Here is a 52,294-nt window from a genome sequence, read left to right on the forward strand (position 1 = left end):
CACAATTTTACGGTGGTATCAGTTACTCCGCGTTCAACACCCCACGCCGGACCTGATCCCGCTCGATCGACTCGAACAACGCCTTGAAGTTGCCTTCGCCGAAACCATCGTCACCCTTGCGCTGGATGAATTCGAAGAACACCGGTCCCATCAGGGTTTCCGAGAAAATCTGCAACAACAGGCGCTGGTCGCCCGCCTCGGAGGAACCGTCGAGCAGGATGCCCCGCGATTGCAACTCGCCCACCGGCTCGCCGTGGTTCGGCAAACGGCCTTCGAGCATTTCGTAATAGGTCTCCGGCGGCGCGGTCATGAAGCGCATGCCGATGTTCTTCAGGCGATCCCAGGTGCTGATCAGGTCGTCGGTGAGGAACGCCACGTGCTGGATGCCTTCACCATTGAACTGCATCAGGAATTCTTCGATCTGCCCCGCGCCCTTGGACGACTCTTCATTCAACGGAATGCGGATCATGCCGTCCGGTGCAGTCATCGCCTTGGAGGTCAGGCCGGTGTATTCGCCCTTGATGTCGAAGTAGCGGATTTCGCGGAAGTTGAACAGCTTCTCGTAGAAGTTCGCCCAGTACGCCATGCGACCGCGATACACGTTGTGGGTCAGGTGGTCGATGATTTTCAGGCCGGCGCCGACCGGATTGCGATCGACCCCTTCGAGGAACACGAAGTCGATGTCATAGATCGAACTGCCCTCGCCGAAACGGTCGATCAGGTACAGCGGCGCGCCGCCGATGCCCTTGATCGCCGGCAGGTGCAGCTCCATCGGGCCGGTTTCGATGTGGATCGGCTGCGCGCCGAGTTCCAGTGCACGCTTGTAGGCTTTCTGCGAATCCTTGACGCGGAAGGCCATGCCGCACACCGAAGGACCGTGCTCGGCGGCAAAGTACGAAGCGACGCTGTGGGGTTCGTTGTTGAGGATCAGGTTGATCGCACCCTGGCGATACAGGTGCACGTCCTTGGAACGGTGGGTCGCGACCTTGGTGAAGCCCATGATCTCGAAGATCGGCTCCAGGGTGTTGGGCGTTGGCGATGCGAATTCGATGAACTCGAAGCCCATCAGGCCCATTGGGTTTTCGTATAAATCAGCCATGGTTGGCGCCTCATCATTCTGGTCAATTAACAAACGTTAGCTGCTGAAATGCTGAGGCCGGCCGGTGGCGCACAGGAGATGCCCCGCACGCTGCGGGCGAGGAAGTCACCGTAGATCAGTTGAAACCCGAAGCTGTTCATGGTCGACCCAAGGCTCTGGCAGGCAAGGCTTCTGCTGCCAGAAGACAATTATTATTGTATGCGTAAACCGATTCTACACAGCGTAAATCGGTTTGTCCGCCTCCTGTATCAAATCCCCTTTTTCGCCACCCGCGCAAGGGGTTTGTTGCACAGGAAAATCCCCGCCAGGATCAGCCCGCCGCCCAGGCACATCACCAGGGTCAACTGCTCGTCCAGCAGGAGCGCACCGAGTATGACCGCTGTCAGCGGGTTCAGGGCGATGAACACGCCAGAGCGTGTCGCACCGATTTTGCGCAAGCCGTCGTAATAGCCGATATAGGCCAGCGCCGAGCCCAGGACACCGAGGTAAATCAGGCTCAACCATTGCGGCGAACCCAGCCCCACCAGCGCCGAAACGCTCCATTCACCTCTGACCGCGCAGGCCACCCAGAGCATCGCCGTGCCCAGCCAGATCGAATACGTCACGGTCCGCACGGGCCCCAGCGCCTGGTTCAGCTCTTTGCAGAACAGCGAGTAAATCCCCCAGCCCAGCACGCAACCGAAAATCAGCAGGTCGCCGATCCATGCATCGGCATGGCCGGCCAGCAGCGTCGGGTGACGGCTGACAATCACCAGGCTCGCTCCTGCGATGCAGATGGCGATGCCCAGGACCTTCGTCGGGCCCAGGCGCTCCTTGAACAATAGCCACGAAGCCAGCCCGATCACCGCCGGGTTCAGCGCCACAATCAGCGACGCCCGGGATGCGTTGATGTACTGCAGGCCATAAAAGAAGCACAGGTTATAGAAAAAGATACCGAAAAAGCCGAGCAGCGCCAGTTGCAGCCACTGCCTGGCGCTGGGCCGCAGCCAAGGCACCCGGGCCACCAGCAGGAACAGCCACAATGCGGCGCTGGCCAGCAGGAATCGCAGGCTGGCGGCGAACAAAGGGCTGAGACTGTCCGCCAGAAATCGCCCGGCGACAAAAGTGCCGCCCCAGATCATGGTCACCGCAGCCAGTGTGCAGTACACCGCCACGGAGCGGGTTGCGAGGGGGTATTCATACGTCTTCATAGGTTGGCGGATCCGAAACTCAACGATGACGTATAATTTGACTAATACTTGATAATCGTAAAATGAGTAAAAACTCATGACCCTCACCCAACTCGAGATTTTCTCGCTGGTGGCCGAGCTCCACGGCTTCACGGCGGCGGCTCATCGCCTGGGGATTTCCCAATCAGCGGTGTCACACGCCCTCAAATCGCTGGAGCAGGAACTGGGGGTCGAACTGTTGCGTCGGCACCAGTCCCAGGTGGAACTCAGCGACATCGGCCAACAGCTGCTGCTGCGTGCCCGGGCGATGCTCGGCCTGGCCAACACCCTGCGCCAGGAAGCGGCGGACGCCCGCGGCATGAAACGCGGCACCCTGCGCATCGGCTCATTCGGCCCGACATCGTCGATCAAGTTGCTGCCGATGATCCTGCAACACTATCGCGCCGATCATCCGGGTATCGAGGTGCACATCGATGAAGGCCCTGACCGCCAGGTCCTGCAATGGCTGGAAGAACGCCGCATCGACATCGGTTTCGTGGTGCTGCCGCAGGAGCGCTTCGACACCTTTGCGCTGATCCAGGACCAGATGGTCGCGTTGCTCCCCACCGGGCATCCCCTGTCAGGTCGCGACAGCGTAAGCCTTAGCGACCTGTGCAACGACCCGTTCGTGCTGACCGAAGCCGGCTCTTCGGAACTGGTTTCGCGGTTGTTCAGCGCGGCGCAACTGACCCCCAACATTCGTTATCGGTGCTCGCAACTGCTCAGCACACTGGACACCGTGGCGCGCGGCGACGCCCTGACCCTGGTCGCTGAAGGATCATTGCCCGACACCGCTGACAGCCACTACGTGAAAAAACCGCTGACGCCGGTCGTTACCCGTCAGGTCGGCCTGGCCGTGCTGGACCGGCGCCAGTCGTCACCGGCGACGCTGGCCTTCATCAAACTCGCCTGCAGCCTGCAATACCGTTGAACCACACAGGCGTCGAAGGCCAACTATCATGGCCATGGACCGCACGCTTCCCGGGAGGCGCGCCGCTGCCCTTCGAGCATGACAGGGCCCTCCTCCATCGTGACAGGTTTCGCGAATGCCATTGACCATCAAAACCCGCCGTAGCCGCCTGCTCGTGACCGTATTGAGCGGCTTGCTTCCAATAGGCCTGGGGTTCGCCATTCTTTGCCTGCAAGCGCAGCGTGCGCTCGAGCAAAGCACCCGTGTGACCGCCGAAGAAGCCATTCGCCAGTTCGACCTGATGCTCGACAACACCGCCCACGCCGCCCGTGAGTTGTTGCCGCTGGCTGGCCAGTCTTGCGAAGCGGTGAAACTGGCCTTGCGCGAACAGGTCACCCGCCGTCCGTTCGTGCGTTCGACCAACCTGGTCTGGGAAGACAACCTCTATTGCAGCTCGTTGTTCGGCGAGCACCAGGAGAAGGTCAATGCCGATGACTATAACCAGGGCACCTTGTGGCTGATGAACGGCAACCCTGTCACGCCGGACACCGCATTGCTGGTGTACCGCCTCAACCAAGGAAAACAGGGCGCACTGACCACCCTCGACGGTTATCACCTGGCTAACGTGCTGCGCCTGATCGGCCGTAACACCGTGCTGTTGTTGCGTGTTGGCCCACATTGGCTATCGGCAGACGGCAAGGTTCACCAGGGCGATTCTCCCGCACTGCCCGTGGCCGAAAACCAACGGGCCTCCCAGCGATATGGCTATTGGGTCACGGCAGGTTTCCCCGAAGGCGAGACCTGGCGCTACATGCGCAGCCACTACCCGTCGCTGTTCAGTCTGCTGATCTTTTTTGGCGCCGTGTCCGCGCTGATTGCACAGAGCGTGCAAAAGCGTACGTCGTCGCCCAGCCACGAGCTCCAGCGTGCACTGGATGCCGAGGAGTTCGTGCCTTACTTCCAGCCGGTGGTGCATGGCATCAGCAAACAGTGGTCGGGAGCAGAAGTATTGATGCGCTGGAACCATCCCAAGGAAGGCCTGGTGCGGCCGGACCTGTTCATCCCGTTTGCCGAGCACTCCGGCCTGATCGTACCGATGACGCGCTCATTGATGCAGCAAACCGCACAGCTGCTGGGCCCCCTTTCCCCAGCATTCAAGGAACCGTTCCACATAGGCATCAACATCACGGCCAGCCATTGCCAGAGCCTGGCACTGGTCGAAGATTGCCGGACATTTCTCGGCGCTTTTGCACCCGGCTCCATTCACCTGGTGCTGGAGTTGACCGAACGCCAGCTCATCGAGCCAACAGCCATGACCCTGCAACTGTTCGAGCAGCTTCACCAACTGGGCGTGATGATCGCCCTCGACGACTTTGGCACCGGTCATTCCAGCCTGGTCTACTTGCGCCAGTTCAACGTGGACTTCCTGAAGATCGACCAGAGTTTCGTTGCCATGATCGGCGCCGACGCCCTGTCACGACACATTCTGGACAGCGTCATCGAACTGTCGGCCAAGCTCGACCTGGGCATCGTTGCCGAGGGCGTGGAGACCACCGAACAAAGCGAGTACCTGAGTGCCCATGGCGTCAACTTCCTGCAAGGTTATCTGTTCGGCCGGCCGATGCCCGGGGCAGACTTCATTTACGCATTAACTCATCATTAACTAGCGACTTTATGCGACAGAACAACGAAACCACGCACCGTCTTGAATCAAAACAGCCCTTCTTGTTACATGAAGAAAAAGTCAGGATTTACTCTTCGGCCATTAACTACTACAATTTTTCCTGCCTGCGCTAGATTGGCAGGTGAGCCACTTATCACCGAGTCGCTTCAAGGCTCTTGGCTTATAGCTTTGTTTGCGGTTGGTATCAGCCAAACACACTATTGGAGTAAAGATATTGTCCAGACTCGCTGAATTTCGTGCAGCCGAAAAAGCCCTTCAAGAACAGCTCAAACAGCTGGAATCCCTGAAGAACGATGCCGGGCTCAAGAAAGAAATCGAATTCGAAGAAAAGCTCCAGGCGCTGATGAAAACCTACGGCAAGAGCCTGCGTGACATCGTCGCCATTCTCGATCCGAACCCGAAGTCCGGCTTGCAGCAGGCCACCGCACCGAAAACCCGCCGCGCTCGCGTGGTCAAGGTCTATCAGAACCCGCACACCGGTGAACTGATTGAAACCAAGGGCGGCAACCACCGTGGGCTGAAAGCCTGGAAGGAAAAATACGGCGCGTCCACCGTTGATTCCTGGGTGCGCTAAGCACGCCCGGTAAACACACAAAGCCCTGCTTGATGCAGGGCTTTTTCTTGGATACTCAACAAATGCAACGATTGGAATCGATCAATAGACTACTTGCCGATTAACTTTGTGCTTAATCCTTTTGGGCCTGTAAAACTGCCCAATGCTCGATGACACACCCGTGCCAACTAAAGTTTCAGACTGTTGCGAGCGAGTGCTATTTCGTCCTCACTGGCCTTATAAGCTTCGGCTTGCCCCGCGTAGGAAAAAACATACGCCTTATCGGCATCCACCGCCGCGACCAATGTTTGCGAAAGCACATGTCGGCCATTCTGGGTAATCGTACAGGTGGTTTCCAGCGCCGTTAGCCGGCTCAGGGTCGCCGGATGAATTTTATTGCACACGCTTTGATAGCCGCCCTGAAAGAAGTCCTTTTGCACGGATTTGCGCATCTCCAGCAACACGCCCTGCAAATTGACCTGGTGCCCGCTGTCGACTGGGGTGGTAGTCAACTCCATCACCATGACCGGCGTACCGGCCTGATCGTGTTTCACTGCGCGCTGCCGGAACACCTGAGGCCTGGCATCATCCTGCGGGACCGCTTCGATCTCCCAGCCCTGCGGCCAACTGACGACGGGGGCATCGGCCTGCGCAACGCTGACACCTGACAGCAGCCCAACCAGAACCAACAGTGATTTACAGGATCGGATCATTGCAATGAACACTCGCGGATTGAACCGCAAAGTCTGAGCCCAGGCTGCGGCCCAGGCAATAGCCGACGCATTGGGTTTGGTGAAGCCAGCCCCCTTGCGTATCATTGGCACCATTCGTTAGCCCCACTTGTTTACGGAGGGCCCATGAGCCTGCACGAATTGAACACCTTTCCCGGCGTGACTGCCCAGCCGGATACCGCGACCCACAAGTTCGTCTTCAACCACACCATGCTGCGGGTCAAGGACATCACCAAGTCCCTGGACTTCTACACGCGCATTCTGGGTTTCTCGCTGGTGGAAAAACGCGACTTTCCGGAAGCCGAATTCAGCCTGTACTTCCTGGCGCTGGTCGACAAGGACCAGATCCCGGCCGATGCTGCTGCCCGTACCGAATGGATGAAATCGATTCCCGGCATCCTGGAACTGACCCACAACCACGGCACCGAAAACGACCCGGACTTCGCCTACCACAACGGCAACACCGACCCGCGCGGTTTCGGCCATATCTGCATCTCGGTGCCGGACATTGTCGCCGCGTGCGAACGCTTCGAAGCCCTGGGCTGTGATTTCCAGAAACGCCTGAGCGACGGTCGCATGAAAAGCCTGGCCTTCATCAAGGACCCGGATGCGTACTGGGTTGAAATCATTCAGCCAGCGCCGCAGTAAAACCCGGTCCGAAACACCTGCGGACCTTCTTTTGTGGGAGCGAGCCTGCTCGCGATTGCGGAATATCATTCACGACCTCGTTGACTGATGTACCGATATCGCGAGCAGGCTCGCTCCCACAGTTGAAATGTGCGAAGCAAAAAAAAACCCCATGATCGCTCATGGGGTTTTGTGTTTCAGGCCTTGGCGTCAAGCCGGGGCCGAGGTGCGGATCAGGTGGTCGAACGCGCTCAGGGAAGCCTTGGCACCCTCGCCCACGGCGATCACGATCTGCTTGTACGGCACGGTGGTCACGTCACCGGCGGCGAACACACCCGGCAGCGAAGTCTCGCCACGGGCATCGACGATGATTTCGCCACGGGGCGACAACTCGACAGTGCCTTTGAGCCAGTCGGTGTTGGGCAGCAAACCGATCTGCACGAAGATACCTTCGAGGTTCACCGTGTTGAACTCACCTGAATCACGGTCCTTGTAGACCAGGCCGGTGACCTTCTCGCCGTCACCCTTCACTTCGCTGGTCAGCGCGCTGGTGATGACATCGACGTTGGGCAGGCTGAACAGCTTGCGTTGCAGCACGGCATCGGCGCGCAGCTTGCTGTCGAACTCCAGCAACGTGACATGGCTGACAATACCCGCCAGGTCAATCGCCGCTTCAACGCCGGAGTTGCCGCCGCCGATGACCGCCACACGCTTGCCCTTGAACAGCGGGCCGTCGCAGTGCGGGCAGAAACACACGCCTTTGGCTTTGTATTCCTGCTCGCCCGGCACGCCCATTTCACGCCAGCGTGCACCGGTGGCCAGGATCAGCGCCTTGGTTTTCAGGCTGGCACCGCTTTCGAAGCGCACTTCGTGCAGCTCGCCGGGGTTTTTCGCCGGGATCAGCGCGCTGGCCCGTTGCAGGTTCATGATGTCGACGTCGTACTGCTTGACGTGTTCTTCCAGGGCGCTGGCCAGTTTCGGACCTTCGGTCTCCTGCACGGAGATGAAGTTTTCGATGGCCATGGTGTCGAGCACCTGACCGCCAAAACGCTCGGCCGCGACACCGGTACGGATGCCTTTACGGGCCGCGTAGATCGCTGCCGATGCACCGGCCGGGCCACCGCCGACCACCAGCACGTCAAAGGCGTCCTTGGCGCTGATTTTCTCGGCCTGGCGCTCGGCACCGCTGGTGTCGATCTTGGCGAGGATCTCTTCCAGGCCCATGCGGCCCTGGCCGAACACTTCGCCGTTGAGGTAGATGCTGGGCACGGCCATGATCTTGCGATCATCGACTTCGGCCTGGAACAACGCACCGTCGATGGCGACGTGGCGGATGTTCGGGTTCAGTACCGCCATCAGGTTCAACGCCTGGACCACGTCCGGGCAGTTCTGGCAGGACAGCGAGAAGTAAGTCTCGAAGTTGAACTCACCCTTGAGCGAGCGGATCTGTTCGATCACTTCGGCACTGGCTTTCGAAGGGTGGCCGCCGACTTGCAGCAGGGCCAGCACCAACGAGGTGAATTCGTGCCCCATCGGGATGCCGGCGAAACGCAGGCTGATGTCCTGACCGGGGCGATTGATCGAGAACGATGGCTTGCGTGCATCGTCACCGTTGTCGAGCAAGGTAATTTGGGTGGAAAGACTGGCAACGTCTTTCAGCAGTTCGAGCATTTCCTGGGATTTCGCACCGTCGTCGAGAGAAGCAACGATCTCGATCGGTTGGGTGACCCGTTCCAGGTACGATTTCAACTGGGCTTTAAGATTGGCGTCCAACATACGGGCGATTTCCTTTGATTGCGTGCATGAAAAAACGCCCGAGCGAATCTCGCCCGGGCGTCTTTACTGGGCGGTGCAGCTTACTGAAGAGGTGCGGAGTACCGCCCTGTGAAGCGTGTCATGGACTTAGATCTTGCCGACCAGGTCCAGGGACGGAGCCAGAGTGGCCTCGCCTTCTTTCCACTTGGCTGGGCAGACCTGGCCTGGGTGAGCAGCGACGTATTGAGCGGCCTTGATTTTGCGCAGCAGCTCGGAAGCGTCACGGCCAACACCGCCGTCGTTCAGTTCAACGATCTTGATCTGGCCTTCAGGGTTGATCACGAAGGTGCCACGGTCAGCAAGGCCAGCTTCTTCGATCAGCACGTCGAAGTTGCGGGAGATGGCGTGGGTCGGGTCGCCGATCATGGTGTACTGGATTTTGCCGATGGCTGGCGAAGTGTTGTGCCAGGCCGCGTGGGCAAAGTGGGTGTCAGTGGAAACGCTGTAGATTTCGACGCCCAGCTTCTGGAACGCGTCGTAGTTGTCAGCCAGGTCTTCCAGTTCGGTCGGGCACACGAAGGTGAAGTCGGCTGGGTAGAAGAACACGACAGACCACTTGCCTTTCAGGTCGGCGTCCGAGACTTTTACGAAGTCGCCATTTTTGAATGCGTCAGCTTTGAACGGTTTAACTTGGCTGTTGATGATAGGCATCGTTGACTCTCCGTCAGGGGTTGTGAAGTTGATGGAGAGAACTTTACCGGGTCGACGGGCGGTTGGCTCATTGGCAAACCTGATGCTGCTGATCGGTTTTCGCTATTAGCTGACGTTATTAATAGAAGAAAGGAATCTGAGGGCATCCGCTTCTGTGGGAGCGGGCTTGCTCGCGAATGCGGTGTGTCAGTCAATTTTCTGTGTCTGACACACCGCATTCGCGAGCAAGCCCGCTCCCACAGGTTTTAGATCGAGGTGGTGCTTCAGACCGGCGTGCGCAGGGTCACGAACTCTTCGGCAGCCGTCGGGTGCACGCCGATGGTGTCGTCGAAGTCGCGCTTGGTGGCGCCGGCCTTCAGGGCAATCGCCAGGCCCTGCACGATCTCTCCGGCATCCGGTCCGACCATGTGACAGCCCAGCACCTTGTCGGTCTTGCCGTCCACCACGAGCTTCATCAAGGTGCGCTCCTGGCAATCGGTCAGGGTCAGTTTCATCGGCCGGAAACGGCTTTCGAAAATCACCACCTCGTGCCCGGCTTTGCGGGCCTCTTCTTCGGTCAGGCCGACGGTGCCGATGTTCGGCAGGCTGAACACCGCCGTCGGGATCATGGTGTAATCCACCGGGCGATACTGCTCAGGCTTGAACAGGCGACGCGCGACGGCCATGCCTTCGGCCAGTGCCACCGGGGTGAGCTGGACCCGACCGATCACATCGCCCAAGGCCAGGATCGACGGCTCGGCGGTCTGGTATTGCTCATCGACCTCGATGAAACCTTTTTCGTTGAGCTTGACCCCGGTGTTTTCCAACCCGAGGTTGTCCAGCATCGGACGCCGTCCCGTGGCGTAGAACACGCAATCGGCCTCCAGCACACGACCGTCCTTGAGGGTCGCCTTGAGGCTGCCGTCGGCCAGTTTTTCGATGCGTTCGATGTCCGCATTGAACTGCAGGTCCAGGCCACGCTTGGTCAGCTCTTCCTGCAGATGCTTGCGCACCGAGCCATCGAAGCCACGCAGGAACAGATCACCGCGATACAACAACGTGGTCTCGGCGCCCAGACCGTGGAAGATCCCGGCGAATTCCACGGCAATGTAGCCGCCGCCCACCACCAGTATCCGCTTCGGCAACGCCTTGAGGAAAAACGCCTGGTTGGAACTGATCGCATGCTCGTGCCCCGGAATCTCCGGAACCTGCGGCCAGCCGCCGGTGGCAATCAGGATGTTCTTCGCGGTAAACCGCTCACCCTTGATTTCGACCGTGTGCGGATCGACGATTTTGGCGTGGCCTTCATGCAGGGTCACGCCGCTGTTGACCAGCAGGTTGCGGTAAATGCCGTTCAGACGATTGATCTCGCGATCCTTGTTGGCGATCAGCGTTGCCCAGTCGAACCCGGCCTCGCCCAGCGTCCAGCCAAAACCCGAGGCCTGCTCGAAGTCTTCGGCGAAGTGCGCACCGTAGACCAGCAGTTTTTTCGGCACGCAGCCAACGTTGACACAGGTCCCGCCCAGGTAGCGGCTCTCGGCCACGGCCACCTTGGCGCCAAAACCCGCCGCGAACCGCGCAGCCCGCACACCGCCGGAACCGGCGCCAATCACATAAAGGTCAAAATCAAAGGCCATTTTCATTCTCCTCGGCAGGCCATCAGCATACCCGCCGCCGTTCGTTGGGCAAGCGCTGCGAACTATTTGGGGGCAGAAAACGAAAAAGCCACCCGAAGGTGGCTTTTCAGTACAAGCAGGTCAGGCGCTATCAGTAAGCCTTGCCGGTCTTGTAGAAGTTCTCGAAGCAGAAGTTGGTCGCGTCGATGTAGCCTTCGGCGCCGCCGCAGTCAAAACGCTTGCCCTTGAACTTGTAAGCCATGACGCAGCCGTTCTGGGCCTGTTTCATCAGGGCGTCGGTGATCTGGATTTCACCGCCCTTGCCTGGCTCGGTCTGTTCGATCAGGTCGAAAATGTCCGGGGTCAGGATGTAGCGACCGATGATGGCCAGGTTCGAGGGCGCATCTTCCGGCTTTGGTTTCTCGACCATGCTGTGAACGCGGTAGATGTCGTCGCGGATCATCTCGCCGGCGATCACGCCATACTTGTTGGTTTCCTGCGGATCGACTTCCTGGATGGCCACGATCGAGCAGCGGAACTGCTTGTACAGCTTGACCATCTGGGTCAGCACGCCGTCGCCTTCGAGGTTGACGCACAGGTCGTCCGCCAGCACCACGGCAAACGGTTCGTCACCGATCAGCGGACGGCCGGTCAGGATGGCGTGGCCCAGACCTTTCATTTCGGTCTGGCGGGTGTAGGAGAACGAGCACTCGTCAAGCAACTTGCGGATGCCGACCAGGTACTTTTCCTTGTCGGTGCCCTTGATCTGGTTTTCCAGCTCGTAGCTGATGTCGAAGTGGTCTTCCAGGGCACGCTTGCCGCGACCGGTCACGATGGAGATTTCGGTCAATCCGGCATCCAGTGCCTCTTCGACGCCGTACTGGATCAGTGGCTTGTTTACCACCGGCAGCATTTCCTTGGGCATGGCCTTAGTCGCTGGCAGGAAGCGAGTACCGTAACCGGCTGCTGGGAACAAGCATTTCTTGATCATAAAAGTCCTTGAAAAGGCTGTGTGTACGAGTTTCGGCGCAGTCTAATCAGGCGGCGTGCACCTTACAATGCCCCGCACTGGCTAACCGATGCCAACATACGAGAAATATTCCAGCGGATAGTTCCGCAGGATTGCTGGCGTGCCATTAGGCATAGCAGAAATTCACGCCGACGCCGATCTATCTGCCCGGCCCTGACGCACCGGTTGCGGCCATTTGACGCTATCATTGCGCACTTGAACCAGCCAACGAGGCAGATAGATGTCGGTAGCAAAGAGCGTCAACGGGTACCTGATCAACAAGGCAAAAGACGGCCAGTGGTGGGTCGACAGCGCCAGCGGCGAGCGGATCGCCGGCCCTTTCCCGACCGAGGCGCTGGCCATCGAGGTCGCCTCCGTGCTGGAGCTTGAACACCCGACTGTCCAGCGTCGCGGCAAGGACAAGGCCTGATCTGAACGGCCCGCGCCATGTGGGAGCGAGCCTGCTCGCGATGACAGTGTGTCAGTGACTGAACGGTTGACTGATGCGCCGCCATCGCGAGCAGGCTCGCTCCCACGATTTTTTGGGGGCAGACAAAGAAGTGGCCTTTGGCTATAACCTTTTGCTTGCGGTGCTGTCACAGCCTCATCATCCCCACGACGAACCCACCATGAAAAGACTTCTACCCTTGCTTGCACTGCTGGCCCTGAGCGGGTGTGCCACCACCGAAACCACTTACCTGAACAATGGTGAACAAGGCCTGGCCATCGACTGCTCCGGCGAGGCCAATTCCTGGGCGGCCTGCTATGAAAAAGCCGATGCCTCCTGCGCCGGCACCGGTTATCGAATCGTCGGCACCAACGGCACCCCGTCTCCCGCCGAAAGCGACAAGACCCTGGGGGTCGACGTCGGCAACTACAAGAACCGCAGCGTCGTGGTGGTCTGCAAGTAAGACCGGGCCTACATGTGGATCTCGGCGAACTTGATCCCCAGGCCTCGAATGGTTTCGATCAGGTCGTCAAGGCGGGCGAAGGATTCGACTTCGTCGTTGTCATCCACCAGAAAATAACTGCGTCCGGCGCTTTTCTTGAAAAACACGATCCATTCGGCCGGGTCCGCCGGGTTCTGAATCACATGGGTGGCAGAGATATGACCCTCTGCATGCCGCTCCCTTACTTGCTCTCGCTTCATGCTCGACTCCAGAAATGACAATGCCGCCAAAGCGTTGCTTTGGCGGCATCGGTGCTGAGGTCGGTATTCTATCAGCCGGAAATGCAAGCGGTGGCGGCGTTGCGTACATCCATGGGGCGCAGGGGCACGTTGGAGATACGCTCGTGCAGCTTGATGCTGCTGCCGTTGGAGCGCTCTTCAATATCGAAGACTGCGGCCGGGCCCGAAGAAAACTTCTGCGGCACGATCACCCGCACAGCGTCTTTCGCCTGTGGTTCGACTTGCAGGGCGCCACGGCTGCTGGCCAGTTTCTCGGTCAGGCATTGCGCGTATTCATTGGGTTTCTTGCCGGAAATCACGTTCATGGTGGGCAGCGACTCGTTGATTTCCTCGACGCTCGCACAACCACTGATCGCCAACGCAAGCGGCAAGACCCATACACCCCACTTCATACAAAACCTCCGACAAAGATCCTCCGACAGCACAATCGCTGGTTTTCTCCGAGGCTCATTGCTTTTATCGTTCATTGAATTTCGAATAACCGTTTTTAATTGCCAAAGCGCAGCCCGGCAACCGGATAATAACCCGTCCGGGCTGATAAACTGCGCCAATCGCCCATGCTATCGTTTTGATTTTGTAGAAAAAGCCCTTCTGGAGGCGCCTCATGAAATTTATCCACCAGCGCGAGCACCTCAATGAAGACGATATCGTCGTCATCCAATGCTCCCAAATGTGCAACATCCGCTTGATGAACGACGCCAACTTCCGCAGCTTCAAGAATGGCGGCCGCCACACCTACCATGGCGGCGCGTTCGACACCTTCCCGGCGCGCATCACCGCACCGAGCACCGGTTTCTGGAACATCACCATCGACACCGTCAACCGCCGGGCAATCAGCGTCACCCGCAAGCCGACCCTGACCCACTCGATCAAGATCATCCGCCGTTCCAGCTCGAAACTGAGCTGAACAGCCCGACACGCAGGCACGACCATGGCCCAAACCACCAAATACGTCATCAAGTACAAGCTCAACGGTGAGCGTCGCTTCGAATTTGCCCAGCTTGAACACGGCACTGAAGCCGAAGCCAGGGCAGCGCTGGACGCCCTGCATGGCGCCGGTGAAGATGTCATCAGCGAGATCAGCGTCAGCAAGGCGCTGTAACACGTGGATTCATGAGCCCGATGAACTTCGATCTGTTTGCCGACGCGGAGCCCGAACAGGTCCCGCGGCGCGAGCAGATTGGCGAACAGTCCTTCGTCCTGCGGGGCTTCGCCCTGCCCTGGCTGGAGCGATTGCTGCCGGCGCTGGAGACGGTGCTGGCGGCGGCGCCGTTTCGACAAATGGTCACGCCCGGTGGCTTCACCATGTCGGCGGCCCTGAGCAGTTGCGGCACGTGGGGCTGGACCACCGACCGTAACGGTTATCGCTATTCACGCCTCGATCCTCACACCCAGGCGCCCTGGCCTCCGATGCCCGAGGTGTTTTTCGCCCTCGCCCAGGCGGCGGCGCTGGACGCGGGTTTTGCCGACTTCGTGCCCGATACATGCCTGATCAACCGCTACATTCCCGGCGCGAAGATGTCATTGCATCAGGACAAGAACGAAGCGTCCTACGCAGCGCCCATTGTTTCCGTGTCCCTGGGGCTGCCGGCGATGTTCCTGTTCGGTGGATTCGAGCGCAACGACAAAAGCCAGCGGGTGCCGCTGTTTCACGGCGATATCGTGGTCTGGGGCGGAGTCGATCGCCTGCGTTATCACGGCATCTTGCCAATCAAGGCAGGTCAGCATCCACGCCTGGGCGAGCAACGGATCAACTTCACGTTCCGCACCTCACACTGAACCCCGGAATTTGACCGCAAGCCCCGGAGTGCGGCGACCTCGCCGTCTGGTTAATCTGACTCAAACGGATCAACGGACAGAACGCCATGACCATCACCGAGAACGATCCCCGCTGGGCTGCCGTCGTCGCCCGCGACCCCCGGGCTGACGGGCAGTTTGTGTATGCGGTGAAAACCACCGGCATCTATTGTCGCCCCAGCAGCCTCGCACGCCTGCCCAAGCCGCAGAACGTCGAATTCTTCGACTCGGCCGAGCAAGCCCAGGCAGCGGGTTATCGCCCGAGCAAACGGGCGGCGAAGGATCACTCCGAGGTCGCCACGCAACACGCCGCGACCGTCGCCGCCGCGTGCCGGCAGATCGAAACCGCCGAGCACCTGCCGACGCTGGGCGAGCTGGCCGGTGCCGCCGGCCTGAGCAGCTTTCACTTCCATCGGGTATTCAAAACCGTCACCGGCCTGACACCCAGGGGCTATGCCACGGCCCACCGCTCGCGCAAGCTGCGTCAGCGTCTGGCCGATGCGGGTTCGGTGACCGAAGCGCTGTATGACGCGGGCTTCAACTCCAACAGCCGTTTTTATGAAGCGGCGGATCAGGTGTTGGGAATGAAACCCGGCGATTACCGCGCCGAGGGACAGAACAACGACATTCGCTTTGCCGTCGGCCAGTGTTCCCTGGGGGCGATTCTGGTGGCGCAGAGCGCGCGCGGCGTTTGCGCCATCCTGCTGGGGGACGACCCGCACCAACTGGTGTGCGATCTGCAGGACAAGTTTCGACGGGCCAACCTGATCGGCGCCGACCACGCGTTCGAGCAACTGATCGCCAGGGTCGTCGGTTTCATCGAAGCCCCGGCCATCGGCCTGGATTTGCCGCTGGACGTGCGCGGCACGGCATTCCAGGAACGTGTCTGGCAGGCACTGCGCGACATCCCCGCCGGCAGTACCGCCAGTTACGCCGACATCGCCCGGCGCATCGGTGCCCCCAAAGCCGTGCGCGCCGTGGCCCAGGCCTGCGGCGCGAACAGTCTGGCGGTGGCGATTCCCTGCCATCGCGTGGTGCGCAGCGACGGCAACCTGTCAGGTTATCGCTGGGGCGTGGAGCGCAAACGTCAGTTGCTGGAGCGGGAGACGCGCTGAATCAGCGGTTCACATCCACCACCACCCGGCCACGCAACTGGCCGGCGAGCAGGCGCGGTGCCGCCTCGATCGCTTCGCTCAGGCCGATTTCGTGACTGATCAGTGGCAGCAGCGCAAAATCCAGGTCCTTGGCCAGCCGGTTCCACGCCACAATCCGCTTGGCCTTGGGCTGGGTCACGCTGTTGATCCCGGCGAGCGTCACGCCACGCAGGATGAACGGGGCGACCGACGCCGGAAAATCCATGCCCTGGGCCAGGCCGCACGCGGCGACCGTGCCGTTGGCCTTGGTGCTGGCGCAGGCGTTGGCCAGGGTATGGCTGCCCACCGAGTCGATCACCGCCGCCCAGCGTTCCTTGGCCAAGGGTCTGCCGGGCTCGGACAGGGTCGCACGGTCGATGATGTCGCTGGCACCCAGGCGTTTCAGGTAGTCGTGTTCCGAAGTACGCCCCGTGGACGCCACCACCCGGTAACCGAGTTTGTTGAGCAAGGCGATGGCGAAACTGCCGACACCACCGTTGGCGCCCGTCACCAGGACCTCACCCTGCTCCGGCGTCACGCCGTTATGTTCCAGCGCCAGAATGCTCAGCATCGCCGTGTAACCGGCGGTGCCGATGGCCATGGCCTGGGCGGGGGTGAATTCCCGGGGCAAGGGAATCAGCCAGTCGCCATTGAGGCGCGCCTTTTGCGCCAGTCCGCCCCAGTGCCCTTCGCCGACGCCCCAGCCATTGAGTACGACCTGATCACCGACCTTGTAGTCCGGATGGCCGCTGACTTCGACGGTGCCCGCCAGATCGATGCCGGGCACCATCGGGAATTTTCGCACCACCGGGCTGCTGCCGGTGATGGCCAGGCCGTCCTTGAAGTTCAACGTGCTGTAGGCCACACGCACCGTCACATCGCCCTCGGGCAGTTGATCGTCATTGATCTGTTGCAGCGTGGCGCGGTAACCGCTGTCGTCCTTGTCGATCAGAATCCCCTGGAACATGGCTGTCTCCGGCTGGTTATGAATAGGCTGTAATGGAATAGCACAGCTTCATTGTTTGCCATACCCGACTTTTGGCAAATGACCGGGTGGGAGCGGCCCATACAAAAACTCGATTGGTATTACGCCCATAATTTCTGTTAAAAAATCCCGCACTACCGTCCCTGCCCTGTTTTGACGTCGGAGAACCCTGCAATGAGCCACTGGCCAGACACCCGAATAATCGATCTGCTGGGGATCGAACTGCCGATCATCCAGGCCCCCATGGCTGGCGCCACGGGCATCGCCATGGTGGTCGCCGCGAGCGAGGCTGGCGGCCTGGGCTCGCTGCCCGCCGCGATGCTGAGCACCGAACAATTGCGCGAAGACCTCAAGACCATCCGCCAGCAGACCCGGCGACCGATCAACGTCAACTTCTTCTGTCACCAGCCGCCTGCCGCCGATGAGCCACGCGCACAAGCTTGGAAAACTCTGCTGGAGCCCTACTACCGTGAATTGGACGTGGACTTCGATGCCCCCACGCCCGTGTCCAATCGCGCGCCCTTCGACGATGCGACCTGCAAGATCGTTGAAGAGCTACGGCCGGAGGTGGTGAGTTTCCACTTCGGTCTGCCCGAGCAATCCCTGCTGGATCGCGTCAAGGCAACGGGGGCCAAGGTGTTGTCGTCGGCCACCACGGTCGAAGAGGCCATCTGGCTGGAACAGCATGGCTGCGATGCGATCATCGCCATGGGTAATGAGGCTGGGGGCCATCGCGGCATGTTCCTCACCGACGACATCAGTGGCCAGGTCGGCCTGTTTGCCCTGCTGCCGCAAATCGTCGACGCCGTGAAAGTGCCCGTGATTGCCGCAGGCGGCATTGCCGATGCACGAGGTGTCGCAGCGGCGTTCGTGCTGGGCGCTTCGGCGGTACAGGTGGGCACGGCGTACCTGTTCACGCCGGAGGCCAAGGTCAGTCCCTCCCACCACCAGGCCTTGCGCACGGCGAAAGAAAGCGACACCGCGCTCACCAACCTGTTCACCGGTCGTCCGGCACGGGGCATTTTCAATCGGGTGATGCGCGAAATCGGCCCCATGAGCGACAAGGCGCCGGCCTTTCCGCTCGCCGGCGGCGCGTTGCTGCCGCTGCGGGCCAAGGGCGAGGCGCAGTTCGCCAATCTCTGGGCCGGGCAGGCGTTCCCGTTATCGGTCGAAATGTCCACTGCCGAATTGACCCGGCACCTCGCCGAGCAAGGCCTGGCGAAGCTGACACGCACTTGATGCAAGCCCTGTAGCCGCCACTGCTGGCGGCTACAGGGGTCAATTGGACGCACCCGATGGATTCCGTTTGCAGGCATTTCGCTATATAGTTTTTTACATAGCGATCACCCCCCTCGCTTCACTGCCTACCACGGAGCCGTTTCATGACCATTCGTGCCTTACGTTTTGCCCCGCTGCTCGCCGTATTCGCCATTGCCGGCGCCCATGCAGACGAAGTGCAGGTGGCCGTCGCCGCCAACTTCACTGCGCCGATCCAGGCCATCGCCGCCGACTTCGAGAAAGACACCGGGCACAAACTGGTCACCTCCTTCGGTGCAACGGGCCAGTTCTATACGCAGATCAAGAACGGCGCGCCGTTCGAAGTGTTCCTTTCCGCCGATGACACCACCCCGGCAAAACTCGAAACCGAAGGCGACACGGTCAAGGGATCGCGCTTCACCTACGCCGTCGGCACCCTGGCGCTCTGGTCGGCCAAGGAAGGTTACGTCGATGGCAAAGGCAAAGTGCTGAGCGACAACCAGTACAAACACCTGTCGATTGCCAACCCGAAAACCGCACCTTATGGCCTCGCCGCGACTCAGGTACTGGCCAAACAGGGGCTGACCGACAAGGTCAAGGACAAGATCGTCGAAGGCCAGAACATCACCCAGGCGTTCCAATTCGTGTCCACCGGTAACGCCGAACTGGGCTTCGTGGCCTTGTCGCAGATCTATAAAGACGGCAAAGTCACCAGCGGTTCGGCCTGGATCGTTCCCGCCAGCCTGCACGACCCGATCAAACAGGATGCGGTGATCCTCAACAATGGCAAAGACAACCCAGCCGCCAAGGCGCTGGTTGACTACCTCAAGGGACCGAAAGCCGCTGCTGTCATCAAGTCCTATGGCTACGAGCTTTAAATGACCCTGACGAGTGCCGATTTTTCCGCAATCTGGTTGACCCTGAAGCTGGCCTCACTGACCACGGTCATCCTGCTGATCATCGGCACTCCGATTGCGTTGTGGCTGTCGCGCACCCGGTCCTGGCTGCGCGGCCCGGTCGGGGCGATCGTCGCCCTGCCCCTGGTGCTGCCGCCCACGGTGATTGGTTTTTATCTGTTGCTGGCACTGGGCCCCAACGGTTTTGTCGGCCAGTTCACCCAATCGCTGGGGCTGGGCACCCTGAGTTTCAGTTTTGCCGGCCTGGTGATCGGCTCGGTGCTCTACTCGATGCCGTTCGTGGTCCAGCCGCTGCAAAACGCATTTTCCGCCATCGGCACCCGCCCGCTGGAAGTGGCCGCAACCCTGCGCGCCAATCCCTGGGACGTGTTCTTCAGCGTCATCCTGCCCCTGGCCCGACCGGGTTTCATCACTGCGGCGATTCTCGGCTTCGCCCACACCGTCGGCGAGTTCGGTGTGGTGCTGATGATCGGCGGCAACATACCGGACAAGACCCGGGTGGTCTCGGTGCAAATCTACGATCACGTCGAAGCCATGGAATACGCCCAGGCTCACTGGTTGGCCGGGGCCATGCTGGTGTTCTCGTTCGCCGTGTTGCTGGCGCTCTACTCCAGCCGCAAAACCAAAGCAGGCTGGAGCTGATCGATGATTCATACGCGTTTGAAGTTGAGTTACTCGGGGTTCGCCCTGGATGTGGATTTGCAACTGCCGGGCCGAGGCGTCACGGCGTTGTTCGGCCATTCCGGCTCGGGCAAGACCACCTGCCTGCGCTGCATCGCCGGCCTGGAACGTGCCGAACAGGGATTCATCCAGGTCAACGATGAAGTCTGGCAGGACAGCGAGCGCAAGGTGTTCGTCCCACCCTACAAGCGTGCACTCGGCTACGTGTTCCAGGAAGCCAGCCTGTTCCCGCACCTGTCGGTGCTGGCCAACCTGGAGTTCGGTCTCAAGCGCATTGCGAAACAGCAGCGCCGGGTCGACATGGCGCATGCCACCCGGTTGCTGGGCATCGGCCACCTGCTCGACCGGCATCCCCAGCACCTGTCCGGTGGCGAACGCCAGCGCGTCGGCATCGCCCGCGCCCTGCTCACCAGCCCGCAGTTGCTGTTGATGGACGAACCGCTGGCGGCGCTGGATGCGCAACGCAAGGGCGAGATCCTGCCGTACCTGCAGCGTCTGCACGATGAACTCGACATCCCGGTGCTGTACGTCAGCCACTCCCAGGATGAAGTGGCGCGCCTGGCCGATCACATCGTGCTGCTCAGCGAAGGCAGGGCTCTGGCCAGCGGCCCGATTGGCGATACCCTGGCGCGCCTCGACTTGCCGCTGGCACTGGGGGACGACGCCGGCGTGGTGATCGAGGGACAGGTCAGCGCCTATGACGTCGATTATCAATTGCTGACCCTGCAACTGCCGGACAGCGCGTTGAACATTCGCGTCGCACACACGTCGATGGCGGTCGGCCAGACGCTTCGCTGCAAGGTCCAGGCGCGGGATGTCAGCCTGAGCCTGCACAGCGCCGAACACAGCAGCATCCTCAATCGCCTGCCGGTGACCGTGGTCAGCGAAATGGGCGCGGACAACGCGGCTCACGTGCTGATCCGCCTGGACGCAGGCGGCACGCCGTTGCTGGCGCGGATCACCCGCTACTCCCGGGATCACTTGAAGGTACACCCCGGCCAGCCGCTCTGGGCGCAAATCAAGGCCGTGGCGGTACTGGCGTAAATCCGCTGGCACGACGGCAACGGCGCGTGGTCAATGGCTGTAACGGCCCCTGATTCGTAGCCAAGGACAACCGCCATGCCCGACGCCGTAACGCTCGATGCACTGCCGCCCGACCTGCATTATGTCGATGACACCCAACCCGGCCTGACACGCAGGAAACTGCGCGGCAAGTTCTGCTATTTCGATGCCTCGGGCCAGCGCATCACCGATCCAGACGAAATCAAGCGCATCAACGCCCTGGCCGTACCCCCGGCGTATACCGATGTGTGGATCTGTGCCGACCCGCGCGGACACCTGCAAGCCACCGGGCGCGATGCTCGGGGGCGCAAGCAATACCGGTATCACCCGCGTTGGCGCGAAGTGCGCGACGCCGACAAATACTCGCGCCTGCGCGACTTCGGGCTCGCCCTGCCAAAGCTGCGCCGACAACTGGAAACGTTGCTGGATGCCCCGGGCTTCAGTCGCGACAAAGTCATGGCCACGGTCATTTCCCTGCTCGATGCGACGTTGATTCGCGTCGGAAACGCGCAATACGCGCGGGACAACCGCTCCTACGGGCTGACCACCCTGCGCAACCGCCACGTGGAGGTCAATGGCACGGCGATCCGCTTCCAGTTTCGCGGCAAGAGCGGCATCGAACACCAGATCACCGTGAAGGACCGGCGCCTGGCGCGGATCATCAAGCGCTGCCAGGAGATTCCCGGGCAAAACCTGTTTCAATACCTGGATGAAAACGGCGAGCGCCACACCGTCAGTTCGTCCGACGTGAATGCCTACCTGCAACACCTCACCGGCGCCGACTTTACCGCCAAGGACTACCGCACCTGGGCCGGCAGCGCCCTGGCGCTGGCGCTGCTGCGAGAGCTGCAATGGGAGCCGGAGTCGGACGCCAAGCGTCATGTGGTGGAGATGGTCAAGAACGTCGCCCGGCAGCTGGGTAATACCCCGGCGGTGTGTCGCAAGTGCTACATCCACCCGGCCGTGCTCGATGGCTTTCTGCTCGGGGCCCTGGCGGCACTGCCGCGCCCGAGAACGCGCAAGGGCCTGCGGGCCGAGGAAGTCGGATTGGCGATGTACCTGGAGCAGATGATCGAAGCGAGCCAACCGACGAACTGAGCGTGCATTTTTTGCACGATCAGCCAAGGCTTCTATAGTTGTTGTGACTGAAATCAGCGCCGGTGAGGCCATGGAAGACATTTTCGTTGTGAAGCGCTGCAACAAGATCATCATTCATGGCCGCCGGGCCGGGGAAACCCATCATCAACCCCCTGACGCGGCCGTCTGGTATCGCATCGCCGATACCCGTACCCAAGGCTTCATCGGTGACGGTTATGACCGCGAAGAGGACGCCCAGCGCGCGTGCGTGCAGCTCAACGCCCGATCCCGCGTGACCGCCCGGCAAGGTTGAAGCCCCGGTCTATACTCAAATGGCTGAGGGACCAGCAACGGCTAAGGCCCGCCTCGAACGGGCTTTTCGATGCCATCTGCGAGGTTCCTTGAACGGAGGTTTGCCATGTCCGAAAAAGAGTCCATCACTACCCTGCTCACCCTGCTCGACTCGCGCCAGGTGCGCCTTGCTGCCGCCTGCAAGGAAATCGCCGACTGGGTCGATCATCAAGGCGGGCACCCGACCGCCCTGAGAATTCGTGATCGCCTGAACGACATCGAGAAGGACACGCCACTGATCCGCAACACCTTGTCCTCCCTCAAACCTGTCGACCGGCCGCTGCCCCGGTTCAAATGACAGCTGGGCCCGGTGATGCGAGGCGCGTGAACGGCGACGCTGGAGTCGCCGAGTACGCCATTGCCTGACCGTTTGTCGTAAACCCCCACCCGGCCGAAGCCGGGATTTTTTTTATGCGCCCATTTCACATCGCATTCACATTCGCCCTTCTACAGTGACCCCACTCCTTTGCAACACCCCATGACCCGCCCGCACGCGGGTCTCTTTTTGCCTGTTGCTTGCTCGCCGAACGTCCCGTGTCGAAAAAGGTCCAACGATTACACGTCACGAAGGAGACGTCCGATGGTTACTCACTTCAAAACTGGCGGCCACCTGGCCTGCGGCCATAAAGGCAGTAAGCTCACCTCAAGCACTGAACTGACCCGGGTGAAATGCAGAAGCTGCCGTAACACCGAAGCATTCAAGAATGCACGCAAAGACCAGCGCAACGCTGCCCGACGTGCCGCACGCAAAGCCAAAGCCACTCATACCGCCAATGACTGGCGCACCGCGTGGATCGAACGACTCACCGCGATGGACGGACTGCAACGCTTGCCTCGTGGTTTTCATGGGCAGGCCTTCGTTTAGCGGACCGCTCTGCACCTGCGCAGTTGCACGCGACTGCGCAGGACCGCCATAGACTTGCGTTCAATCAAGGCGACAAACCCTTTCCTCGACTAGGATTCATAGCGCATCGGCACGACGCTTTTTTTCGTGTGAGCGACTGTTCAAGGAGGGGACATGACACCGATTCATAAAGCGGAGAAAACCTACCGCCTCTGGTCCAACCCGATCCTGCTGGAACTCAAGGAACGGGAACATCAATTGGACCCTGCCGCCCGCCAGGCGCTGCAGAACATCCTGCTGGAGAGACGACTGGTGAACACCGGCAACCCGGCGGGCCTCGAGCGACGCCAGGCAGAAGATTAGCCGAGTCGAAAAGCCGCCCTCGTTTCCGCAGCCGAGGCGATGCCCCCGGCCGTCAACCCGTGCTCCCTGAAACCTAAGTATGGCAACGCGATACCCATGGACGATGGTTCAGGTTTCTGCCTGGGAATAGTGTTTGCGGACCGGTAATGCGACTTCATCGCGAAATGCCTCTGCGCATCCGGCCCTTCTTCTCCGCATAAGCGGTCCCAGACGAGAGCTTTCACCATGACCGACGAAATCAAAGGAACCACCCGCCGAGCTCTGATGAGCGCGAGTGTGGCGATCGCTGCGCTGGCAGCAGCCGCACCGGCCCTGGCGAGTCAATCGAGCAACGTGCAAGCGCCCGCGAGCGGCGGCTCCCGCGGCAAGGGCCAGGGCTCGGGCTACCTCACACTCAAGGACGGCACGACGCTGTTCTACAAGGACTGGGGCACCGGCCAACCTATCGTTTTCCATCATGGCTGGCCGCTGTCCGGCGATGACTGGGATAACCAGATGCTGTTCTTCCTCAGCAAGGGCTATCGCGTGATCGCCCATGACCGGCGCGGGCATGGCCGCTCCACCCAGACTGCAACCGGCAATGACATGGACACCTATGCAGCCGACCTTGCGGAACTGGCGGCGCACCTCGATCTCAAGGGCGCCGTGCACGTGGGCCACTCCACCGGCGGCGGCGAAGTAGCCCGGTACGTGGCGCGCCACGGTGGCGGTGGTCGTGTCGCTAAGGCGGTACTGATCGGTGCCGTCCCGCCGCTCATGTTGCGCACCGACAAAAACCCCGGCGGCGTGCCACTGAAAGTGCTCGATGGTTTCCGCGAAGCCCTGGCGGCGAACCGCGCGGAGTTTTACCGGGAAGTGGCCGCAGGCCCCTTCTACGGCTTCAACCGGCCAGGTGCCAAGGTCTCCGAGCCGGTGATCGACAACTGGTGGCGCCAGGGCATGGAGGGCGGTGCCAAGGCGCACTACGACTGCATCAAAGCCTTTTCGGAAACCGACTTCACCGAGGATCTCAAAAGAATCGACGTGCCTACGCTGGTCCTGCACGGCGAAGACGACCAGATGGTCCCGGTCGACGACTCGGCCCGACTGACCATCAAGTTGCTCAAGCGCGGAACACTGAAAACCTACCCCGGCCTGCCCCATGGCATGTGCACCACCCATGCAGCGACGATCAATGCGGACCTGTTGGCGTTCATCCAGGGGTGAGACAGCGACGGTCGTGACAGGCTCGAAAGAATAGCGAGCCAGAAACAAACAAGGGTTTGCGTGCTTTCGCTCGCAAACCCTTGTTTTTTTCTGAAGATGGTGCCCGAAGCCGGAATCGAACCGGCACGCCCTTACGAGCGGGGGATTTTAAGTCCCAAGGGGAAATCAATCAGGCTGCACCTTCTGATAGGTTTTCTGGTCCGCAATCAGGAGCAAATCACGACCACGAAGACCAATGTTTTCGCATGTAAGAAAATAATTGCGGACCGGAAAAACCCGCAGGGACCAGCCAGTTTTCAAACACGCCCAACAAATTTCCGCGCTTCGGCTTATGCCGATTGTGCATATCGTCACCACTCCTTCCACGGCGTCCTGCCGACCGAACATCACCCCCCAAACTGCTACGCTTTCCTCCATCCACGGAGGAATCCCAATGCCCAATTCTGATCTGCTCCCTACCCTTCTCTTCAAGATCAACGAAAACCAACTCGCGTTGGAAGCGGCCATCATGGAGCTTTCGAACTGGGTCGAGGCCCGCGGCTCAGCCGATGTCGCTGACAATGTGCGCGGCGCCTTGGACACGATCGACCGGAATGAGGAGTTCATCAAACTGACACTGGCGGTTCTGATGACGCCAGAAGACGTGGGCTAGGCCCCAGCCAGTTCCTTCAGCCGGGCCTCGGTCGCGGCTTCGAAGATGACGTACATCTTTTCGATGGTCTCGGCATTCAATACCCGCCCGGCCTCAAGACCGAGCACGAACCCCTCCGCCCGGGCTCCAGCCTTCGCTGCGACCAGCATCGAGTCCGAGCGGGCGATCTGGGCAAGCAGCCTGTCAGCCTCCCGTTCAATCTTGTCACCCAGGGTCAAACCTTCCATTCCATTACCTTCATTACGACATCCAATACATCACCAGCAGAACCACTGAAACCCAAGCGACCGTCAACACAATCGAGTAGCCGATCAACTGCTTATCCATCAGTACTGCTTCCCCGACGTGAGGAGGAAGGATGGGCCCCTGGGCGCCCAGCCACAAGACTGGCGAGCGGCCACCATGGTTGGCGCAATTCGTCGCCCTGCCCTCGCCCAATAGCCTCGCCTCGATTACTGTATATGCAAACAGTATCGATAAGGCTTCACCATGGACCCGCACGAAATCGAAGACACCAGCGACTGGCTCGGCTGTCCGACCGAACTTGAAACTTGCCGGCACTTCTTGCGCATTTATGAGAACGAAGTCTTGGAGCTGACGCTGCAGGCCCGCAAAGCACGCGAGGACGTTTTCGGCTTGGTGCAGATGCACGCCGAGGTCTGCAAGGAGAGAGACAAACTCAGGGCTGAACTGATCAAGGCTCGCTCCGACCTGGCGGACGCCAAGCGCAAGGCAACCGATATCGAAACGAAGACTGCCTGGGAGTTGATGGCCAATGGCAAACACATCAGCGAGCTGGCGGCACAGATCAAAATCCTCAAAGGTGAAGAGACATTTTCTGCTCCACTGCCGCGCCGCAGGGAAGGTTCCGAGATGTGAAGTCAGCCTCAAGGCTGGGTAATGAGCCCCGGCCCGTGGCTGATCAGCCGCAAGAATAGCAGTCAGCCATTAATCATTGGCAACGGCAGCGGTCTTTTACAGTTCGCTGTGAATCGCAGCCTTTTTCAAATTGGACCAATCAAAGACAAGAGCATTGGATCTAGACCCGATGCATCATTGTCTTTAGAGTCAATAAAACAAGCAACTTCATCAGCTTAGCCTATACAACCATCCACTACCGAGGAGTCCTCATGTCGCGCGAAAATTGGTTCGAAGTATCTCCTGGTGCAGCAAAAGCTATGACCGGTTTGCATCATTACGTGACCACGGGTACTGATCTACCGCCATCGATAATTCATCTGGTATTTCTTCGGGTATCGCAGCTCAACGGCTGTGCTTATTGCATCGATTTGCATTCCCGCGATCTCATCAAAGAGTACATGTCTGTAGACAAGGTGCTCATGGTGCCGGTCTGGCACGAAGCGGAATATTTGTTTTCCGATCAGGAGCGTGCTGCGTTGGCGTGGGCAGAAGAAGTTACCCGGGTCGGAGAAACTCACGTATCCGACGACGCATACGCTGCTGCATCCGCCGTATTTGCGCCCAAAGATCTAGTCGATCTGACCGCAACGATTGCCGCCATGAACGCATTCAACCGTATGGGTGTCACTTTCAGGTTGAAACCTGCAGCCAAGGCCTAACCCCTTCTCGAACGCAATCACGAGTGCCCGGCAACCCGCTCGCCAGTGGCACTCCCCCTCGATTCCAGATCGAGAACAACTCCCAGCTATTCAAGTAGATCCCGCACGTAAGCCTGACAAGCCTTCAGCGCAATCACCGCCCGGTCGCCTTCATCGGTGATGCCGATAATTCGTTGAGCATGCGCTGGGTCAAGTTCGGCTCGTACTCCTGCATGAACCATGCTGCCGGCGACGGTGGCGGCAGGCACTGAACAGCCACCGGCTGAACCCTGGGCGAGGATGACTGACAGCCGCAGATCAGAAGTGGCAAGGCGATCGCGCAGGCGAGCCTGATTGGCTTGAGCATCGCTCAGTTCCTTGTGGTGGGTTTGGTCGCTGGCCGTCAGGCGCTGCTCGAGCGCGAGCCGCTTGTCCTGCTCGCTCTTCTGTGCGGCGGCGCCGACCATGGCCAGCTGATTGAGGGTGTCGGTGTGGGAGCGGGCCAGCTCGGCGAGCTGCCGCCCGTAGCGCCAGTCCTGCACCTGCCAGGTGCCGCCGGCGGCGATCAGCACGAGCAGCACTACGCCGGCCAGTGCAAGCTTCATCGAGGCCGGGCTCATGGCACGTCCTTGAAGAAGACGTGGCCGCCCAACTTAAGTGTCTGCCGCGCCTTCGCCGCCCAGGCCGGGGGCTTCTTCATGGCGATCGCGTAATAGTGCGTGGCGCCGCTGGTTGGGTCCGGCACCTTCCCGTCGATTATCTGATCAGCGACGACCCGGCACTGCGCCAGCTCGCGGAACGGGATCTGCTTCACCGCGATGAGGAACGGGTAGTTCGGATCAGTCTTGTTCCAGCAGCTGAACTGCCACGGGGCCTGGCACACGCCGGCATAGCCCTCCCCCCACCACGATTTCTCTTTTCCGTCGAACACGCGGTTGCGGATCGTCCAGGCCACGGCGACTTTTCCTGCCGACGATTCACCCCGGGCCTCGCCCCATATTGTGCGGGCGAGGATGTCGCGGTCCTTTTCGGTGATGGTCATACTTTTCTCCAGGCAAAAAAAATCCCGCTCGCTGGCGGGTTGTTGAGTTGGGAGTCGATCAGTTCACTGCCCAGTCACGTCGACGATCAGGGCCTGGAACTTGCCGAATTTGTAGGCGGGGTTGGCCGGGGCTGAGGTCACCATCTGTGAGCGTGTCCAATATCTTGAGTTCAACGAGAAGCGCAGGCCCCCGGCAATGGCTGTAGCTGACGGCGAACTGCGCCAGTACTCGATCAAAAGCTGGGTGCCGACCGGCGTAACGTCCATCCCGATGCTTCCCGACCAGGCCCCATACGCCACGGCATATTGCTTAGAGGCGTTCCACACCCAATCGCCGAAGAACGCCGCGTAGTCCGGACCATTGAGGATGGTTTCAATCCGCATCGATGGGCACATGGCGTCGAAGACCAAGGCGCCGGCGGCGTTGAACACCTGAAGCCCATAGGGCTGCGCGGAGTTGACCCCGAGCGCGTACCGGTAATACGTGACGCTCGACCCAAACGGAGCGGCGAACACGTACCGCAAGCCCGCACCACTCGGCAGGATGGAGTGAAGTGCCACCCGGTCAGATCCGCGCACCGCAACAAATTCCGTAACCGAGGACGTGAACACCTGCACACCGTTGATCGGCAGGCCGGCATCATCCAGCAGAGAGCCTGAAGTAACAGTGCCCTTCGCCAGCAGCATGTAGTTCTGGTAGTTCTCGTCGATCTGGATGGTTCCGGAGGTGTTGAATATCTGCAATCCGGCCGGCATCAGAAAACTCCGTAGAAAATTGTTGCCGCGAGAGGCGTTCGCCCTGGTGCGAAAGTCCAGCTCATGGTCGTGCCGGAAAAGGTCACCTCAGGGCCGAAGCTGCCCACCGGAACGGCCCCACCGGAAATGATCACGAAATAGAAAGGCGTGCCCTGCACCAAGTCCGGCACAGAAATTGATCCCGCGCTCGTGCCGCTGTTGACGCTACCCAGGAAGCGCGAAAGCCTGGTGGTGATATCCACCACCAGATTCCCGGCCGGGTCCCAAACCTGAAGTCCTGCTGGCATTACCACATCCCCAATCGAACGCGCCGCGTTCCCGCGCCGTCGTAGACGTTGATCACCGTGTTGTTCATCGTCAGCCGGCCTGTGCCTGGAACAGATCCATTCATTTCCCAGCCAGTCGCCTTGCCGAGCCTCCAACCGGAAGTGCCGGCAACGTAATCGTTTGACTGGATGGTGTTACCGATCTTCGCGTTCGTGATCGACCCGTCCTCGATGAACGCCGCCTTGAGGAATGCGGTGTTGTTCTCGACCACGAACGGATAGAAGATCTCGGAAGCATTGGGATCAATGATCGCGAACCGGCTCGCCGCGATAAGCACCTGGCTGGTGATGATCCCTTCGTCGTTCTCCACGCCAATGCCGATGCCGGCCAGGTACGGTTTCCCGTCAACAGTGAGCTGGGTCTTGATGCTGTACATCGCCGCCAGCTCAGTTTTCACCTGCTCGATCAGCACCAGCGACCCGTCACCCGCCTCGATTTTGTCCAGCAGCAGCTGGCTCAGCTGAGTTTCAGTGATCTTGCCGTTCAGGTAATCCAGGATGGGGCCGGCGTCCGCAGACGATTGGCCGAAGACCGGCCCGAAGAACGCACCGACGTTGCCGATCCGGTCCACCAGGCGAGCCCAGAAAAAGAACGTCTTCCCCGCGGCCAGCCCCATGACGGTGAGGTCGGTTTGCGGATAGGCGTAGTCACCAAACTTGATGGCCTCTGCGATCTGGTTAGTTTCGCTGTACCAGATCTCCGTGCGCTGCAGGTCGGCGGTGCTCACGTCCTGGGGAATGCCCCACTTGAGCTTGATGCCGAACACGATCGATTCTGCGGTTAACGAAGACACCACCGGTGGCGGCGTGGTCTTCCCGTTCAGCACCGTCTCGATGGACGTCGCGAACACCGAGCCGATGTCGAGCGAGTTTATCGCCCGGACCTTGGCCACGTAGCGGCCGGCGTAGATCCCGCTCACGTCAACCGACGTGGTGCCGGTGCGGCCCGCGAAGATCCAGTCGCCGTCGTTCTTGCGCCAGTACACTTCGAAGGCTATCGCGCTCGGCGGCCGATCCCACTCGATGGTCATCACACTGATGGCGCTGCCCTGGTCGACGAAGTGGTCGTTGCTGACGGTCACGGTCGCCGGCGGCTGTTGCACGCTCGGCGGGATCACTGTGATCGGCGGGCGCTCGATGCGCGTGCCGTTGTCGATGGCGCCGAATTTGCTCGAGTTGTGGCGCACGGCCATGATCGGAAAATTGATTTCAGAGTCGGAAAACTCTTCCGCCACGGACATTACGCGGAACTGCTGGACGGCCAGGGTCGGCGAATCGATAGCCCACATCGAATGGCGCGGCGGCAGATCGTCGAGATCTTCGGCCAGCACCACCTGCTGCACTTCAGCAGGAAAGCCCGTGGTGTCGAAGGTGACATTGCCGTTGTCCCAGGTAATGCCGGTGCTGTCCCATGTCAGCGGGTAACCCACGGACTTGATCGCGCGCGAGACGGCTTTGCCGTTGGGCATGATCAGCGTGATGGTGTCACCGGGGAAAGCGGTCACGTCGGCATCCAGCACCAGCGTGTCCAGGGTCGAAGAACGCAGGCGTCCACCAATACGGCGCCCTGCCCGGTCATTGTCGGCGATGCGAATGATCTGCCCGGGGCGCGCCAGCGTGCCGTCCAGGCCCACCGAGAAGCCGACACTTTCTGTCTCCAGGCGGTTGGTGAGCAGCGCCCACTTGCCGATGCGATGTGCTTGGGCCTGAGACGTGCAGCCGGTGGCCGTGATTTCGGTCTGCTGGATACCGTAGCGGGTAATCCCGGCCTGGTCGTCGACGTACTCGACCTTCTGCCGGTAGAAGTCGGTCGGGTCGTTCCAGCTCACCAGGGCGACTGTGTAGCGCGTCTTCTTGGCCGACCCCGAGTAGTTAAACTTGCCGTCGATGACATTGGCGTTCGAGTAGGTGTAGACCGGGTCCTCGGGAATGTCGGCTACTGCCATGACTGAACCGGCCGCCCAGTACGCCATGCCGCGGAACGTGGTGGCCAGATCCTGCAACACCTTCAGGGCATCCGCACGCACCGAGAGAAACAGGTTGCAGGTGAAACGCGGCTCCATGCCGCCCTTTCCGTCCGGCACCAACTGGTCACAGTACTGCCCGATGCGGTACAGCTCCCACTTGTCGATCTGGCTGGCGTTCAGCAGGTGGCCCAGGCCATACCGGAAGTGCAGCAGCAGGTCGTAAAAAATCCATGCGGGGTTATCGGTCCAGGCGCTTTGGAAACCGCCATCCCAGACGCCGGTGTAGGTCCGGGTCTCTGCGTCATAGTTGTTCGGTACCCGGATGATCCGGCCGTACAGGTCAAACGACCTGGTGGGGATCGACTGGAACTGTGAGGCGTCGAATTGAAGCCCAACCAGTGCGGAACCTGGGTAGCGCAGCTTCGCGTCGATGATTTCGGTGATGGCGTCGATGTTGGTGGTGTCTGCGATCGCGCCACTTGTGGAGTTCGGGGTCAGTCGGACCACGCGCACGGTCCAGCCGCTGACAGCGTCAGGCAGGTCTACGCGGTGCGAGCGCTCGTATTTGGTCGATGTCTTTCCACTGAGCGCCGAGGACAGGACGGTGATGAAAGGCCCGCCATCGGTTGAAAGGTCGATCCGGTAGGCGACGGTGTAGCCGTTGGTGTCACCGTTTGTGGTGTTGGTCTGCGCCAGGCGCGGCGTGGACAACCGAATGCGGACGGCCGACAGTTGCACGTTGCTGACGGAACGCACCCAGGCCTGGGCCGAGGTCAGCTCCACTCCGATAGCTGTTTCATTCTCCACGGCCGGGAAGCCTGCGATGTGGGTCTGATCCTGACTACCAGTGCGAGCATCGAGCGTCACGCCACTGAAGTTGATCCCGCCGTTTGCGTTCGCGAGCGGCGTTTCATCCAGGAACACCGACTGCATGCCGTTGGCCAGGCCACGGATTTCGCCTTCGCTGACCAAATCCAGGATGCGCGCATACGCGGTGCTCTGCAGACTGTCGGGCGCCTCAACAGACGGGCGCGGCTTCGATTCTCCGCCCTTGCGGCCGGTAATTGGGAGATCGGTCATGGCTTTCCTTAAGGCGAAAAAAAGCCCGCTCATGGCGGGCCGTCTGGCGGGGTTCGGGTTACATCTGGTCTTCGGAGTAGATCCCGGCGCTGATCACCGCGCTGCCGACGATCATCCGACCGTAGAGCAGCGGCACACAGCCGCCCTGAACGCTGGTGTTGACGGCGCCGTTGAATGAATAGCTGGGCCGGTTGTTGGGGCTGTCCTGCGTGCCCAGGCCTTTTGCCTGCGGGCTCAGCATTTGGATAGCGCCGCCGGCGACCAATGCGACACCGACCGGGAGTAAGGCTTGAAAGCCAGGAATGAATGACGCTGCGATCAATACCGCTCCGACAATGGTCTGGAGTAGCCCGGCCCGCTTGGAACCAGCAATCACCGGAACAATCCGAATCACGTCGCGCCCGGTCGGTTTCTCCAAGTCATCCTCTGCGAGGTTTTGCGAGCCGTTGAATATGGCGAACCTTAACCCCTTCCCACCGCTCTCCATCATGTACCGTTCAAACCCCGGAAACTGCGATTTGAAGTACCCCATAATGTCGCGGAATCCACCTGAGGTGGTCAGGCGATGCGTCCGCCCAAATAGGCGAGCAAGTGATCCGGACAAAATCACGGTTTGCATTTTTTCGGTGCTGGCACGGGGATACATATTTTCTCCAGGCATAAAAAAACCGCCCGGAGGCGGCTTTGTTCTGTTAGTTCAGAGGCAGTCCCGGACCGCTTCCTCAAGTGCTGCACGGCCCAGCATCTTTGCCCAAGGCATTCGCTGATAGAGCACAACCTTGCTTCCCTGGCCCGCCTCAGTTATTTCAAGAACTTCGTCTGTCATCATCTCAGTAGCTACGATCAATCGGTAACCACTTTCAGTTTCTGACATGGTGGCAATCGATCGCGCCTCTTGCCATTTCGGAAACACGCAGAGCGCATATTGTTTCGGCGTTTTTTTACTCAACGCGCTGACGGTTGGCTCATTTTTTCTGAGGTCGTTCGGAGTTGAACAGCCAGCCAGCACTGCCAAAACAAGCGATCCAATCAAAATCCGCATAGTTACCGCTCCTTGTGAGATCGGCAGACGATAGCATTCGGAGGCCGCAAACGAAAAAGCCCAGCGTTACGGAATGAGGCTCTCCCGCTACAGCTTGACCTATTTCGTTTCGGGAAGACGCTTGATTGATTGCGTCCACTTCGTTATGTCATCCGGTAATATTTTTACCGGTGACGCTGCTTTATTGCCAGCCGGAGGAGGTAGAGGGACCGGAACTTTAGTCATGCCGCCAGTATTTGGTGTCTCCGGTTTGCCTTGGCCTGAGGCAGGTGCTTCCGGCGTCAAACCAATTTGAGCGCCCACAACCGCGTAACCGACTGAATCTTTCGGTAGGGTCAGCAGGTTCTTGAACTTTACTGTCACCGTGTTCGATCGCCCTGAACTACTGTCACCGGAAATCTCACCACCAACTCCTACTCCATCGCTCACCGCAGGAGCAGCCAAATCTACCTTCAGTTTTCCTCCATTTGTAGAGTCTGCGGATATCTTGAAGGTGACTTCAGCTGATTCGGCGATGAGTCCAGTCCTTATATCTCCCTGGGCCTGCCGCATAGCCGCTAGCCCTTCCCCAACTTCAGTCATCGCTTGGACGAGGGTTATATCGCTTGGCTTTGCAACCTGCTGTAAACATCCCGACAGCGGAATAAAAAAAGACAGCAATAAGATGATCTTCATTTGCCTACTCCCTGTGTTGTGCATGATTCATGACCACTCAGGGAGCCTAGCAGTACCCTCAAAAGACACCATCGGCAGAATCTGTACAAAATCGCGACAGAGCATGCGGCTATGGCTCTCACCTTTCTGCAAAATATTCTCTCGGCGAAATCCATAAAATCCCTTCACTCCAGAGGCATTCAAGCGTTTGGCGGTGTTTCACGATGCCGCCAGTAGCTGACGGTGACCTCTGACCAATAGCCGCCGTAGACGTCCCGCTTGCTGTCCCGGTTGTAGAGGTGGTGCAGGATCGACCCGGGCGCCGGGTAGTGCTCGGGCTCGTTCTTCAGTACGCCGTCAGCCAGGAAGATTGCGGCATGGTTCGGCACCGGTGAGCGGATTTGCATCAGCACCAGGTCGCCATGCTGCAGGTTCGACACCTTCTCGAAGCCAGCGGCGGGCAGGTTCTCCAAGTACAGGTTGCCGCCCTTGTCCCACCAGCCATCCTCGCGTTCGTAGCTACCCAGCTCGATGCCCATCTCCCGGCGGTAGAAGTCCAGGATGATGCTCAGGCAGTCGTGCACACCATGGGCGAACTTGCGGCCGATCAGTGGCGCCTCATAGCCCTCGGGCAGGAAGCTGACCAGTGCACCGGTGCGCACCTGGTCGTCGTCACCCTTCCGGACCTCGATGATGTGCCAGGGCAGGCCCGATGCCTCACACGAAACGCGATCGGCTTCGCTTGGTGTCGCCGGATAATCCGGGTGACTGTGCACGACGGCCAGCACCCGGCCGCGATCCTCGGCGGCGGCATAGTCCTCCGGCGCCAGTCGGAAGTGCTCGCTGGGCGTCGATGCAGTGTTGCGACAGGGCACGTAGATTTCCTTCCGGCCCTCCCGCACCAGCAGCCCGCAACACTCCCTCGGGTACTCGGCCACGGCATGGCGCTCGATCGCAGCGCGATTTGCTTTGTTCATGGGTCAGCTCCGAATCAGGCCGGCCGCAGGGAATGAGCCGTGGGGCAGCGGGTTGTTTTTGCCATGACGCATTTCACAGCTAACCAGGTGGCCGCCGCATTTGTCCTTGGCCGCATCGGTGACAATGATGTCGTTTTCGTCGGCCACCGGCGGGCCGTTGTAGCCGCAGTACGGACCGCGATAGCCGCCGCAGCTGAGCCACCAGCAGACGTTCGCCACGATCTGCCGGCGCGGTAGCTGTACGCCGGCGAAGTCCAGGGCTGTGGCCAGCTCGAACTGCACAGTTTCGTTGTCCTCGGCGGCCTTGCGCTCGACGTACCAGATGTCCGGTGGCAGCTCTTCTTCGGGATCCGCCTCGGGCTGGCCATCGAGATACTTGCCCAGCGTGCGGTGCCGTATCAGCTTCGCGCCCACCAAGTCCTCGAAATACAGGACCAGTGCCGTGATGAAGCCCCCGACGTTGCCTACCGACAGCGTCGGTGTCGGCTGGGTGCCCTGCCCGGTCATCTCGAAGCCTTCGGCCTTGATCGGCCAGGGCGAGTACTCCACGCCCTGCCAGAAGATCGAGGACTGTTGCGGGTAGCCATGGAAGCGGTATAGCTCGGCACCCAGCACCGTGGCGTCGAGCTCGAAAAGCTCCACCCACGCGCCAGGCTCCAGGGTCTGGATGTCGGCCGTAATCGGCATTTACTGCCCCTCAGAAACAGAAGACCCCGAACTTGTCGGGGTCTTGGTGAAAGAAGCTGATCCGCCTATGCGGACTCCTGCCCAGAACAGCCAGGCCCGCCATCGAGCTACACCCTCCGCTCTCAAGGCGCGGTAGAGCACCGCATCCGCACGCTTCCGGCTCATTTGCCCGGTGGCGTACAGCCAGTCGTGAACCGTAGCGGCGTAGTTGCCGTACCCCGAGACCAGGGCAAACAACACGAACAAGAAGGCGTTGTGCAGTACCTTGATGCTGGCGAGGTCGGTACTGAAGCCGGCCGGCACGGTGATCACCTGCTCATCGTCGTCAGCCAGCACCAGATCGGCGAGAAGGATGTGCGTCCACTTGCCGACCTGCTCGGTCTTCAGTGTCGTGATAAATCGACTCATGCGGGCCAGCCCTCTTCGAGCATGGCTTCCGTGTAGGTGCCGTCATTGAATGCGGCCACCAACTCGCCCTCGCGGGTGTAACAGGCTTGCACGTAATCGCCAACAGCGTCGGCAATGGCGGTGATCTGCTCCGCATTCAACGTGATGAAGCTGCCATTCGTACACTTCCAATCAACGGTGTATTCCGGGTTGCGGAGCGCCCTGAAGGCTGCAGCAGTCAGTTTGTTCTGCGTGGTGCGGTCGGTATAGACCGGCACGCCCGCGACGGTGATTCCGGCGACTTCGGCGTCGAAGCGTCGGGCGGCGATAGCGGCGGGGATATCGACAGGTGTGACTGGAGTTTCGGGGGCAGTGGTCTGCACTGCGCGACCCTGTTCGATTTCGCGTTGCAACCAATCCCATTCTACGGGTGTGGCCTCGGAGTGAAAGTTGTACGGCATGCCGTTGTAGGTGCCGACAGCCGAACCATCTGGCAAGTAGTAAAACTCCATTACGCAATTCTCCAAGCGAAGCCGATATAAAACCTGCCAGAAACTGCCGTCACGACTAGCGTGCCTCCTGCGTTAACCCCGGAAAACCCGTTCAGGAATGCCACCCCGTTACTTGTCTGAAACTGATGAACCCAGTATGCCCATGTGCCGCCAGCAGGGAGAGTGATGGCCCCGTCACCGACACCGCCAAGTGCTACAAAGTTACCAGCAACCGGCTTTAAGGGAACGTTCGCTGAAAGTGCATACTTTGCGAACTCAGTAACAAGATCTGATTGCGACGAAAGCGTGCCCGTTATACCGCCCCAAGTCGCCCCCGACACCTGGGAAATCCATGTTCCCAAACTGCTCAGTACGCGTACAGCTGCGCCTGCAGGCGGGGCCGGCACCAGCCCTTTAGTGCCTGGATCAGTGCTCGTGGCACCAGTCATGGCGGTCGTGTAGAAAGACGCAAGCTGCCCGTTGAGCTTGTCCGAGTCAGCGGCTTTCTCGGTCTTACCCAGCTTTTCGTTGATCTGGCCCTGCAGCTTTGCGAATGCTTGAAGAATGCTGTCGGTGGCGGCGATAGCAGTATTGGTCAGCGTCCCGAGACCCGTGAGCACAACCGCCCGAACGCGCGCGGCCGTGAGATAGAGATTGGTCGAGCCCTCCGGCACCTGGTCGGTAGAGCCCGGTGAAGAAGGGATCATCACGTAGGCGGTGCCGCTCCAGCGATACTGCCGGGTAGGATTGCTCGGGCTGTCGCCGTCGTTGATCGCGATATAGATTTTCCCGGTCTCGCCTTCAACCGGGAAATCTCCCAGGGTCGGAAACTCCAGCACGTCATCGACGTAGCTCGGCAGCTGAGAGGAAGGCACCAACCCCTCCACAAGCTGAGCAACCGTCACCCCCACCGCACTGCCGGGTACGGCCTCGTCGGCTTTCGCCTGAGCCATGGCCGCCGCTTCCAGGGCAGCGGCAGAATCTGCAACGCCCTGATCTGCCGTCTCCTGCGCCGTAGCGGTGCGGATGTCGAGCTCGGCAAAGTTGGCATTGATGAGCGCGCCGCCAGACCGCAGGGACTGGCCGTTGCCGTCGTTCGCCTGCCCGCCAATGTTGATTGGGTCAATGCTCATGGGTGGAATGCCTGTTCGAAGGTTGCGGTCAACATGTAGACGTCACCGCCTGCGTGCCTGGGTTGGTATTCGGAGCACTTGAAAAGCGCTGTTTCTCCCAGTGGCTCAGTCCAGAAAAATGGATTTGCACCCTTCTGCCTATCGAGGAAATCGGCGATTTCCTTGATCCTGGACTTGGGGCCGGAGAAGGTGAGCGGCCACGACTGGGTTTTGTTGTTGATGCCATCCTCGGCCGTCTGCTCGTAGCCGTCCCCGAATTTGGCCGACTTGGTGCGAAAGCTCACCGTGCCGGCCGGCTCTTTGTTTGGCACCCAGGTAAAGGTTTCCGTTGCCATACTCTTCCCCGGCAAAAAAGAACCCCGCCGAAGCGGGGCTGGTTATCCACGACCGTTGATGGCCGACCAGATTTGGCCGCCCGGCTTGAGGTCCCTGGCGATTTGCTCCTGCGCGCCTTGCTTGGCTGCTCGCGCGTATGCCTGAGCAACGGCTTGGCCACCATCGGCAGTACCTCCGCCCTGCCCTTCGGGCACAGGGAACGTCTGCTGAATGATCACCTGGTTGCTGCTAGCGCCCTGGCCACCGCCGAGCGCACGAACACCCAGTTGCCCTCCTGAGGTCCTGGTCAACGGCATAATCGCCTCTGGCCCCGCCTCGCCCGCCACGCCGATGTCACCGCCGGCCATACCGAACGCTGTCGGCTTGTTCAAAATGGAATTGGTGAACGCAGCACCGTCGGCAAACATCTGCACACCGCCCGACCATGCCCCGCCCTTTGCCTGAATGCTGCCCGGAGTAAATCCCGAGAGATCTCCCGAGTACCCGGCCTGGGTAGAGCCAGCAGATGAACCGCCACCGAAGTAGCTCACGGCAGCGCCGAACAAGCTGCTCAATATCGCGGAGCTGGCCTGCCGGGTGGCGATCCGCGCCATATCCGCCAAGATCGACTTCGCGAAATCGGCAAACGACAGCTTCCCTGTCATGGCGAAGTTGACGATCGCGTCCTCCATGGAGCTGAAGGCGTTGGTGAACAGGCTTTTCGTCTGCCCGGCGACATCCCGGGCGGACTCCAGGTAGTTCTGGAAGGAAGAGGTCGCCCCACTGCGCCAGTCACCTTGCGCCGTCGACATCTTGTCGTAGTTGCTGACAACGGTGTCGCGATACTTGACCTCAGCGGCTTCGAGGCTTGCGAGGTCCCTCTCGTAATCTTCCTGGCTGTATTTGTCAGGCGCTGACTTTCGGCGATCCAAAAGCTTGGCTCGGTCGTCGTTAAACTTGTCCGCGGTTGCATCAAGGCTTGCCTGCAATGCAGCCTGTCGATCGCCTAATCCCAGGCCATTGGCCGCGCGCGAGCCAGCAGCATCCAATGCCGCCCGCTGACGTTCAAGCTGGTCAACGTAGGCCTTGGACGCAGCTGTTTGCTGATCCAGCCTTCCTTTCTCGTTGGTCGCAAGAACCTTGAGCTGACTGTCAGCATCCTTCTGCGCCTTCACCATGGCTGCGCGCGCGTCAGCGATTTTCTGGTCCAGCTGAATGCTTTGGGCCGCCGTCGTACCCTTCCTGGCCTTGGCGGCTTCCAGCGCGGCAATCTCAGCCTCATAGGCTGCGGTCACTTCGTCACGCTCGTTACCGATCAGCGCCTCTCGCTTCAAGGCGTAGTCAGCTTGTGAAACCAGCCCAGCCTTTTGAGCCGCATCCAGTTCCTTCTGGGCGTTTTTGTAATCGGAGACAATCTCAACGAGAGCATTCTTCGAGTTGTTGAAAGCTGTCAGATCGACGGCGCCAGAGGCAGATTTCGGATCTTTCTTCTGCTCATCAATTGCCTTGCGCAGTTGGTCATATGCGCCGCCGGAAAACTTCTTCCCGTCGAACTGAACACCATCCAGTAACGCAGACTTCTGCCCGGTCTTTTCTGCGTTCTGATAAAGCGTGGTGAACTGATCGTCGAGCTTTTTGTAAGCCTCTTGCCGCTTAGCTAGCGGGTTCAAATTCTCCATTTGCTTGTCCAGTTCCTTCTGGACTGCAATGAGCTCCTTATTCGCCCGTGTTTCCTCACCAGTTGCTACGGCATTGCCTTGGCTGGCCGCCTGCCGCGCCTTAAGCGCAACAAGTTTTGCTTCCAACGCAGGCGTCGAGTCATCGTTCTCACCGTCATCCAGGCCCAGCGAAGAGCTCAACCAACTGAGGCCATTGGACACCGCGCCAGCAACGCCGCCGCCTTTGCGGGTATCCAGCACCCGCTGGGTGATTTCGATTTGCTTGGCGAGATCAGGGAAGATTTCGGAGCGAATCTCTGCGTAGGCGCCTTTGATCGCCACCTTCACTCGATCCCAGTCGCGCTCGATGTCAGACAATGATTCGCGATAGTTTTTCAGGCGCTCCTGCGCAGACTGATTGAGGTCTTCGCTGAGGGTATCCAGTGCCCTCTGGTGGTCGCCTTGGTCGTCGATTGCCTTTATAACCTGGTACTGCTCATAGGTGAGCAGCCCATACTGGTTGCTGATCTTCGCGGCAGCATCAGTTGCTGTGTCCCCGGCATTTGCGAGCGACTTCGCGATGTCGCCCGCCCCCTTCCCGGTCACCTCACCAATGGCTGCTGCAGCCTGGGCCAGGTTTTGCATCTGTACACCGCTCGTGGCGGCGCCGGAAGCCAAGGCGATCACCGCCTCACGAGCGCCCGAGAGGTTCCCAGTCAGCGCACCGGCGGCGTCTGCCATCGACTTGAGACTCGCAATGCTCTGCCCTGCATCATTCGATCCGCCGTTGATGGCAGCGTTGAACTCACGGGCCTGCCTCTGTGCGTCGAGGTAGGCATAGCCCAGCGCGCCGATTACGCCAGCCAGCAACCCGGCAGGAATCAGTGCTGCAGCCAGGCTCTTGGCAGAGGCGCCAGCACCGGCGCCGAGCTGGGCAACCGCCCGGGCACCGCTGCCCCAATCCCCGGACTGCAAGGCATTGGTCAATTGCATCACGTTTTCTTGCGCCTGGCGGGTGCCGAGCTTCAGCTTGTCGAATGCAGTTTCTGTTGCGGTCAGACCATCACGATCTTTGCCGATCTTCGCCAGCGCCTCACCGTATCGGGTAGCGTTGATCTGCCCGGCCTTGTGCAGATCGTTAAGCGCTTTCTCCTGCGCCTCCAGCTTGGCCAATTTCGCGGTGACCGGGTCGATGCCGTTGACCGTGCGCTTCAACGCTTCGATCTGACGGTTTTCAGCGTCGATCAGTCGTTGCTTCTGCGCCAACTCCTTGGCTTCGGCCTTCTCGATTCGATCGAGGGATTTACCGAGCCGCTCCTGATAGGCCTCCTGCTGCTCAATTGTGACAAGGCCACCTTTGCGAGCTTTCTCCAGCAATCCTTCAGCCTGGATCAGTTGCTCCATGCTGCCGATGTTGCCAGACATTGCCTTGTCGAGCTGGCTGATGATCGCGATTTCGCTTGCCGCGCTGGCACCGACCTTGCGGCTTGCATCTACCTGGCGCTCTTTGGCGCCTGTAGCCTTGTCGATCCCCTGAGCAGCTTCGTTCTCGGCCTGGCTGATCTTCTTGCCGGTGTTGGCCAGCCCCTCACCCGACTTCCCGAGGTCATCAATCGCCTTCTCGGCATCAACTGCTGAATCGACCAGTTTGTAGAGATCGTCAGCCGCCTTGGCCGCCGACGAAGAGCTGACCTCAATACCGAGAGAAGCGAAGTTGGTGGTCATTTACTGCCCCTCTGGTCCGCCATCACCCCCAGGGCTTCGGCTTCCATGACGCGGATGTCTGGAAAGATGTCGGCGACTTCCGACCGGGTAAGCCCGAGGAAGCCAGCAACATGGCGAATTGACGTGTAATCGAGCCCGGTAGCGCCGCACGCACCTGTACGCCACTGGGTGCTCATGGCTTCAAAGACCTTGAAAGCTGACCAGTTGTCCGGCCAGACCTCGAAGTCCTGTCCGGTCAGGTCTCCAACCAGAAAACCGAAGGTCTTCAGCTCTTCAGCCGAAGGACCTTGTTCGTACAGTGCGCGTGCAGCGCTTAGGAGTTTCCCAGGCGGGCCTGGCTATAGGCTTCAGAATACGCGGAGAGCACCGCTCCGGCAGCAGAGGCAATCGAGCTGACGAGAACCCGAATATTCTTTTCGGTGAACTCTTCCTCAATGTCCCAGCCGACCACGACCGCTTTGACCTGATCAACTTGCAAATCAATCTGCGCAGCGGTGAACTGCTCAAGCCCCATTTCGTCGACCTTGAGGCCAAGCTCCTTGTGGCGCTCACTCCAGCCCGCATACAGCGCAGCGAGCGCGGCACGGTCACGGTATTGGAACTCAAATTCGACGTTTTCCGGCGGAGCTCCCACCCGGGGAAGTGCCACCTCTGCCTTGAATGTCGGATTCTGGATCAGTGTGAACTTCGCCATGGGTTACACCACAGCAGTCAGGTAGCGGGTCGGCTCGGACTGCAGCGCCAGATTGACCGTACGGGTCAGCAGGTTGTTGCGGGATACCGCCGGCTGCTTGGAAAACGAGGTATACGCCCCGTACAGCAGCGTGTCATTGCCCGGCAGGTTGAGGCGCGCTGCCTGCACCTGCTTGCCAGCATCAGCCGCCAACAGCACCGAGTTAAAGGCCTGTGCCGGGTCGTCCGCAATGGTCAGGGTCATGCTGGCTGCGGACTTATCGGTTGGGATCTGTTTGCCTTGGTCGTTTTCGAGGAAAACCACGTCCAGGTAGTTCTGATCGCCACCCGAGAATGCGAGGTCGGTGACCTGCGGGATCTGTACCCAGGTCAGGACCTTCTTCATGGTGCCCGCGCCGCCCGAGGCTGGGAAAACTTGCAGGTCGGTGGTGTCGATCCCCTCCAAGGTGATGGCCGTGGCAGTTGCAGTCTTCACGCGAACCACTTTGCTATCCAGCTTGCTCCAGCCGGAAGTCAGCAGAACGATGTCACCGGCTACGAGAGTGCTGCCCACTACCGTGGCCACGGCTTCAGCAGCGTTACTGATTGCGGTAAATGCCAGCGCAGCGGCGTAGGTTGCAGCGTGCTGGAAGGTGCCGCCGTTCGGAAGTTTGTAGCCCATGGGAGTTTCCTCTCTTCAGAAATGACAAAACCCGCTCAATGGCGGGTTCTGGGTTTGCCCAACGGGCGAATTTAGTTGGTGTCAGCGCGATACAGGAACGAGACTGGTACCGTGTAACTGGTGTCGTCAGCGATACCGGGCCCAGGATCAACCGGACTCATCGTCACCACCGTCAATGCACCTTTGGTGTTTCGTTCGTACAGCGGGAACAGCGCGGCAATCTGATCCGCGATAGCGCCAGCAGGGCCGCGATACTTCCCGGACGACGTCACGATGCTCACCTGGAACATCCCGGTGAAAAGCTTGTGGTCGCCGGCCAGCGTGTTGCTCGCGGTGTCCGCCGGTAGCGTGAAGGCCTTCAGGTAGGTGGCGTCGTTCGCAGGCGTGTAAGACTCGTTTTCGACCACCACCTTCAGCGGCTCCGGCAGCGCTTTCGCCCAGGCGATCAATCTGGCCTCGTAGATCGAAGCAATGATGTTGTGGCTCATACCTGGTTGTTCCTGATGGCTTCGTCGACGATTTGCTGGAACCGCGCAAGCGTGATGCGCACCATGCCGCCCGGTGCCTGTTTGGAATGGCCGTATTCGAGCGGCACCGCATATGGCAGGTTGTTCACGATATAGGCCGTCTGCCCAATAGTCAGTTGCTCGACCTGAAGCCTGAGTTTGGCCAACGTGACGTTTCCGCTAGGATCGACTTGATCAAGCTCGCCCTCCGTTGGCGCTCCGATTGAAAACTGCCAGTTCCCGCGAAACCGTCCACCAACGTAATCCTTTCCGACAACCAGACCGTTCACATTGAAGTTCTGATCACGCTCAGTCTTGGTCAGTGGTTTGGCGTACTTCACGCCTCGCTTCAGCTTGCCGGCCTCGGTGAAATTGCTTTCGTCCAAATTGATCAGTGTGTTCCGTACGGAGACCTTAAAATCGTAATCATCGGCGGCCCGTGTATTGGCAGCACGATGATTCAAATTCGCCGCCCAAATCTCGGGATTGCCGACCGGAGACATGCGAATGACGCTGCTGCCAATTTCGATGATGATCTCGCGGAAGGTGGCATCGAGCCCAGCCTGGGCTTGCTCGGCAAATTGGCGGATGTTCTCGGCGAAGCTACCGTTGAGGCCTGAGTACTTGCTCACGATCTCACCTGCAGCTCGTACAGAATCGGCGTGCCAGCGGGATTGATCTCTTTCAGCGGAGGGACGATTGACCAGGTACGACCCTGGATGATGACCTTATTCAGCAAGTCCGGTGCCCATGCCAGCCCCTGCGCGGCGATTTTGAGCTTCTTGTCGCCCTGCTTGATGAGGCTGTTGTTCTGGAATTCTTGCCCGCTGAAATCGAGCAGGATGCCTTGGGCGGTCTGTTCGGTAATGGTGTCCGGCGGTGCGGTACCAGTGTCCGGGTTGTACTCGCCGACCGTTGTCGCACGAATGGTAACCGGCTGGCCGAACTCTGTGATCATATCGAGAGCCATCACGGCCATTTCGTCGTAGAAGGCCATGACGGCTCCAGATGTGAGAAGCCCAGCACTATGGCTGGGCCTTTTATTATTCGAAGCGTTTCCGTCGCTCTTCAATCATCTTGTCTGCAAAGTCCGCAGAAAACCGCGCAACGAACTCCGCCTGCCTGTCACCACTCCAGCCACTCGCTGTACCGGCGGCAAAGGCAGCCGCATATCGGTCCCACGCCAACCGCTCCTCCTTGAACCACTCATCATCGCTGTACTGCTGCTCTTCAATCCCTGTCATGCCTACCGTCCTCTGTGTTGAAACGGCAAACCTAACATTACGCTCGAACTGCGAACAGTCCGCGCTTCTGTAGGTAGTCAGCAAATTGGGTAGCGCTCGGTCGATCAGGTGCCGCTGGCAGCAGTCGGTTACTGGTGGAAGGGATCGCCGCGTACTGCCGCGTCACCGCTCCCTCAACACGATCCAACAGCACTGCCCCTTTTCTCTTCTCCACCGGGTCGATGTCGTCCTGATGGATTTCGGCGGCCAAGGCCATCTGCCCGTACTGGATGCGCGCGGGCAGGTAGTTATCGGGCTTGATCTCCTGATCCAACTCAACGCCGCGACGAGGCCAGGCCAGTGCCTGGTCGCTCGACATCTTCTTGCCCTTCCAGGTCATGCCATCCATCGCCAAGGCGGACCGGCGCAGCAGCGCTTCCTGCGCCAGCACTTCCGCCGGGATGACCACGCCGAACTTCACGGCGTACATGGCCAGGTCCTCGGCGGACGCATAGCTTTCGGCGTCAGGCTTGCCGGTGCCGTCCTCGATGATGAGTGCCATGAGTTATTCCGCTGGAATGAGTTTGACGAGGTCAGCCTTCGGCGCTTTCGGGTCGAATTCAACCCCTTGAGCGGTCAGCCATTCGCGCAATTCTGCCACACCCATCTTCGCAGGATTGGTTTCGGCTTCGCCCTCAGCGTATTCAGGCTTCAGCTTCGCCTTGGGCGGGCTCTCCGCTTCATTGTCGCGGCTTTCCGTCACGTTCGCGTCGATGATGCGCAAGCCGGCCTTTTTGGCCAAGGCCTTCACATCATCCTCGTAGCGGTGAAATGGGCCCGGAAGATACCAGACATTTTTATCAGTCATCTTTGCCACTCCGCTGGGCCAGGGCATTGTGCCCCGGCGCAGTCATTGAAGGTTACTTGGAGGCATCACCGATCAGCGCCACACCGGCGGTGTGCTTGATGCTGGTGGCGGTCTTGTCCCAGTTGGTACCGGTTGCCAGTTCGGCGTCGGTTGGCGACTTGCCGCCGCTGGTGGTGTCCCAGGTGTAGCCCTTGAGGCCCAGACCGAAGGTGTAGTCAGTCTGCAGAGTGGTTTCGATCCGCTCTTTGCCGTTGGTGGTCTGGACGTTGCTGATGATGTCGCGGCCGTCGTGGACCAGGGCAGCACCCTGCACCAGGGACAGGATGATTTCCTTGTTCGGAGTGCCGGCCTGCATCAGCGCCGGAGCATCCGTCACAACGGAGATCTTGCCGAGAATGTCCACCACGCGGACGTTGCCAGCTTGGAACAGCTGCTGCTGGTTCGCCAGGTTCTGGCCGACCAACTTGTGATAGCTGGTGCCCTGCATCACCTGGGTAACCAGGCTCTGGCTCGCGTCACCGAACTTCGCGTGTGCGTTGTTCAATGCTGCGTAAGTGATGCCGGCGGTAGCCGATACATCGTTGACAGCACCAGCTTGGCCGGTGATCGCTGCAACCAGGGCCGCGATGGCGGTGTTCAGCTGGTCCTTCAACAGGATTTCGGCGAACGCGCGGCTGGCAACCTCGATGCCCTGGGCGGTTGGTCGCTCCAGCCAGGTCATCTGCGATGGCTCGTAGCGGATCGGGCCGAAGCCGCCGGCGACTTTCACCGAGGTGTTCTTCAGCTCGGTCAGGTCAGTGACCGGCGCGGCGCCGTTCGCGGCGTAGCGATCAACCCGGCGCTGGGCGGCCGCCAGGGTCTGGAAGAACGACTCTTGAAGAAAATCGCCCGTGAAGCCGTCCGGGGACAGCACGATTGCACCGCGGCTTGCGGCGTTGAAAGCGGCGAGATACTGATCCAGCGTCTCGAGAGTCGCCGGCATGATGTATTCGTTGAAAACCTGCATTTGCGACAGGGACATGGATTATTTCCTTACGATTGAGGGAGATCTGGGAACCGGCTGGCGATCGCCGCCGTACGTTCCGTCTTGGTGCCGCCGATGTTTCCTTTCGGGGCCCCGCCCCCACCACCTGCACCGCCGGCCCCGCCGCCCGATGCCTTGCTACCTGCAATGAGCGGCGCGAACGCCACGTCATTTGCGAATTCTGCTTTCAGCTCATCCAGCGTTGCCGCCGAGAGCTTGCCCTGCGGATCGAGGACGACCACAACAGGCTTCCCGTCGCGCTGCTCGACGCCCAGGCGGCGTTCGATGTGCGGCAACAGGGCTTTGGCGCTGCCTGGAATTGCCAGGGCAGACGCGATATCAGTAGCGGTACGGCCGACGGTCAGATCCCGGATCTGTCCGCCCAGCGTTCCACGCTCCTGCTCCAGCATGCCGTTCAGCTCAGCTTCGCGGCGGTTGTATTTTTCAGTCCAGGATCGTTCGAGCTCTTCGACGTTGCCGGACTTGCGAGCGGCTTCTTCGCGATCAAGGCGGGCCTGCTCTTCAGCATCCTTGCGTGCCTTATCCGCGGCCTTCTTCTCGTCCAGAAGCTCCTGGACTTTGGATTTCAGGCCGGATACGTCTTCTGGCTGCGGCAGGCCTTCGATACCGAGGACAAACTTGCCTTCCTTCTCGGTGTAGAGCGATTTAACGGAGTCATCGAGACCGTCAAGAGTGTCCAGCTGATATTTCAAACCCATTTGCTTGTCTCCCAGAGACGATTTGCAGGCCCTGCCCGCAGATATGAAAAAGCCCCGTCATTGACGAGGCCTGTGTGAATCGTTTTCGCTTACTGAATGCCCGCCCGCTCGAACGCCAACGGCTCCAAGGCCTTCATCTCCTTCAGCGTCAGCGGCGCAAAGTTACGATCAAGCTGCAGTTCGGAGAATCGCTCGATCGTCAGGCCACCTTCGCGGAACAGCTTGGCGCGGACCGGGCCGATGGCCTTGTCCTGAAACGCTGCTGGCTGCTGCTGGAGCCAGTCGTAATAGCTGAGGTCTGCCCTCACCTGCTGGGCTCCCCCATCACCGATGGATGCGCGCGTGGCATCCTTGGCGAACAAGGCGCTGAAGCGCGTTACCGCCACCACCGTCGAGCGGCAGTTGATATGGATCGGTGGCCGAGGCCCTTCAGTCAATTTGAACCGGTGCTTATCGAGCGTCCGGCATTGACTGGTCGTCTTGGAATCCAGCGTGCTGACCCACTCGACCGACTGCACGACGTCGGAGTTCTCTTTCAGCGTCTCCATGCGCGCTTGGGTGGCAACGTGCTGCACTGCCGTCCGCACGATGGCGCCAGCGTTGCGGTTGGTCGTAGCCAGGATGCCGTCGTTGTACTTGAGCGCCTTGGTCCCGCGGATATTCCTGATGATCTGGAAGTTGGTCTGGCCTTCGAAGAAGCCCTGTCGAATCGCGCCTGTGAGGCGTTGTCTCTCGGTCGCGGTGAAGCCATCAATGAACGACTTGAGCAGCTTCCCGCCGTCAGCACCGCGCACGCTGAGCGGATTGGTGAGGATTGCCGCCCGGATTGCGGCAGCACCTGGCACCGCCGCATCGAACGACACGCCAACCGGAGCCGCCCGGGTCAGACTGGTAGCTTCAAACTCGGCCTCGTAATTGGCGATATCCACCAGGTCGAGATTCAGCTTCTCGCTGTACCGGTCGAAGATGCCCAGCAGCAGGCTATCCACCTCGCTCAGCAGCCGCTCCAGGCGGGCGACGGTGTAATCCGTCAAATCCACCCGCGTCAGCCGCTCACGGATCGAGCGGTCGATCTCCTTGAGAAACGGCGCGAACTTGGCGACCTCGCCGGACTTCAGTTGCTCGAGGAAAACCGCATGTCGAATCGTGGCATCAAGGATCGCTTGGTTTACGGCCATCCGGGATCACCTCGTCGTCATCGTCCAGGTCGAGCGTCGGCGCTTCAGCCTCCAGTTCGTCGCGGATCTGGTCGTCGGTCTTTTCAGGGTCGATAACCCCACGGTCACGCAGGTACTGCCAGAAGTCCCCGGCCGGCAGCTTGCCGCCCTGCACCGCGTTGAACAGTGCTGCAAGGATCGTGGCGTCCAGGGTGATTTGACTGAAGTCCTGATTGAGCTTGTAGAGCACTTCGCCCGGGGCATTCACGAACTCGGCCATCCAGACCAGGCACTGGCTGTAGGCTTCGCTGACGTTGCTGACCACCAGCGACAGGACACTGTGCTCAGCGGCGCTGTCGTTATCCGCCTGGGTTGCGGTCTTCACCGCGCTGCCCCGCTCGATCAGCCGGGCACCGAGAGAAACCATGTCCTCTTTCTTGGAGTCCATCGCCTCTTTGGCCACCGTGTTAGGCTGAGCCTGCCATACCCCGCAAGTACCACTGACAGGCAATAGCCACGGTGCGCGGGAGCCGAGGAAGATGCCGTTCTTCTCCATGTTGTCGCGCCATTGCTCATCGAGCCCCGCCATCCACGGCTGAGGCTGGCCTACCAGGTACGCCGCCTCTTCGTAGTCCGCGCTGTTGCGATAGTGGCCGATGTTGACCTCGGCCATGTCGTACAGCGGCGAGTCGTCGACCGTGGTGTCGTTGTTCTCACTGCCCAGAAACTGGAACGGAATGATCCGCCACGGCTGGCCCAGGCCATTCAATGGTGCGAAGGGCGCGATAGTCATTGCCGTCTGACTGGAGCCCTGCTCCCATACCTCTTGCGTATAGACGCCTGTGGCATCCAGGCGAAGCACGCGGTATTGGACGACCTGTTCACTACCAAAGCCGTCATCGGTATCGACGTCAACCGTTTCGCGTAGAACGACGAGGCACAGCAGGTGCTGGCCACCGACCTGACGAGTCTTCCAGTTAATGATGGCTTCGGCCGGGTAACTGGCGACGTTCGCCCGAGCTCGTCCTGATTGTTCGTCCGCCTTACTCACGGTACCGGCCTGGACAGCCGCGTAATCGACCAGAAGCCCGTGGCGGCCAACTTCGAGCAGATGCCCAATGACCGACTGAGACTGCTGGTAAATGCTCACGCCTTGCCCGTCGATATCCTTCGAGATGTAGTCGAGAGCGCCTGGAACAGTCAGCGTTGGCCAGGTACGGAACACCGCGCCAACGAGACTGTGCTTCGTCCTGCCTGTGGCGTTGTAGAACACAGCGCGCTTCTTGTACGCGTCGTAGCGGTCCCGGTTGTCCTGACTGGTGTCAGAAGCATTCGGCCGGGGCAGATATCGGTCACCAGCAGCTTTTATGGTTTCCGAACCTTTGCAGACGTCGCGCACCAAGCGCCAGCGGTACTGCGCCGCGTCGTACTCGGGACGGGTAAAAGTGACGTCCGTCATCGGGCGACTCCCATTTTCATTGAGGTGACCGGTTTAACGATCGGGTACTCGCGGTGGATGAAGTAACCGCCGCCGTCGTTGGCGTGGTCGTTGCCCTGGCTCTTGTCTGGCTCCCCGTTGGGCGCCCAGATCTGTTGCTCCAGCCCGTCGGCGTATGTCGGGCAGGTAAACGGGTTGACCAGGTAACGTCGCTCGCCCTGCGCGTTGCAGAACATGGCGTTCATGGCGTTGATTCGGTCCTTCACTGGCGGGTTGGCCGCTGGGGCTATGACCGTGAATCCAGCCTGCTTGAGCATGGCTATATCGGTGACGCTGGCATTGACCGACTTGCGCGAATCCCCGGAGGCGTCTGGGTAAATCCGGATCTCACAGGTTTTCCTGAAATCGTTGCCGGTGTGTTCCCAGTACCGCTCCTTGATGCGGCGGATCATGTCAGGCGTGTCGTAGCCATCCATCAACTCATCAACAGCACGCGGCAGGCCCTGGTCACGTTTGACGTGGGTGATAGCCGCCATCTTGCCAACGTTGAAGTCCATGCCGATGAACAGCGGCTCGCCGGCCTGCACGGTGTCGGTGCACTGATTCAGCTTGCGGTCGTACGCGTGATAGATCGATCCGGAAGTCAGGTTGACGAACTGGCCGTTCAGGTACGCACGGATTAGTTGCTCGGGGTATGACTCCATCAGCGAGGCGATGTAGTCGTCGGGCAGGTTCAGTTCGTTGTCGAAGGTGCTGGCCTGAATCAGCCCATACATGTCCTTCAGCGCCGGCTTGTCGCGCAACTGCTTCACGAACTGGAGAAAGACGAACTTGAAGCCTTCCGGCGTCGTGGTCACGTCCACACCGTTCTTCAGCCCGGGAAGGTTGTAACGCATCCGGGCAATGATCTTGCGCCAGGCCTGCTGCGCCTTGATCGACGTCAGCACGTCCAGCTCATCCACCAGGGCATGGCCGATTTTGAAGCCGACGATGGTCTGCGGCTTTTCCATCGACCGGCAGATCACAGTGCCGCGATATTGCCGGCCGCTGTAGATGTGAACCTCATGGTTCGCCTGGTTGATCTTGGTCTTCAGCCCCCAGTCAGAGGCCACTTCCTCCATCGTGGGATAGAAGATGTCGCGGATCTGCGGGTAAGTCGGTGCGAAGTAGCCAGCGTTGACGCCGGGCCACTCCATGAAATGCTTGCTCAGCGCCGAGCAGCCGACCCAGGTCTTTCCAGAGCCGAAGCCAGCAACGAATGCGCGAAACTTGTGGGGCAACAGGAGAAACTGCGACTGCGGAACGTTAAGGCTCGGCATTCGGCTTCCTCGCATCCACCACGTCCACTTGGATGCGAGTCGGGATTGCCGGCTCGTCGTCCGGCTCCTCCTTGCGGTGCCGATTGACGTAGATGTCGCCGACTTCCTTCGCAGCCTGCTCGAGGATCTGCATGGCCAAGCCGATGTTGTTCATCGTCTCGGCCCGCTCCACAAATCGATTCATGGTGCGCAGGCGAACAGCGCGATTGGCAATTGGTATCTCTGCAGTTTCTTCGCGGAAGCGCTTTCGTGTGTCGTGAAACAGCGTCACCCACTTGGCAGCAAGGTTCACCCCGGCGCGCTTGGTTGGGTCGTGCTGCTCCACCTGCTGCCGGGTCACATCGATATCAAATTCCTGCTTCACCGTTTGTGAGACTTGGGTCGGAGTGTCGAAGCACGCCAAAGCCTGAACGATGAAGGCTTTCACATCGTTTTTCAGGGCTGCCATAGATTGGATTCCGTCTCATGCCTGTCTCACATTCAGGCCAACTTGAGCAGACAGGTTCCGCAGGCCCTCGCAATGTTCAACTTCCCCACCTCGGCGGGCTTGTTTGCTGCATCCACTATCAACTGGACGTCAGGGCTCGCACCGTAGCGGCGAACCACTCCGACGAACTCTTCCACGTCGTGGCCCTGAAGCTTGATCTTCGGTGCGCCTTCCTGGGTGAATGCTGGCTGACCGTACTTGTCGGTGGCGTGAGCCAGGTGGTACAGCTCATGCTCTACCAGGGCGCAGAAATCCGCGTCGCTGCACTGGGCGCAGTAGTCGGCGGCCAGGGTGATGATGTAGGCCGGCACGTCGCCGAACCAATCCAGCATCTGCTGCTCCATCCGGGCTTTCTGCCAACCGCCGGCGCGGAAGGCGACCTGCTCGGCCTGGCCCACCACCGTGCGCCCTTTCTTCGTGAAGGCAGCAGACGCCCACATGACCCGCACGTCCGCATCGATCAGATGGGCATGGTCCGGATTGTGGATGCTTCCGGTTTCGGCAAGGATCTCAGCTTTGAGCCATTCCAAGACTTCAGGCGCCGGGATCAGACGGATACCGAAGCTGGAAAGGTCAGACAGTTCGAGCAATGAGGCGGGAGGCATTGGCCTATTCATTCAACCCTCCGTGTCTAGACACAATTTGCTGATTCGCGAAACGTGTCGCGACTTACTTGCCTCGCCGTTCGATACCGCCTGGCGCCTTGTCACAGCGCAGGCAGTGCTCGCAGTTCAGCGTCCGGCACAGCCAGGCTTTCACCCGCCGCCACCAGATGACCATGAAGATGTGGCGCATACCGGCAAGGGCCAGTGAGACGTGCAACGTGATGCCGGCCGTGGTCGGGCCCATCATGAAGATGTTCTGCTCCCGGCTCATCACAACGAAGCCGCTGATGGCGATCGCCGAATAGATCAGCTTGCCGATGACGCCGTCCCGCACTTTCCCGCTCAGAACACACCAGGTCGCCCACAAGGCAATCAAGCCGCAGGCGATTGAGTTGATCG

At 60.0% G+C, this 52,294-nt stretch carries 66 protein-coding genes (1 of these 66 cut by a window edge); 23 read left to right on the top strand and 43 right to left on the bottom strand.

The window, feature by feature from the left end; translation table 11 throughout:
* Nucleotides 1-22: 22 nt before the first annotated feature.
* Nucleotides 23-1,099 carry a 4-hydroxyphenylpyruvate dioxygenase gene (gene hppD / locus ACM6IM_RS08665; RefSeq protein ID WP_414864854.1) on the bottom strand — a complete coding sequence of 359 codons (1,077 nt, stop codon included), beginning with the start codon at nucleotides 1,097-1,099 and terminating at the stop codon, nucleotides 23-25.
* A gap of 248 nt (nucleotides 1,100-1,347) precedes the next feature.
* Nucleotides 1,348-2,289 carry a DMT family transporter gene (locus ACM6IM_RS08670; protein ID WP_414864855.1) on the bottom strand — a complete coding sequence of 314 codons (942 nt, stop codon included), beginning with the start codon at nucleotides 2,287-2,289 and terminating at the stop codon, nucleotides 1,348-1,350.
* Between the two features lie 76 nt (nucleotides 2,290-2,365).
* Between ACM6IM_RS08670 and ACM6IM_RS08675 the strand changes: the two genes are divergently transcribed.
* The 3 genes from ACM6IM_RS08675 (at nucleotide 2,366) to ACM6IM_RS08685 (ending at nucleotide 5,475) form a co-directional block, all read left to right on the top strand.
* Nucleotides 2,366-3,238, top strand: coding sequence for a LysR family transcriptional regulator (locus tag ACM6IM_RS08675; protein ID WP_414864856.1), 873 nt, complete (start codon nucleotides 2,366-2,368; stop codon nucleotides 3,236-3,238).
* A 115-nt stretch (nucleotides 3,239-3,353) separates the two neighbouring features.
* Nucleotides 3,354-4,880, top strand: coding sequence for an EAL domain-containing protein (locus ACM6IM_RS08680; RefSeq protein ID WP_414864857.1), 1,527 nt, complete (start codon nucleotides 3,354-3,356; stop codon nucleotides 4,878-4,880).
* Nucleotides 4,881-5,115: 235 nt separating this feature from the next.
* Entirely contained in the window at nucleotides 5,116-5,475 is a 360-nt protein-coding gene (locus ACM6IM_RS08685) for a histone-like nucleoid-structuring protein, MvaT/MvaU family (RefSeq protein ID WP_414864858.1), read from the top strand.
* 167 nt (nucleotides 5,476-5,642) lie between these two features.
* On the opposite strand, the gene ACM6IM_RS08690 is transcribed toward ACM6IM_RS08685, so the two are convergent.
* Nucleotides 5,643-6,167: a DUF4946 domain-containing protein gene (locus tag ACM6IM_RS08690; RefSeq protein WP_414865477.1), complete on the bottom strand. Its 525-nt coding sequence runs from the start codon at nucleotides 6,165-6,167 to the stop codon at nucleotides 5,643-5,645.
* 144 nt (nucleotides 6,168-6,311) lie between these two features.
* Between ACM6IM_RS08690 and gloA the strand changes: the two genes are divergently transcribed.
* Nucleotides 6,312-6,833, top strand: coding sequence for a lactoylglutathione lyase (gene gloA / locus ACM6IM_RS08695; RefSeq protein WP_414864859.1), 522 nt, complete (start codon nucleotides 6,312-6,314; stop codon nucleotides 6,831-6,833).
* A 189-nt stretch (nucleotides 6,834-7,022) separates the two neighbouring features.
* Here gloA and ahpF read toward each other — a convergent pair whose 3' ends face one another.
* From ahpF to galU, 4 genes are all read right to left on the bottom strand, one after another.
* On the bottom strand, nucleotides 7,023-8,588 hold the full coding sequence (gene ahpF, locus ACM6IM_RS08700) for an alkyl hydroperoxide reductase subunit F (RefSeq protein ID WP_192308487.1): 1,566 nt from the start codon (nucleotides 8,586-8,588) through the stop codon (nucleotides 7,023-7,025).
* 126 nt (nucleotides 8,589-8,714) lie between these two features.
* Nucleotides 8,715-9,278 carry an alkyl hydroperoxide reductase subunit C gene (gene ahpC, locus ACM6IM_RS08705; protein ID WP_007975937.1) on the bottom strand — a complete coding sequence of 188 codons (564 nt, stop codon included), beginning with the start codon at nucleotides 9,276-9,278 and terminating at the stop codon, nucleotides 8,715-8,717.
* A gap of 263 nt (nucleotides 9,279-9,541) precedes the next feature.
* The gene (gorA, locus tag ACM6IM_RS08710; protein WP_414864860.1) at nucleotides 9,542-10,894 is read right to left on the bottom strand and encodes a glutathione-disulfide reductase; all 1,353 of its coding nucleotides are present in this window, start codon (nucleotides 10,892-10,894) and stop codon (nucleotides 9,542-9,544) included.
* Between the two features lie 130 nt (nucleotides 10,895-11,024).
* Complete coding sequence (gene galU / locus ACM6IM_RS08715) at nucleotides 11,025-11,864, bottom strand: UTP--glucose-1-phosphate uridylyltransferase GalU (protein WP_003182953.1); 840 nt, start codon at nucleotides 11,862-11,864, stop codon at nucleotides 11,025-11,027.
* 259 nt (nucleotides 11,865-12,123) lie between these two features.
* Here galU and ACM6IM_RS08720 point away from each other — a divergent pair, with 259 nt between their 5' ends.
* Together ACM6IM_RS08720 and ACM6IM_RS08725 are read left to right on the top strand one after the other, a co-directional pair.
* A complete protein-coding gene (locus ACM6IM_RS08720; RefSeq protein WP_192308485.1) occupies nucleotides 12,124-12,312 on the top strand; it encodes a hypothetical protein in 189 nt (62 codons plus the stop codon).
* Between the two features lie 199 nt (nucleotides 12,313-12,511).
* Entirely contained in the window at nucleotides 12,512-12,793 is a 282-nt protein-coding gene (locus ACM6IM_RS08725; RefSeq protein WP_192308484.1) for a hypothetical protein, read from the top strand.
* A gap of 8 nt (nucleotides 12,794-12,801) precedes the next feature.
* Here the strand turns inward: ACM6IM_RS08725 and ACM6IM_RS08730 are convergent, their stop codons facing one another.
* Both ACM6IM_RS08730 and ACM6IM_RS08735 read right to left on the bottom strand, forming a co-directional pair.
* Nucleotides 12,802-13,032, bottom strand: coding sequence for a hypothetical protein (locus ACM6IM_RS08730; protein WP_192308483.1), 231 nt, complete (start codon nucleotides 13,030-13,032; stop codon nucleotides 12,802-12,804).
* 71 nt (nucleotides 13,033-13,103) lie between these two features.
* The gene (locus tag ACM6IM_RS08735) at nucleotides 13,104-13,463 is read right to left on the bottom strand and encodes a hypothetical protein (RefSeq protein ID WP_201188799.1); all 360 of its coding nucleotides are present in this window, start codon (nucleotides 13,461-13,463) and stop codon (nucleotides 13,104-13,106) included.
* Nucleotides 13,464-13,675: 212 nt separating this feature from the next.
* Here ACM6IM_RS08735 and ACM6IM_RS08740 point away from each other — a divergent pair, with 212 nt between their 5' ends.
* The 4 genes from ACM6IM_RS08740 to ada all read left to right on the top strand — a co-directional run bounded on the left by ACM6IM_RS08740 (nucleotide 13,676) and on the right by ada (nucleotide 15,983).
* Entirely contained in the window at nucleotides 13,676-13,978 is a 303-nt protein-coding gene (locus ACM6IM_RS08740; protein ID WP_057400164.1) for a DUF1883 domain-containing protein, read from the top strand.
* A 24-nt stretch (nucleotides 13,979-14,002) separates the two neighbouring features.
* Nucleotides 14,003-14,173: a hypothetical protein gene (locus tag ACM6IM_RS08745; protein WP_192308481.1), complete on the top strand. Its 171-nt coding sequence runs from the start codon at nucleotides 14,003-14,005 to the stop codon at nucleotides 14,171-14,173.
* Nucleotides 14,174-14,184: 11 nt separating this feature from the next.
* Nucleotides 14,185-14,850, top strand: coding sequence for a DNA oxidative demethylase AlkB (gene alkB, locus ACM6IM_RS08750; protein ID WP_414864861.1), 666 nt, complete (start codon nucleotides 14,185-14,187; stop codon nucleotides 14,848-14,850).
* Nucleotides 14,851-14,936: 86 nt separating this feature from the next.
* Nucleotides 14,937-15,983, top strand: a complete 1,047-nt coding sequence (ada, locus tag ACM6IM_RS08755) for a bifunctional DNA-binding transcriptional regulator/O6-methylguanine-DNA methyltransferase Ada (RefSeq protein WP_414864862.1) — start codon at nucleotides 14,937-14,939, stop codon at nucleotides 15,981-15,983.
* A 1-nt stretch (nucleotide 15,984) separates the two neighbouring features.
* Here the strand turns inward: ada and ACM6IM_RS08760 are convergent, their stop codons facing one another.
* A complete protein-coding gene (locus ACM6IM_RS08760; protein ID WP_414864863.1) occupies nucleotides 15,985-16,968 on the bottom strand; it encodes an MDR family oxidoreductase in 984 nt (327 codons plus the stop codon).
* 192 nt (nucleotides 16,969-17,160) lie between these two features.
* Here ACM6IM_RS08760 and ACM6IM_RS08765 point away from each other — a divergent pair, with 192 nt between their 5' ends.
* The 11 genes from ACM6IM_RS08765 to ACM6IM_RS08815 all read left to right on the top strand — a co-directional run bounded on the left by ACM6IM_RS08765 (nucleotide 17,161) and on the right by ACM6IM_RS08815 (nucleotide 25,396).
* The gene (locus ACM6IM_RS08765) at nucleotides 17,161-18,225 is read left to right on the top strand and encodes an NAD(P)H-dependent flavin oxidoreductase (RefSeq protein WP_414864864.1); all 1,065 of its coding nucleotides are present in this window, start codon (nucleotides 17,161-17,163) and stop codon (nucleotides 18,223-18,225) included.
* A gap of 143 nt (nucleotides 18,226-18,368) precedes the next feature.
* A complete protein-coding gene (gene modA, locus ACM6IM_RS08770) occupies nucleotides 18,369-19,121 on the top strand; it encodes a molybdate ABC transporter substrate-binding protein (protein WP_414864865.1) in 753 nt (250 codons plus the stop codon).
* Nucleotides 19,122-19,802, top strand: a complete 681-nt coding sequence (modB, locus tag ACM6IM_RS08775; RefSeq protein ID WP_192308475.1) for a molybdate ABC transporter permease subunit — start codon at nucleotides 19,122-19,124, stop codon at nucleotides 19,800-19,802. It begins immediately after the preceding gene.
* Between the two features lie 3 nt (nucleotides 19,803-19,805).
* Nucleotides 19,806-20,885 (top strand): molybdenum ABC transporter ATP-binding protein, encoded by a 1,080-nt coding sequence (gene modC / locus ACM6IM_RS08780; protein ID WP_414864866.1) that lies wholly within the window; start codon nucleotides 19,806-19,808, stop codon nucleotides 20,883-20,885.
* A 75-nt stretch (nucleotides 20,886-20,960) separates the two neighbouring features.
* The gene (locus ACM6IM_RS08785; RefSeq protein WP_414864867.1) at nucleotides 20,961-22,001 is read left to right on the top strand and encodes a DNA topoisomerase IB; all 1,041 of its coding nucleotides are present in this window, start codon (nucleotides 20,961-20,963) and stop codon (nucleotides 21,999-22,001) included.
* Nucleotides 22,002-22,071: 70 nt separating this feature from the next.
* Entirely contained in the window at nucleotides 22,072-22,293 is a 222-nt protein-coding gene (locus tag ACM6IM_RS08790; RefSeq protein ID WP_192308876.1) for a hypothetical protein, read from the top strand.
* A gap of 105 nt (nucleotides 22,294-22,398) precedes the next feature.
* The gene (locus ACM6IM_RS08795) at nucleotides 22,399-22,629 is read left to right on the top strand and encodes a hypothetical protein (protein WP_192308472.1); all 231 of its coding nucleotides are present in this window, start codon (nucleotides 22,399-22,401) and stop codon (nucleotides 22,627-22,629) included.
* Nucleotides 22,630-22,911: 282 nt separating this feature from the next.
* The gene (locus ACM6IM_RS08800; protein WP_201188816.1) at nucleotides 22,912-23,196 is read left to right on the top strand and encodes a hypothetical protein; all 285 of its coding nucleotides are present in this window, start codon (nucleotides 22,912-22,914) and stop codon (nucleotides 23,194-23,196) included.
* 153 nt (nucleotides 23,197-23,349) lie between these two features.
* Complete coding sequence (locus tag ACM6IM_RS08805; RefSeq protein ID WP_201188817.1) at nucleotides 23,350-23,538, top strand: hypothetical protein; 189 nt, start codon at nucleotides 23,350-23,352, stop codon at nucleotides 23,536-23,538.
* Between the two features lie 225 nt (nucleotides 23,539-23,763).
* Complete coding sequence (locus ACM6IM_RS08810) at nucleotides 23,764-24,744, top strand: alpha/beta fold hydrolase (protein WP_201188818.1); 981 nt, start codon at nucleotides 23,764-23,766, stop codon at nucleotides 24,742-24,744.
* A 433-nt stretch (nucleotides 24,745-25,177) separates the two neighbouring features.
* Entirely contained in the window at nucleotides 25,178-25,396 is a 219-nt protein-coding gene (locus ACM6IM_RS08815; protein ID WP_414864868.1) for a hypothetical protein, read from the top strand.
* Here the strand turns inward: ACM6IM_RS08815 and ACM6IM_RS08820 are convergent.
* The gene (locus tag ACM6IM_RS08820; RefSeq protein WP_192308467.1) at nucleotides 25,393-25,623 is read right to left on the bottom strand and encodes a hypothetical protein; all 231 of its coding nucleotides are present in this window, start codon (nucleotides 25,621-25,623) and stop codon (nucleotides 25,393-25,395) included. The two genes, ACM6IM_RS08815 and ACM6IM_RS08820, sit on opposite strands and share 4 nt — an antisense overlap.
* A gap of 262 nt (nucleotides 25,624-25,885) precedes the next feature.
* On the opposite strand from ACM6IM_RS08820, the gene ACM6IM_RS08825 reads away from it, so the two are divergent.
* Together ACM6IM_RS08825 and ACM6IM_RS08830 are read left to right on the top strand one after the other, a co-directional pair.
* Complete coding sequence (locus ACM6IM_RS08825; RefSeq protein ID WP_192308466.1) at nucleotides 25,886-26,275, top strand: hypothetical protein; 390 nt, start codon at nucleotides 25,886-25,888, stop codon at nucleotides 26,273-26,275.
* A 251-nt stretch (nucleotides 26,276-26,526) separates the two neighbouring features.
* On the top strand, nucleotides 26,527-26,976 hold the full coding sequence (locus ACM6IM_RS08830; protein ID WP_192308465.1) for a carboxymuconolactone decarboxylase family protein: 450 nt from the start codon (nucleotides 26,527-26,529) through the stop codon (nucleotides 26,974-26,976).
* Between the two features lie 86 nt (nucleotides 26,977-27,062).
* On the opposite strand, the gene ACM6IM_RS08835 is transcribed toward ACM6IM_RS08830, so the two are convergent.
* The 32 genes from ACM6IM_RS08835 to ACM6IM_RS08990 form a co-directional block, all read right to left on the bottom strand.
* Nucleotides 27,063-27,560, bottom strand: a complete 498-nt coding sequence (locus ACM6IM_RS08835; protein ID WP_414864869.1) for a lysis system i-spanin subunit Rz — start codon at nucleotides 27,558-27,560, stop codon at nucleotides 27,063-27,065.
* Between the two features lie 11 nt (nucleotides 27,561-27,571).
* Nucleotides 27,572-27,997, bottom strand: a complete 426-nt coding sequence (locus ACM6IM_RS08840) for a cell wall hydrolase (RefSeq protein WP_192308463.1) — start codon at nucleotides 27,995-27,997, stop codon at nucleotides 27,572-27,574.
* A gap of 63 nt (nucleotides 27,998-28,060) precedes the next feature.
* Entirely contained in the window at nucleotides 28,061-28,753 is a 693-nt protein-coding gene (locus ACM6IM_RS08845; protein WP_192308462.1) for a hypothetical protein, read from the bottom strand.
* On the bottom strand, nucleotides 28,753-29,040 hold the full coding sequence (locus tag ACM6IM_RS08850) for a hypothetical protein (RefSeq protein WP_192308461.1): 288 nt from the start codon (nucleotides 29,038-29,040) through the stop codon (nucleotides 28,753-28,755). Before ACM6IM_RS08850 ends, ACM6IM_RS08845 begins: the two co-directional genes overlap by 1 nt.
* Complete coding sequence (locus ACM6IM_RS08855; RefSeq protein WP_414864870.1) at nucleotides 29,040-32,126, bottom strand: host specificity protein J; 3,087 nt, start codon at nucleotides 32,124-32,126, stop codon at nucleotides 29,040-29,042. The genes ACM6IM_RS08850 and ACM6IM_RS08855 overlap by 1 nt, the downstream gene beginning before the upstream one ends.
* Before the next feature lie 58 nt (nucleotides 32,127-32,184).
* Nucleotides 32,185-32,772 carry a tail assembly protein gene (locus ACM6IM_RS08860; RefSeq protein ID WP_414864871.1) on the bottom strand — a complete coding sequence of 196 codons (588 nt, stop codon included), beginning with the start codon at nucleotides 32,770-32,772 and terminating at the stop codon, nucleotides 32,185-32,187.
* Between the two features lie 51 nt (nucleotides 32,773-32,823).
* Nucleotides 32,824-33,168 (bottom strand): hypothetical protein, encoded by a 345-nt coding sequence (locus ACM6IM_RS08865; RefSeq protein WP_414864872.1) that lies wholly within the window; start codon nucleotides 33,166-33,168, stop codon nucleotides 32,824-32,826.
* A gap of 99 nt (nucleotides 33,169-33,267) precedes the next feature.
* Nucleotides 33,268-33,843, bottom strand: coding sequence for a hypothetical protein (locus tag ACM6IM_RS08870; protein WP_414864873.1), 576 nt, complete (start codon nucleotides 33,841-33,843; stop codon nucleotides 33,268-33,270).
* A 179-nt stretch (nucleotides 33,844-34,022) separates the two neighbouring features.
* Entirely contained in the window at nucleotides 34,023-34,799 is a 777-nt protein-coding gene (locus ACM6IM_RS08875; protein WP_414864874.1) for a C40 family peptidase, read from the bottom strand.
* 3 nt (nucleotides 34,800-34,802) lie between these two features.
* Complete coding sequence (locus tag ACM6IM_RS08880; RefSeq protein WP_414864875.1) at nucleotides 34,803-35,486, bottom strand: phage minor tail protein L; 684 nt, start codon at nucleotides 35,484-35,486, stop codon at nucleotides 34,803-34,805.
* Nucleotides 35,487-35,894, bottom strand: a complete 408-nt coding sequence (locus ACM6IM_RS08885; RefSeq protein WP_414864876.1) for a DUF1353 domain-containing protein — start codon at nucleotides 35,892-35,894, stop codon at nucleotides 35,487-35,489. It abuts the gene before it with no gap.
* On the bottom strand, nucleotides 35,891-36,385 hold the full coding sequence (locus tag ACM6IM_RS08890) for a DUF4376 domain-containing protein (RefSeq protein WP_414864877.1): 495 nt from the start codon (nucleotides 36,383-36,385) through the stop codon (nucleotides 35,891-35,893). The genes ACM6IM_RS08885 and ACM6IM_RS08890 overlap by 4 nt, the downstream gene beginning before the upstream one ends.
* Nucleotides 36,385-37,497, bottom strand: coding sequence for a hypothetical protein (locus tag ACM6IM_RS08895; RefSeq protein ID WP_414864878.1), 1,113 nt, complete (start codon nucleotides 37,495-37,497; stop codon nucleotides 36,385-36,387). Before ACM6IM_RS08895 ends, ACM6IM_RS08890 begins: the two co-directional genes overlap by 1 nt.
* A complete protein-coding gene (locus ACM6IM_RS08900; protein WP_414864879.1) occupies nucleotides 37,494-37,832 on the bottom strand; it encodes a phage tail protein in 339 nt (112 codons plus the stop codon). Before ACM6IM_RS08900 ends, ACM6IM_RS08895 begins: the two co-directional genes overlap by 4 nt.
* 42 nt (nucleotides 37,833-37,874) lie before the next feature.
* Entirely contained in the window at nucleotides 37,875-41,195 is a 3,321-nt protein-coding gene (locus ACM6IM_RS08905; RefSeq protein ID WP_414864880.1) for a phage tail tape measure protein, read from the bottom strand.
* The gene (locus tag ACM6IM_RS08910; RefSeq protein WP_414865478.1) at nucleotides 41,192-41,494 is read right to left on the bottom strand and encodes a DUF1799 domain-containing protein; all 303 of its coding nucleotides are present in this window, start codon (nucleotides 41,492-41,494) and stop codon (nucleotides 41,192-41,194) included. Before ACM6IM_RS08910 ends, ACM6IM_RS08905 begins: the two co-directional genes overlap by 4 nt.
* A gap of 14 nt (nucleotides 41,495-41,508) precedes the next feature.
* Nucleotides 41,509-41,889 (bottom strand): phage tail assembly chaperone, encoded by a 381-nt coding sequence (locus ACM6IM_RS08915; RefSeq protein ID WP_414864881.1) that lies wholly within the window; start codon nucleotides 41,887-41,889, stop codon nucleotides 41,509-41,511.
* Between the two features lie 3 nt (nucleotides 41,890-41,892).
* Nucleotides 41,893-42,549 (bottom strand): phage tail protein, encoded by a 657-nt coding sequence (locus ACM6IM_RS08920; protein WP_414864882.1) that lies wholly within the window; start codon nucleotides 42,547-42,549, stop codon nucleotides 41,893-41,895.
* A gap of 71 nt (nucleotides 42,550-42,620) precedes the next feature.
* Nucleotides 42,621-43,037, bottom strand: a complete 417-nt coding sequence (locus tag ACM6IM_RS08925; RefSeq protein ID WP_414864883.1) for a phage tail terminator-like protein — start codon at nucleotides 43,035-43,037, stop codon at nucleotides 42,621-42,623.
* Nucleotides 43,034-43,687 (bottom strand): hypothetical protein, encoded by a 654-nt coding sequence (locus tag ACM6IM_RS08930; protein ID WP_414864884.1) that lies wholly within the window; start codon nucleotides 43,685-43,687, stop codon nucleotides 43,034-43,036. Before ACM6IM_RS08930 ends, ACM6IM_RS08925 begins: the two co-directional genes overlap by 4 nt.
* Nucleotides 43,684-44,052, bottom strand: coding sequence for a hypothetical protein (locus ACM6IM_RS08935; protein ID WP_414864885.1), 369 nt, complete (start codon nucleotides 44,050-44,052; stop codon nucleotides 43,684-43,686). Before ACM6IM_RS08935 ends, ACM6IM_RS08930 begins: the two co-directional genes overlap by 4 nt.
* A gap of 46 nt (nucleotides 44,053-44,098) precedes the next feature.
* Entirely contained in the window at nucleotides 44,099-44,299 is a 201-nt protein-coding gene (locus ACM6IM_RS08940) for a hypothetical protein (RefSeq protein ID WP_414864886.1), read from the bottom strand.
* Nucleotides 44,300-44,336: 37 nt separating this feature from the next.
* Complete coding sequence (locus ACM6IM_RS08945; protein WP_414864887.1) at nucleotides 44,337-44,840, bottom strand: DnaT-like ssDNA-binding protein; 504 nt, start codon at nucleotides 44,838-44,840, stop codon at nucleotides 44,337-44,339.
* A 3-nt stretch (nucleotides 44,841-44,843) separates the two neighbouring features.
* Nucleotides 44,844-45,146 carry a HeH/LEM domain-containing protein gene (locus ACM6IM_RS08950; RefSeq protein WP_414864888.1) on the bottom strand — a complete coding sequence of 101 codons (303 nt, stop codon included), beginning with the start codon at nucleotides 45,144-45,146 and terminating at the stop codon, nucleotides 44,844-44,846.
* A 52-nt stretch (nucleotides 45,147-45,198) separates the two neighbouring features.
* Nucleotides 45,199-46,167, bottom strand: coding sequence for a major capsid protein (locus tag ACM6IM_RS08955; RefSeq protein ID WP_414864889.1), 969 nt, complete (start codon nucleotides 46,165-46,167; stop codon nucleotides 45,199-45,201).
* Between the two features lie 11 nt (nucleotides 46,168-46,178).
* Nucleotides 46,179-46,889: a hypothetical protein gene (locus ACM6IM_RS08960; RefSeq protein ID WP_414864890.1), complete on the bottom strand. Its 711-nt coding sequence runs from the start codon at nucleotides 46,887-46,889 to the stop codon at nucleotides 46,179-46,181.
* An 89-nt stretch (nucleotides 46,890-46,978) separates the two neighbouring features.
* Nucleotides 46,979-48,067: a minor capsid protein gene (locus tag ACM6IM_RS08965; protein ID WP_414864891.1), complete on the bottom strand. Its 1,089-nt coding sequence runs from the start codon at nucleotides 48,065-48,067 to the stop codon at nucleotides 46,979-46,981.
* The gene (locus ACM6IM_RS08970) at nucleotides 48,042-49,505 is read right to left on the bottom strand and encodes a DUF4055 domain-containing protein (RefSeq protein WP_414864892.1); all 1,464 of its coding nucleotides are present in this window, start codon (nucleotides 49,503-49,505) and stop codon (nucleotides 48,042-48,044) included. The genes ACM6IM_RS08965 and ACM6IM_RS08970 overlap by 26 nt, the downstream gene beginning before the upstream one ends.
* Nucleotides 49,502-50,803, bottom strand: a complete 1,302-nt coding sequence (locus ACM6IM_RS08975) for a terminase large subunit domain-containing protein (protein WP_414864893.1) — start codon at nucleotides 50,801-50,803, stop codon at nucleotides 49,502-49,504. Before ACM6IM_RS08975 ends, ACM6IM_RS08970 begins: the two co-directional genes overlap by 4 nt.
* Complete coding sequence (locus ACM6IM_RS08980) at nucleotides 50,790-51,251, bottom strand: DUF2280 domain-containing protein (protein ID WP_414864894.1); 462 nt, start codon at nucleotides 51,249-51,251, stop codon at nucleotides 50,790-50,792. The genes ACM6IM_RS08975 and ACM6IM_RS08980 overlap by 14 nt, the downstream gene beginning before the upstream one ends.
* A 32-nt stretch (nucleotides 51,252-51,283) precedes the next feature.
* Nucleotides 51,284-51,907, bottom strand: coding sequence for a putative metallopeptidase (locus ACM6IM_RS08985; protein ID WP_414864895.1), 624 nt, complete (start codon nucleotides 51,905-51,907; stop codon nucleotides 51,284-51,286).
* A 52-nt stretch (nucleotides 51,908-51,959) separates the two neighbouring features.
* Nucleotides 51,960-52,294, bottom strand: the 3' portion of a protein-coding gene (locus ACM6IM_RS08990) for a hypothetical protein (protein WP_414864896.1). Its footprint extends 13 nt past the window's final position; 335 of the gene's 348 nt are visible here — the last part of the coding sequence; its start codon lies off the right edge, out of view; the stop codon is at nucleotides 51,960-51,962.

It is taken from the genome of Pseudomonas sp. IT-P12, from assembly GCF_949767465.1.
Classification (GTDB): Bacteria; Pseudomonadota; Gammaproteobacteria; order Pseudomonadales; family Pseudomonadaceae; genus Aquipseudomonas.

Bases quoted from the DNA above. Each gene is read 5' to 3' on its own strand.
- ahpF (WP_192308487.1), bottom strand. From the start codon at position 8,588: ATGTTGGACGCCAATCTTAAAGCCCAGTTGAAATCGTACCTGGAACGG.
- ACM6IM_RS08890 (WP_414864877.1), bottom strand. From the start codon at position 36,385: ATGGAGTTTTACTACTTGCCAGATGGTTCGGCTGTCGGCACCTACAAC.
- ACM6IM_RS08845 (WP_192308462.1), bottom strand. From the start codon at position 28,753: ATGCCGGCCGGATTGCAGATATTCAACACCTCCGGAACCATCCAGATC.
- ACM6IM_RS08735 (WP_201188799.1), bottom strand. From the start codon at position 13,463: ATGAAGTGGGGTGTATGGGTCTTGCCGCTTGCGTTGGCGATCAGTGGT.
- ACM6IM_RS08980 (WP_414864894.1), bottom strand. From the start codon at position 51,251: ATGGCAGCCCTGAAAAACGATGTGAAAGCCTTCATCGTTCAGGCTTTG.
- modA (WP_414864865.1), top strand. From the start codon at position 18,369: ATGACCATTCGTGCCTTACGTTTTGCCCCGCTGCTCGCCGTATTCGCC.
- ACM6IM_RS08960 (WP_414864890.1), bottom strand. From the start codon at position 46,889: ATGGGTTTGAAATATCAGCTGGACACTCTTGACGGTCTCGATGACTCC.
- ACM6IM_RS08915 (WP_414864881.1), bottom strand. From the start codon at position 41,889: ATGGCGAAGTTCACACTGATCCAGAATCCGACATTCAAGGCAGAGGTG.
- ACM6IM_RS08790 (WP_192308876.1), top strand. From the start codon at position 22,072: ATGGAAGACATTTTCGTTGTGAAGCGCTGCAACAAGATCATCATTCAT.
- ACM6IM_RS08895 (WP_414864878.1), bottom strand. From the start codon at position 37,497: ATGAGCATTGACCCAATCAACATTGGCGGGCAGGCGAACGACGGCAAC.
- ACM6IM_RS08885 (WP_414864876.1), bottom strand. From the start codon at position 35,894: ATGAGTCGATTTATCACGACACTGAAGACCGAGCAGGTCGGCAAGTGG.
- ACM6IM_RS08730 (WP_192308483.1), bottom strand. From the start codon at position 13,032: ATGAAGCGAGAGCAAGTAAGGGAGCGGCATGCAGAGGGTCATATCTCT.
- ACM6IM_RS08745 (WP_192308481.1), top strand. From the start codon at position 14,003: ATGGCCCAAACCACCAAATACGTCATCAAGTACAAGCTCAACGGTGAG.
- ACM6IM_RS08800 (WP_201188816.1), top strand. From the start codon at position 22,912: ATGGTTACTCACTTCAAAACTGGCGGCCACCTGGCCTGCGGCCATAAA.
- ACM6IM_RS08830 (WP_192308465.1), top strand. From the start codon at position 26,527: ATGTCGCGCGAAAATTGGTTCGAAGTATCTCCTGGTGCAGCAAAAGCT.
- modB (WP_192308475.1), top strand. From the start codon at position 19,122: ATGACCCTGACGAGTGCCGATTTTTCCGCAATCTGGTTGACCCTGAAG.
- ACM6IM_RS08810 (WP_201188818.1), top strand. From the start codon at position 23,764: ATGACCGACGAAATCAAAGGAACCACCCGCCGAGCTCTGATGAGCGCG.
- ACM6IM_RS08865 (WP_414864872.1), bottom strand. From the start codon at position 33,168: ATGCGGATTTTGATTGGATCGCTTGTTTTGGCAGTGCTGGCTGGCTGT.
- ACM6IM_RS08855 (WP_414864870.1), bottom strand. From the start codon at position 32,126: ATGACCGATCTCCCAATTACCGGCCGCAAGGGCGGAGAATCGAAGCCG.
- ahpC (WP_007975937.1), bottom strand. From the start codon at position 9,278: ATGCCTATCATCAACAGCCAAGTTAAACCGTTCAAAGCTGACGCATTC.
- ACM6IM_RS08905 (WP_414864880.1), bottom strand. From the start codon at position 41,195: ATGACCACCAACTTCGCTTCTCTCGGTATTGAGGTCAGCTCTTCGTCG.
- gorA (WP_414864860.1), bottom strand. From the start codon at position 10,894: ATGGCCTTTGATTTTGACCTTTATGTGATTGGCGCCGGTTCCGGCGGT.
- alkB (WP_414864861.1), top strand. From the start codon at position 14,185: ATGAGCCCGATGAACTTCGATCTGTTTGCCGACGCGGAGCCCGAACAG.
- ACM6IM_RS08985 (WP_414864895.1), bottom strand. From the start codon at position 51,907: ATGAATAGGCCAATGCCTCCCGCCTCATTGCTCGAACTGTCTGACCTT.
- ACM6IM_RS08950 (WP_414864888.1), bottom strand. From the start codon at position 45,146: ATGACTGATAAAAATGTCTGGTATCTTCCGGGCCCATTTCACCGCTAC.
- ACM6IM_RS08840 (WP_192308463.1), bottom strand. From the start codon at position 27,997: ATGACCATCACCGAAAAGGACCGCGACATCCTCGCCCGCACAATATGG.
- ACM6IM_RS08900 (WP_414864879.1), bottom strand. From the start codon at position 37,832: ATGGCAACGGAAACCTTTACCTGGGTGCCAAACAAAGAGCCGGCCGGC.
- ACM6IM_RS08920 (WP_414864882.1), bottom strand. From the start codon at position 42,549: ATGGGCTACAAACTTCCGAACGGCGGCACCTTCCAGCACGCTGCAACC.
- ACM6IM_RS08860 (WP_414864871.1), bottom strand. From the start codon at position 32,772: ATGTATCCCCGTGCCAGCACCGAAAAAATGCAAACCGTGATTTTGTCC.
- ACM6IM_RS08850 (WP_192308461.1), bottom strand. From the start codon at position 29,040: ATGCCAGCAGGACTTCAGGTTTGGGACCCGGCCGGGAATCTGGTGGTG.
- ACM6IM_RS08720 (WP_192308485.1), top strand. From the start codon at position 12,124: ATGTCGGTAGCAAAGAGCGTCAACGGGTACCTGATCAACAAGGCAAAA.
- ACM6IM_RS08935 (WP_414864885.1), bottom strand. From the start codon at position 44,052: ATGGCCTTCTACGACGAAATGGCCGTGATGGCTCTCGATATGATCACA.
- ACM6IM_RS08955 (WP_414864889.1), bottom strand. From the start codon at position 46,167: ATGTCCCTGTCGCAAATGCAGGTTTTCAACGAATACATCATGCCGGCG.
- hppD (WP_414864854.1), bottom strand. From the start codon at position 1,099: ATGGCTGATTTATACGAAAACCCAATGGGCCTGATGGGCTTCGAGTTC.
- ACM6IM_RS08970 (WP_414864892.1), bottom strand. From the start codon at position 49,505: ATGACGGACGTCACTTTTACCCGTCCCGAGTACGACGCGGCGCAGTAC.
- modC (WP_414864866.1), top strand. From the start codon at position 19,806: ATGATTCATACGCGTTTGAAGTTGAGTTACTCGGGGTTCGCCCTGGAT.
- ada (WP_414864862.1), top strand. From the start codon at position 14,937: ATGACCATCACCGAGAACGATCCCCGCTGGGCTGCCGTCGTCGCCCGC.
- ACM6IM_RS08815 (WP_414864868.1), top strand. From the start codon at position 25,178: ATGCCCAATTCTGATCTGCTCCCTACCCTTCTCTTCAAGATCAACGAA.
- ACM6IM_RS08765 (WP_414864864.1), top strand. From the start codon at position 17,161: ATGAGCCACTGGCCAGACACCCGAATAATCGATCTGCTGGGGATCGAA.
- ACM6IM_RS08795 (WP_192308472.1), top strand. From the start codon at position 22,399: ATGTCCGAAAAAGAGTCCATCACTACCCTGCTCACCCTGCTCGACTCG.
- ACM6IM_RS08945 (WP_414864887.1), bottom strand. From the start codon at position 44,840: ATGGCACTCATCATCGAGGACGGCACCGGCAAGCCTGACGCCGAAAGC.
- ACM6IM_RS08875 (WP_414864874.1), bottom strand. From the start codon at position 34,799: ATGAACAAAGCAAATCGCGCTGCGATCGAGCGCCATGCCGTGGCCGAG.
- ACM6IM_RS08675 (WP_414864856.1), top strand. From the start codon at position 2,366: ATGACCCTCACCCAACTCGAGATTTTCTCGCTGGTGGCCGAGCTCCAC.
- ACM6IM_RS08725 (WP_192308484.1), top strand. From the start codon at position 12,512: ATGAAAAGACTTCTACCCTTGCTTGCACTGCTGGCCCTGAGCGGGTGT.
- ACM6IM_RS08805 (WP_201188817.1), top strand. From the start codon at position 23,350: ATGACACCGATTCATAAAGCGGAGAAAACCTACCGCCTCTGGTCCAAC.
- ACM6IM_RS08965 (WP_414864891.1), bottom strand. From the start codon at position 48,067: ATGGCCGTAAACCAAGCGATCCTTGATGCCACGATTCGACATGCGGTT.
- ACM6IM_RS08760 (WP_414864863.1), bottom strand. From the start codon at position 16,968: ATGTTCCAGGGGATTCTGATCGACAAGGACGACAGCGGTTACCGCGCC.
- ACM6IM_RS08690 (WP_414865477.1), bottom strand. From the start codon at position 6,167: ATGATCCGATCCTGTAAATCACTGTTGGTTCTGGTTGGGCTGCTGTCA.
- ACM6IM_RS08670 (WP_414864855.1), bottom strand. From the start codon at position 2,289: ATGAAGACGTATGAATACCCCCTCGCAACCCGCTCCGTGGCGGTGTAC.
- ACM6IM_RS08740 (WP_057400164.1), top strand. From the start codon at position 13,676: ATGAAATTTATCCACCAGCGCGAGCACCTCAATGAAGACGATATCGTC.
- ACM6IM_RS08820 (WP_192308467.1), bottom strand. From the start codon at position 25,623: ATGGAAGGTTTGACCCTGGGTGACAAGATTGAACGGGAGGCTGACAGG.
- ACM6IM_RS08975 (WP_414864893.1), bottom strand. From the start codon at position 50,803: ATGCCGAGCCTTAACGTTCCGCAGTCGCAGTTTCTCCTGTTGCCCCAC.
- galU (WP_003182953.1), bottom strand. From the start codon at position 11,864: ATGATCAAGAAATGCTTGTTCCCAGCAGCCGGTTACGGTACTCGCTTC.
- ACM6IM_RS08835 (WP_414864869.1), bottom strand. From the start codon at position 27,560: ATGAAGCTTGCACTGGCCGGCGTAGTGCTGCTCGTGCTGATCGCCGCC.
- ACM6IM_RS08880 (WP_414864875.1), bottom strand. From the start codon at position 35,486: ATGCCGATTACGGCCGACATCCAGACCCTGGAGCCTGGCGCGTGGGTG.
- ACM6IM_RS08870 (WP_414864873.1), bottom strand. From the start codon at position 33,843: ATGAAGATCATCTTATTGCTGTCTTTTTTTATTCCGCTGTCGGGATGT.
- ACM6IM_RS08925 (WP_414864883.1), bottom strand. From the start codon at position 43,037: ATGAGCCACAACATCATTGCTTCGATCTACGAGGCCAGATTGATCGCC.
- gloA (WP_414864859.1), top strand. From the start codon at position 6,312: ATGAGCCTGCACGAATTGAACACCTTTCCCGGCGTGACTGCCCAGCCG.
- ACM6IM_RS08680 (WP_414864857.1), top strand. From the start codon at position 3,354: ATGCCATTGACCATCAAAACCCGCCGTAGCCGCCTGCTCGTGACCGTA.
- ACM6IM_RS08785 (WP_414864867.1), top strand. From the start codon at position 20,961: ATGCCCGACGCCGTAACGCTCGATGCACTGCCGCCCGACCTGCATTAT.
- ACM6IM_RS08940 (WP_414864886.1), bottom strand. From the start codon at position 44,299: ATGACAGGGATTGAAGAGCAGCAGTACAGCGATGATGAGTGGTTCAAG.
- ACM6IM_RS08825 (WP_192308466.1), top strand. From the start codon at position 25,886: ATGGACCCGCACGAAATCGAAGACACCAGCGACTGGCTCGGCTGTCCG.